This window comes from Sphingomonas sp. SphC10 (genome assembly GCF_057004845.1).
The window spans coordinates 1-56,253 of the sequence record NZ_CM168044.1; the positions used below are offsets into that span (position 1 = coordinate 1).

Here is a 56,253-nt window from a genome sequence, read left to right on the forward strand (position 1 = left end):
GTGACGAATTGGCAGGCAACGCGACCGACGACGGACCAGGCCCGTGCCTGGGCGCGCGTCCGCGCGAACCTGCGCGAATCGGCAGGAGCCCGGCTGTTCGACCAGTGGCTGAAGCCGATGGAGCTGATCGAGGGTGACGAGCCCGATACGGTCCGTCTGGCGCTCCCCTCGGCCTTTGCGACCAACTGGGTGCGCAGCCATTATGCCGACCGCCTGCACCTGGAATTCAAGGCGGTGCTGCCCGAGGTCCGCTCGGTCGTCATCGAAACCCGTGCGCCCAGCAAGGTCGCGCGGCTGACCAGTGTCGAGACCTTCGATGCCACGCCCGCTCCGCGTGCCGTGGCCGCGGCCCCGGTGCAGCCGGTCGAGGCGGACGAGCAGCCCTCGCTGTTCGGCGGGCCTGCACCGACTCCGGCCCCTGCGCCGCGTCAGACGCGCGCCAAGGCGGCGGCTCCTGCCCCGGTGGTGGCCGCTCCGGCGCCCGCACTGCGCGTTCCCGCCGACCGGCCGCCGCTCGACCCGCGCCTGACCTTCGATCGGTTCGTGGTCGATTCGTCGAACCGGGTCGCCTTCAACGCCGCGCTGTCGCTGGCCGAGCCGGGCCCGCCGCGTTTCAGCCCGTTGTTCCTCCATGGCGGCACGGGGCAGGGCAAGACCCACCTGATGCACGCCATCGCCCATGCCTTTCTCGAGTCGCATCCCGAAGCGGTCGTGCTGTGCATGTCGGCCGAGCGGTTCATGTTCGATTTCGTCGCCGCGATGCGCGCGCGCGACACGCACAGCTTCAAGTCGCGGCTGCGCTCCGCCGATCTGCTGCTGATCGACGATCTTCAGTTCATCGCGGGCAAGGATTCGACCCAGGAAGAATTCTTCCACACGGTCAACGAACTGGTCGGCGCGGGCAAGCGGCTGGTCATTTCGGCCGACCGCTCGCCCCAGTCGCTGGACGGCGTGGAACCGCGCATCATCGGTCGTCTGGGGGCTGGCCTGGTCGCCGACATCAAGGCGCCCGACCTGACGCTGCGCCGCACGATCCTGAATCGCAAGGTTGCCGATCTCCCCGAGATTCAGGTGCCGATTGATGTACTCGATCTCCTCGCGTCACGGATTCGCGGCAATATCCGCGAGCTGGAAGGCGCGCTGAATCGCGTGGTCGCCTATGCGCAGCTGACCGGCGACAAGATCGACATGGAATTTGCCGTCGCCACGCTGGGCGAGGTGCTGCGGGGCGCGCAACGTCGAATCACCATCGACGAAATCCAGAAGCTGGTCAGCCGTCATTTCGAGCTGAAGCCGCTCGACCTCGTTTCGGCCCGCCGGGCGCGCGCGATTGCCCGCCCGCGCCAGATTGCCATGTACCTCGCCAAGCGCCTGACCACCCGCTCGCTGCCAGAAATCGGCCGCAAGTTCGGCGGGCGCGATCACTCGACGGTGATCTATGCGGTGCGCAAGATCGAGGAACTGCGCGATACCGACCGCGATATCGACAATGCGGTCCGCGTGCTGATGAAGGAACTGGAGGGCTGAGGGCCTTCCTGGCGGGGGCGGGGCGTGGGCTTCGACTTCGCTCAGCCTGAACGGGGTTTTGGATAGAACCCCATTCCCTCGCGCCGTTCAGCCTGAGCGTAGTCGAAGGCCAAGGGAATCTGCCCGCCCCTAATCCGCCAGCACCCCCAATATCCCCGGCCGCATCGCCCGTTGCCAGTGCCAGCAATGAAGCAGGAATTCTCGGTCCAGCCGCTCCGGGCATCCCGGTGCACTGTCTGGGCGCTGCTGCCCATGGTAGCGGGCCACGCGCCGCAGGATGCGTGGGATCGTGATGCGGCGGGGTAGGTCGAGAAGGATGATCCGTTCGGCACGGGCGAGCCGGTCGGTGATTGCGGGGCCGTAATGCGCGCTGGAATAATTGCCGTCGATCACCCAGGCGGGCCGGGCCGCGAGGGCGGCCATGTCGGCGATGAAGTCTTCGCGCGGGCGAGCCACCCAGCCGGGGCCATGGAACAGAGCGTGGCGTGCCAGACGGGCAAATCCAACTGCTCGCCCAGCATCCGGGCCAGCGCCGACTTGCCGCTGCCCGGTGGCCCCATCACCATGATCCGGGTGGGGACCTTGGTGAGGGGGGCGGGTGGTCATCAGATCTGCAACCCCATGGTCCGCTGCACGTCGAGCAGCAGCGGCGCGGCCAGATCGCGCGCCTTTTCCGCGCCACGCTCCAGGATACGGCCGACTTCGCCGCGATCGTCCAGCAACCGGGTCAGTCGTTCGCGAATCGGACCCAGCGTGGCGACCGCCAGATCGGCCAGCTCGGGCTTGAACGCGCCGAAGCCCTGGCCCGCGAACTGCGCCAGCACGTCCGCCGGTTCGCGGTCGGCCATCGCGGCATAGATGGTGATCAGGTTGCGCGCCTCGGCGCGGCCGTCCAGCCCCTCCATCCTGTCGGGCAGGACATCGGCATCGGTCTTGGCCTTGCGGAACTTCTCGGCAATCTGGTCATCGGTGTCGATCAGCTTGACCAGCGACATTTCCGACGGGTTCGACTTGGACATCTTCGACGCACCGTCGCGAAGCGACATGATGCGCGGCGCCGCTTTGCTGATGAGCGGCTCGGGCAGGGTGAAGAGCTCGCGGCCATAGTCGTTGTTGAACTTGGTCGCGATGTCGCGGGCCAGCTCCAGATGCTGCTTCTGGTCCTCGCCCACCGGCACATGCGTGGCGTTGTAGAGCAGCACGTCGGCCGCCATCAGCACCGGATAGTCGTACAGCCCGACGCTGGCGCCCTCGCGGTTCTTGCCCGCCTTGTCCTTGAACTGGGTCATGCGGTTCAGCCAGCCGACGCGCGCGACATTGTTCAGCAGCCAGCCAAGCTCGCTATGCTGGGGAACGCGCGTCTGGTTGAACAGGATCGAGCGTTCGGGATCGATTCCGGCCGCGATCAGCGTCGCGGTCATCTCGATGGTGTTGGCCGCCATCGCCTCGGGCGCGATCCATTCGGTCAGGCCGTGCAGGTCGGCGATGAAGTACATCGTTTCGCCGCCCTGGGCCTGGATGTCGTCCTGCATCGCCACCCACTGCTTCACGGCGCCCAGATAATTGCCGAGATGTAGGTTGCCCGTGGGCTTGATGCCGGAAACGACGCGCATGATGGTCCTCAACTGTTGCGGCGAACGAGCCGCTTGATATCCCCGAGACGGAAGGCGCCCGTCGCGAAGGTGGCGACCGCATAGACCAGCATCCCCGTCGCCACCAGTATGATGAGCGCGCCCCACCGCTCCAGGTTGGTGCCGGTGACATAGGGCTGGAACCGCGCATTGAGCAGCGCCATCGCCCCGCCCATCAGGAGCGCGGCCAGCAGCATCCGCCAGCTGCGCCGCCGCAACTGCGCGTCCGCCACGAAATGCCCGCGCTTGGCCAGCGTGCGATAGAGCAGTACGACATTGACCGTGGAGGCGATGGCGGTGGCCAGCGGCGGCCCCATATGGCCCAGCCACCAGATGAAGATCAGGTTGAGCCCCAGATTGACCAGCATCGACCAGGTGGCATAGCGCACCGGCGTCCGGGTATCGGCGCGCGCATAATAGCCCGGCGTCAGCACTTTCACGAGGATATAGCTGGGCAGGCCGATCGAGAAGGCGGCGAGTGCCTGCGCGGTGTAATAGCTGTTGGTGGCGGTGAACTTGCCATGCTCGAACAGCGCGGCGACGATCGGCTGGCCACAGACGATCAGCGCGACCGTGGCGGGCAGGGTGAGGAGCAGCGCCAGCTCCATGCCCCGGTTCTGTGTCTCCATGGCCTCGACCTCCTTGCCCGCACCCAGCAGACGCGAGACGGTGGGCAAGAGGACGGTGCCGAGGCCGATGCCGATCAGCCCCAGCGGCAACTGGTTCAGCCGGTCGGCGGCATAGATATAGGACACCGACCCCTCGGGCAGGAAGCGGGCGGCCAGGGCGGTCGAGATGACGAGGTTGATCTGCACCGCGCCCGCCCCGGCAGCGGCAGGCAGGATCAGCTTCATCAGCCGCTTCACGTCGTCATTGATCACCGGCCGCTTCAGCCGGAGCCGGACGCCCGCGCGGCGGCACGCCCACCAGAGCCAGACGAACTGCAATATGCCCGCGACCGTGACCGCGATCGCCTGATTGCGGGCGGTCGCCATCGGGTCATGCGTATGGAAGAAGAGCACGGCGACGATCAGCGTCAGGTTGAGCAGGATCGGCGCGGCGGCATTCACCCAGAAGCGGTGCAGCGAATTGAGGATGCCGCCCAGCAGCGACACCAGGCTGATGAACAGCAGATAGGGAAAGGTCAGCCGGTTGAGCAGGACGATATAGTCGAACTGCGCAGGCGTGCCCTTGCCGTAACCGAAGGTCTGGACCCAGGTGACGGGCCAGGCGGCCAGCTCGACGATCGCGGTCATGACGATCAGCACCGGCAGCAGGACCGAGAGCGCATTTTCGGCAAAAGCCAGGCCGTGCGCCAGGCCCGTGCCCTCCGCCGCCTTATCTCCTTCTGCCACCTTGCGGTTGAACATCGGGATGAAGGCGGCGGAAAAGGCGCCCTCCGCAAAGAGGGCGCGGAACATGTTGGGCAGGCGAAACGCGATCTGGAACGCGTCGGAGGCGAAGTTCGCGCCTACGAAGCGGAAGAACAGCGAGTCGCGAACCAGACCAAGCACGCGGCTGGCCAGAGTCAGCCCGCCGACCGAGCCCAGCGCCTTGGTCAGGTTCATCTGTCAGTCCGGATCAGGCGTGGCCGGTTTCCGGGGTGTTCGGCTGTGCACCCGCCTGGGCATCGGCCTGCTGCAGGTAGAGCTGCGCAAAGTCGATCGGCTCGAGCATCAGGGGCGGGAAGCCGCCGTCGCGCACCGCATCGGCCAGCACGCGGCGGGCGAAGGGGAAGAGCAGGCGCGGCGCTTCACCCAGCATGAAGGGCTGGATCTGGTCGGCGGGCACGTTGCGGAAGCCGAAGAGACCGGCATAGCTGAGATCGACGATGAAGGCGGTCTTGCCCTCGGACTCGGCGCGAACCTCGATCTTCAGGGTCAGTTCGTGGACTTCCTCGCCGACTTGCGCCGCCGAGATGTTGAACTGCACGTCGATGCCGGGCGCGGTCTGCGCCTGATAGATGGCGGGCGCGTTCGGGTTCTCGAACGACAGATCCTTCACATATTGCGAGATCATACCGGCGGCGGGGCCGGCATCGTCGCCGTTCGGCGCTTCAAAGCCCTGCGGCAAACCCTGTTCGTCCATCGTCGCTACCTTCTTACGTGAGATCAAAGGGGGTAGGGTCTATACTCAATCAGGACGGGGATCGTGATCGCCCGCTGGAAGGCGCTGGCAAGGAGCGCGGCGCGGCAGGTAGCGGCGCTACCTGCAAGCAAGCGACGCCGACCAGCGCCTTCCAGCGGGCGACCGCCAAAGCGGCGGGCCGATTTTGGCACAGGGCGACGTCGCTCGTCGGTCACGATGCGATTGCATCGCTCCGCTCCTCGCTTCTTGCCCTGAACCAAAATCGGCTCCGTCACGACCCCGTCCTGATTGAGTATAGACCCTCAAGGGACCGAAACGGCATGTTCACGCGTTCGGCCATATAGCCGTTGCGCGTAGCAGCGGGTCGGCACGGTTTCAACCTTGCCCACCTCGTCGGGAGGCCGGGTTTTCATTGTCGGCTCGTACGCCTATATCGGTCACGATAGTGAAAGGCGCCTGTGTTGTTATTCTACGTCGTTCTTCTCGCGATGGTCGCGCTCTTCCTCGCACTGCGGCTGTACAGTGTTCTGGGCAAGCGCACCGGCCATGAACAGCAGCCGCTGGCGCGCAGCGCCGATGACCGGCCGCTGCCCGTCACGCTGCCCCGCGCGACCGAGGCGGCACAGGCCTCTGCGCCCGTCGCCAACCGCAACATCGATCCGCGTGCCGAACAGGGCCTGCGCGCGGTGATCGCGGGCGAGGCGGGCTTCGACGTGGCACAGTTCCTGAACGGCGCGCAGGCCGCCTATCGCATGACGCTGGAAGCCTTTTGGAAAGGTGACGAGGACGCGCTGGCCGATCTGGTCGAGCGCGACGTGCTGGCCGCTTTCGCCGAGGCGATCGAGCAGCGGCGCGAGGCGGGCCAGACCCTCGACAACCGCCTGATCCGGGTCGAGAGCGCGAAGATCGTCGATGCGCAGGTCGAGGGGCGCGAGGCGCGCATCACCGTCCGCTTCGACGCCGATATCGCGGCCGTCACGCGTGATGCCGAGGGCCATGTCATCGCCGGTTCGCTGAGCGATGCGGTCGAGACGCATGACGTCTGGACCTTCGCCCGGACGCTGAAGAGCGGCGATCCGAATTGGAAGCTCGTCGACACCGACGAAGCCTGATCCGGTCTGACGGGGGAATGATCGCATTGAGGGGGTATCGCGTCGCGACCATGGTCGCGCTTTCGGTCAGCCTGTCGGCCTGTGCCGGGCGGATCGTCCCGCCGGGCACATCGGTTCCCTATCCGTCACGTGGGGAAGCACAGCCCCAGCCCAAACCGCAACCCCGCCCCCGGCCGGGCGGCTCGTCCGCGCAGCCCAGCGGCCCCAGCGTCTCGCGCGTGGCTGATGGTCCGGTGCGGATCGTGGCCGCGACGCCACTGCCAGCTACTCCGGTCGCGGCGATCCCCGGCGCCGCCACGGCGGCACAGGCAGGCATTCTGGCCGGACCGCCCGTCGCCGCCCTGCCGATCACCGAACCGCAGGCGGAGGCGGCGCGTGCGGCCTTCCTGCTGTCCTGTCCCGGCCTGATGCGCCGCACCGACGGCAGCGGCCTGACGCAAGGCACTGACTGGCAATCCGCCTGCCAGGCGGCCGCCAGCGTGCCGCGCGGGGGTGCCCGCGATTTCTTCGCCCGCTATTTCGAGGCGGTGCAGGTCGGCGACGGCCGTTCGCTGGCGACCGGCTATTACGAGCCCGAGATTGCGGGTTCGCGCGACCGGCGCTCGGGCTATGAGGTGCCGATCTACGCCCGGCCGCGCGACCTTATCGATGTCGATCTGGGTGCCTTCACGACCGACCTGAAGGGCAAGAAGATACGCGGCAAGGTGCAGGGCACCAACCTCGTCCCCTATGACGACCGGACCGCGATCGAGCAGGGGTCGCTGGAGGGGCGTGCGCCGATCCTCGCCTGGGGCGCAGACCCGGTCGAGGTATTCTTCCTTCAGATCCAAGGCTCGGGGCGGCTGCGGTTGCCCGATGGCGGGATCATGCGGATCGGCTATGATACGCAGAATGGCCGCGACTATACCGGCATCGGCGCGCTGATGAAGTCACGCGGGTTGCTGGGGCCGGGGCAGACCTCGATGCAGGGGATCGTCGCCTGGCTGCACGATCATCCCGAGGAAGGCCGCGCGATCATGCGCGAGAATAAGAGCTTCGTCTTCTTCCGCGAGTTGAACGGCGCGCCGCAGGGGGCGATGGGCTATGCGGTGACGGGGCAGGTCAGCGTGGCGGCGGACCCGAAGTTCGTGCCGCTTGGCGCGCCCGTCTTCCTGTCGATGGACCGGCAGGATGCGACCGGCTTGTGGGTGGCGCAGGACACGGGCGGCGCGATCAAGGGCTCCAACCGCTTCGACACCTTCTGGGGTGCGGGCGATACGGCGCGGGCGGTCGCGGGCGGCATGTCGGCGCGGGGCACGGCCTTCCTGCTGCTGCCGGTCGGGACGCTGGCTCGCGCCGGGATTACGGCTCCTGTCGGGACGGTCGGTGCGATCCCTCAACCCTGACGAGGCGCATCTCTGGGCGCGGGTGATGGAAACGGTGCGTCCCTTACGCGCTGCCATCGTGCCCGCCCGGCCCGCGCCGCCCCCGCCGACCATGGAGGCGGTGTTCCAGGATACGCCCGGCGCGCCCAAGGTGCGGGTGAAGGGCCGCGTGCCGCCGTTGCGCCAGCCCGCAGCGCCTCCGCCTGCGCCGAAGAAGGGGCCGGGCGAGACGCTGGATGGCGGCTGGGACAAGCGCCTGTCGCGGGGCAGCGTCATGCCTGACAGCTCGCTCGACCTGCATGGCCATACGCTGGCGTCGGCACATGCGTTGCTGGACCAGGGGCTGGGCCGGGCGATCGCTCGAGGCGACCGGGTGCTGCTGCTGGTGACGGGCAAGCCGCCGCGTCCCGAAAGCGAGCGCCCCCATGCACGCGGCGCGATCCGCGCGGCGATCAGCGACTGGCTGGGCGCCTCGCGCCATGCCGATTCGATCGCGGCGATCCGGGGTGCCCATCCGCGCCATGGCGGGCAGGGCGCGCTCTATATCGTCTTCAGGCGCCCGCGCGAGCGATGACGCCCGCATAGATGCGGGTCAGCGCGTAAAGGTCGTCGACCGCCACCGCCTCATCGACCTTGTGCATCGTCGCGTTGAGCAGGCCGAATTCGACCGTTGGGCACAGCTTCGACAGGAAGCGCGCGTCCGAGGTGCCGCCGGTCGTCGACAACTCGGGTTCGATCCCCGTCTCGGCGCGGATGGCGTCGGCGATCATCGCGGAAAAGGCACCCGGCTGCGTCAGGAACGCCTCGCCCGAAATGCGACCCGTGACCTGGGCGGCGGGGGCGTGGGCTTGCGCGATGGCGGTGATCCGCTCGACCAGCGCCGCGCCGTTCTGTTCGTCGTTGAAGCGGATCGACAGCCGCGCCTGCGCCGCCCCCGGAATGACGTTGGTAGCAGGGTTGCCGACATGCAGGTCGGTGATCTCGATATTGGACGGCTGGAACCAGGCATTGCCGGTGTCGAGCGTCACCCCCTCGATCTCTGCCAGCATCGCGACCAGCGGGGTGATCGGATTGTCGGCCAGATGCGGATAGGCGACATGCCCCTGCCGCCCCGGCACCGTGATCCAGATATTGACCGAGCCGCGCCGCCCGATCTTCATCATGTCGCCCAGCCGTTGCGCCGAGGTCGGCTCACCAACTAGGCACAGATCGGGAGCAACCCCAAGCTCGGCCATCCGATCGATCAACGCGCGGGTGCCGTAGATAGCGGGGCCTTCCTCGTCGCCGGTGATGATCAGTGACAACGGGATGGTCCGGTCGGCCGGGATCGCGGCCACGAAGGCGGCGACCGCACCCTTCATATCGACCGCGCCGCGCCCGAAGAGCAGGCCGTCCCGCACCTCGCCGGAAAAGGGCGAACCCTGCCAGCCGTCACCGGCGGGCACGACATCGACATGCCCCGCAAAGGCCAGATGCGTGCCCGTTCCGCCGCGCGTGGCCAGCAAATTCTCGACCGGACCGTCGGGCTCCTCGCCGATGGTAAAGCGATCCACGGCGAAGCCCAGCGGCACCAGCGCGGCCTCTAGCACGTCGAACACGGAGCCACGCGCAGGCGTGACGCTGTCGGCCCGGATCAGGGCCTGGGCGAGGGAGAGGGCGTCGGTCATGCCGCGCGGCATAGGCAGCGCGGGCGCGGACGGCAATGACGCGATTGACGACGCTCACGGAGCCGATGCGCCCCGACATCGTTCCAACTCTTGCGTAACAGGAGTGATGTGATGAACGACCCCGATTCCAACGGCAACAAGGCCGGAAAGCGACTGCTGCTCTGGTTGCTGATTGCACTCGGGATTGCCGGGGTGCTGCTCTACACCTTCACGTCGCGCGTCGCCGAACCGGCGGCCGACCAGCGGGCGCCCCTGAACGACGTTCCGCCGACCGCGCGGTAAGGCTGGTGTTGCTCCATCGGATATGATGACAGTGCAGACGAGCATCGATAATGCGCCCCGTACAACGCATAAGCCTATGCGTCTTGATGCGTGTCCTTGACGCCACGGCCAGCATATTCACTGGGGCAAAAGCGGTCGAGCCGCCTAAATATTTCCGCTTGAAGTTCATGATTACTCTGGCATGTCTTCTTCGGGGCATGACATCAGGGGGCATCTATGAACTTTGGGCAAGCAATAAGCCACTGTCCGAGCAAGTATGTAGTATGGCAGGGTCGAGCATCTCGGTCAGAATTCTGGTTTTTTCAGCTATTTGCGTTCGGATGCTATCTGGCCGCGTCCGTCTTGGACACCGCTTTGGGTTTCGGCGCGGTGTTCTACTGCCTTACCCTGCTCGGCCTGTTCCTGCCTTCGCTATCTGCGGCAGTCCGCAGGCTTCATGACACGGATCGGTCCGGCTGGTGGTATTGGATTTCGTTAATTCCGATCGTCGGTGCAATACTGCTCATTGTCTGGTTCTGTCAGCGTGGTACGATCGGTGATAATCAGTTTGGCGGCGATCCTATCTCTGACTCTCCACCCCTGCGTCCGGGGCCCGTTACCAGCGGTGATGAGCTCGATCGTCTCGAGAGGCTAGCCGATCTGCGATCAAGGGGTATTATTTCGGACAGCGAGTTCGAAGCGCAGAAGGCGGCCATTCTCCGCTGATGTGAACCGAGCATTGGCCAAGCCGATGGTGCTTCGGAGATGTATCTGAATTGCCAACCGGCTTGCCAACAGCGAGTAAACCTCACCCCACCGGCTGTTCGAATCGCTCGATCACCCATTCCTCTTCCTGCGCGGCGGCGATCCAGTCCTGCATGAAGGGGTGGCGCAACACTGCGCCCATATAGGGTACCGCGAAGCGCGCGACGGGCAGTTGATAGGTGACGATCCGCGTCACCACCGGCGCGAACATGATGTCCGCCGCGCCGAACTGCCCGAACAGGAAATCGCCGTCGCCGCCGAAGCGCGCTCGCGCCTGCGCCCACAGCTCCATCATCCGCTTCAGGTCGACGATTACGTCGTCATCGAGCATCCGGGCGGGATAGACCTGGCGGATGTTCATGCTGTGCTTGCGACGCAGCGCCACGAAGCTGGAATGCATCTCCGCCGCCATCGACCGTGCCATGGCGCGCGCCGCATCGTCGGCGGGCCAGAAGCGGTCGCGCCCGACCTTGTCGGCCAGGAAGTCGATGATCGCCAGGCTGTCCCACACGACCGCCTCGCCATCCCACAGGATCGGCACCTTGCCCGAGGACGGTGCGAACTCCGCCCCCTCGCGCCGCTTGTCCCAGTCCGCGTCGTAGAGCGGCACGACCACCTCCTCGAAGGGAAGTCCCGACTGTCGACAGGCGAGCCAGCCGCGCAGGGACCAGGAGGAATAGGCCTTGTTGCCGATGATGAGCTTCATGGACCAAGGGGTAACGGCCCCGCCGGATCGCCGCAACCGAACAAAAAAAGGCCCGCCCGGGGAACCGGACGGGCCTTTCGTTTCCGACGAACGCTGGATCAGAAGCGGGCGGTGGCCGCAACGCGGAAGAAGCGACCGATCAGACCCGAGAAATAGGGCTGGGTGCCACCCGGCACCGCCGTGGCGGGGAAGGGGGCGGTCGCGTTGAAGACATTGTCGACGATGAAGCGCAGGTTGAACTGGTCGTTCACCTTCACGCCCACCGTGGTGTTGAACACCACCCAGTCGGTCAGGCCGCTGATGTTGCGGGCATTGGGGGCTTCGTCCAGGTTGAACTTCACCTTGCCGGTATACTGACCCTGGAACAGGACATTGAAGGTGTCGCCCTCATAGGTCAGGTTCGCGGTGCCCGAATGGCGCGGATAGCCGATCTCGCCCGCGTCATGGTTGATGTCGCCCACACCCACCTGGGTCTGCAGCTTGTCGCGGTAGAAATAATTGACCGACAGGCCGACCGTACCGGCATTCTCCAGTCCGACGCGGCTGAGCGGCAGGCGGTAGGCAATGGTCGATTGCAGACCGGCCATCTCATAGGATGCGGCGTTGTAATAGCCCTGGCGGATCGTGGTCAGCTGGCCATCCGCACCGCGAGTGAACAACCCGCAGAACTGGTTGGGATAGTTGCTCGAATCATAGCAGGCATTCAGGATGTCGGTGCCGTCCAGCGAGCGGATGGCGTCGTTCAGCTTGATGTTGACCCAATCGACCGCGACCGACAGGCCGGGGATGAAGCGCGGCTGTGCAATGGCGCCTACGGTCCAGCTATTGGCCTTTTCGTTGCGCAGATCGGGGTTGCCCGCGATCGTCACCGGAATGGTGAAGTTGCTGAAGTTCGAATCGAACGTCGCAGGGTTGATCCCGGCCGCGACGCAATTGGCACGACGCGTCGCGGGATTGGGGCCATTGCCGACATAGCGTGCGTCGCACGGATCGAGACCCGAATTGAACGCCCGCGACGTCGGGTTGAACACCTCGGTGATCGCGGGCGAACGGATCGAGCGGGTGAAGTTGCCGCGGAAGGTCAGCCCCTGGAAGAAGCCGACCCGGCCGCCCGCCGTCCAGGTCACGTCGCCGCCCGACAGCGAGTTGTCGACGTAACGCGCCGCGCCGTCGAATTCGAGCGTCTTGAGCCAGCTCAGCTCGTTCTTGCTCGACACGAACGGCACGACGACTTCGCCGAACACCTCGTTGGTGTGGAACTTGCCACGGATGGGATCGATCGGGATCGTACGGCCATATTGCACGCGGCTGCCATCCGCCTGCGGTTCGCCATAATAGAAGGCGCCGGGATCGAACTGCGTCTTCTCCTCGCGATGCTCGTAACCCAGCGACAGCGATACGTCGTTGCCGAACAGCTGGAAGACCGGACCGTTGATGTTGGCGTTGAACACCAGCTGCTCATTGGCCGAACGCGGCGTGGCGACCGCGAAGATGTAATCGCGGGCCGCCTGGCTGGCCTGGCCGATGCCGAAGATGTTGAGCGGAGCGCAAGCGCCGCCGCCGATCGACGGGATGGTGGCGTTCACCACGCCTGGACGGCAGGTGATGTTGCCCGAAGCGTCGCGCACCGCATCGATCGCATTGGCGAAATTCTGCTGGATCAGCTCGAAGTTGCGGCCATTGGTGATCGACTTGCCATAGACGGCCGAGGCCTCCCACTTGAAGTCGCGACCCAGCAGCGGCACCGTGCCGTCGAAGCCGCCGACGAAACGGTACGTCTCGACCGTGGCTTCGGCGCGGCCCGTGGTCAGGTCGGCCAGCGCGCGGCCGACATAGAACTGGTTCTGACCAGCGGGCAGATTGGCCGCGATGGTCGCGCGGTCGGTGGCCGAGAGATACGGATTGTCGAGGCTGAGCAGCAGGTTGCCATCGGCCGTCCCGGCATCGTCGAACAGCGCGGTGTTGTAGTTGGGCTGATCGATCAGGTTCGTGCCCTTGCTGCGGACATACCATGCCTCGCCGAAGAAGCGGATGCGGTCGCTGAACTGATAGCTGGCCTGGGCGCTGGCGATATAGCGTTCGGAGGTCGTCAGCAGGTTCGACTGGAGCGGCAGGTTGTAGCCGTTGCCGCCGCTGCTGATATAGCCCTGACGCATCGGCGTGCCGAGGTCGAGCGGCACCAGCGTGCCGTTCGCGCCGAACTGAAGCAACTGGCCCGCCGCATTGCGGATGCCCGAGCGGCTGGCGAGGAAGTCGTCCGCGCTGAACGGCACGCCGCCGATGGTGAAGGCGCTGTAGCGCTGGTTCGGATAGAGGACGCGCTGGAACTCGCCGGCGGTGGCAGGCGTGCCGAAGAAGTAACCGGCGGCGGTGATGTCGCGGTCGGCGGCGGTCAGGCCGGTGACGCGGTTATACTCGCCCGAGATGGTGATGTTGCCGCGACCATCGGCGAAGTTCTTGCCCGCCAGCAGGCTGAGGCGTTGATCGGGGGCATCGCCCTTTTGCGACACGCCCGCCTGGCCCTGGAGCTGAAGCCCATCGAAATCGCGCTTCAGGATGATGTTGACGGTGCCCGCGATCGCGTCCGAACCATAGATCGGCGCGCCGCCGATGGCGACGGTCTCGACCCGCTCGACCAGGCTGGTCGGGATGTTGTTCAGGTCGACCTGCGTACCGGCCGATACGGGGCCGAAGATGCTGGCGGTGTTCGATGACACGAAGCGGCGGCCGTTGACCAGCACCAGCGTGCGCTGCGTGCCGAGGCCGAAAAAGTCGACAAAGGTCTGGGCCGGGCCGAAGGACGACTGCGCGCCGACGCCGCTATTGCCCGGAGGACCGAAGGCCGGAATTTCGCTCAGCACCTGGCCGACATTGGTATAGCCGCGATTGGCGATCTGCGCCGCACCGACGACCTGGGTCGGTTGCAGCGTCTCGAACTCGGGGCGGGCAATGCGCGAGCCGGTGACGACGACGTCCTGGCCGCCCGCCGCGCTCTGGTCCGCTGCGGTGTCCTGCGCGGTGCTTTCCGGCGCGGTGGCGTTTTCCGGCGCGGTCGGCGGCAGGGTCTGGGCCGCGACCGGGGCCGCAAGGAGGGTGAGCAGCGCAACGGCGCTGACGTCGCGCAGCGCGCGCGAGCGGATATTCCGGGACATGATACGCTTTCCCCAATTTTATCTATTTGTATTTATGGGGCTATTCCTGAGCATGTCAGGACGTCAACAAAAGCGTCATATGTGCTGACATTTGCGCAGCGATGCGACCTTTATACAACAACATCAGTTAGTTGGCGGTAGGTCTGCTGGGTATGACAAAGGGGCGAGCGACACCTGTGTGTCTTCGCCGCAACCGCGTTTGCGAGATGCCAGAACCCGCACGGATTGCGCCGGTTCCTCAACAGTTTGTCGAAATTTGGAGACGCGTTTTTACGCGAATCGAGGAAGGCGGGGACTCGGCGCATGACGCCCGAGTCCCCGCCGCAGCGGCTTAGCCGATGGCTTCGAGCACGGCGGCGCGCAGGTCGGCAATCCCCATGCCACCCTCGCTGGATGTGGCAAGAATTTCGGGGTGCGCGGCGGCGCGCTTGCGGGCCTCGACCTCGGTGCGGGCGATGACGTCGGCAAGCTCGGTCGCCTTCACCTTGTCCGCCTTGGTCAGGACGATGCGATAGCTGACCGCCGCACGGTCGAGCATCTCCAGGATCTCGCGATCCACCTCCTTGATGCCGTGGCGCGAGTCGATCAGCACCAGCGCACGCTTCAGGGCTTGGCGTCCGCGCAGGAAGTCGTTCACCAGGAAACGCCACTGCTTGACCATGTCCTTGGGCGCCTTGGCAAAGCCATAGCCGGGCATGTCGACGAGGCGCAGCAGCGGGGGCGTGCCGACGTCGAAGAAGTTCAGCTCCTGCGTCCGCCCCGGCGTGTTCGAGGTGCGCGCCAGCCCGTTGCGATTGGTCAGTGCGTTGAGCAGCGACGACTTGCCGACGTTCGATCGCCCCGCGACCGCGACTTCCGGCACGATGGGATCGGGCAGGAATTTCAGCGCGGGTGCGGACTTCAGGAAGGTGACCGGCCCGGCGAACAGCTTGCGCGCCGACTCGACCAACTCCTCCGAGAAGCCTTCGGGCGTCTCGGAGGGGGCAGGGGTGGGAAGCTTGCTCACTTGGCGACCGGCTGCTTCAGGCCCGGATGGCGGGCGTAGAGCAGGCGCTGCTGCAGGATCGAGATGCAGTTGGTGGTGATCCAGTAGACCTGGAGGCCGACCGCGAACGGCGCCATCACGAACATCAGCACCCAGGGCAGGATCGCGAAGACCTGCTTCTGTGCATCGTCCATCGGCTGCGGGTTCATCTTGAACTGGAAGTACATCGAGATGCCCAACAGGATCGGCACGACGCCGATCGCGATGAAGTGCGGCGGCACGAAGGGCAGCAGGCCGAACAGGTTGACCGGGGTCAGCGGGTCGGGCGCGGACAGGTCCTTGATCCAGGCGACGAACGGCTGGTGCCGCATTTCGATCGTCAGCATCAGCACCTTGTACAGCGCATAGAAGATCGGAATCTGGATCAGCGTCGGCAGGCAGCCCGCCAGCGGATTGACCTTCTCCTGCTTGTAGAGGGCCATGACCTCCTGCTGCATCCGGACCTTGTCGTCCTTGAACCGCTCTTGCAGCGCCTTCATCTTGGGCTGCACCGCGCGCATCGCCGCCATCGAGGCGAACTGGCGCTGCGCGATCGGGAACATCAGCGCCCGGATGGTGACGGTCAGCAGGATGATCGCGACGCCGAAATTGCCGACCAGGCGGAACAGCCAGTCGAGATAATAGAAGATCGGCTTTTCGAGGACGCGCAGATAGCCCCAGTCCAGCGCGTAATCGAGCTTCGTCGCGCCTTCCTTGTCGGTATAGCGGTCGAGCAGCGCCACTTCCTTGGCACCCGCGAAGAAACGCGTGGTCTGGGTCAGCTGCTTGCCCGGTGCCAGCGTCTGCGGCTGAAGCGTATAGTCGGCCTGATAGGTCTGGCCCGCACCGGCGCGGAACTGGCCGTCAAACGCCTTCGCCTGATCGGGGATCAGCGTCGCCAGCCAATATTTGTCAGTGAAGCCCAGCCAGCCGCCGGTCGTGGTGAAGCGGGTCGGCGCCTTGTCCAGGTCCTTCCAGTTCGGGCCGTAATTGGCCGAGCCGTTGTTGACCGACATCGGGCCGACATGGATCGTCCAGGTATCGGGATCGGCCGAAATGCCGCGATTGACATAGCCATAGGCCGCGACCGGCACGGCCGCATTGCCGCCATTGGCCACCGTCTGCTGGACGGTGAACATGTAATCCTTGTCGACCGACAGGGTGATCTGGAAGCGCTGGCCGGTGGCGTTGGCGGCGCTCAGCGTGACCGGCTGGCCGGGGCGCAGCACCGGCGCGCTGGCGGTCCAGACGGCATCGGCGGCGGGCGGGTTCAGCCCATCGGTGCGCCAGCCGAAGCCCGCGAAATAGGCACCCTCGGCACCCGCAGGCGACAACAGGCGGATCGGCGGCGAATTCTTGTCGACCGTCTGCTTATAGTCGAGCAGGACGAGGTCATCGATCCGTGCGCCCTTCAGGTTGATTGAACCCTTCAGGCGCGGCGTGTCGATCGCCACGCGCGGGGTTTCGGCGAGCACGACCTTGCGGTCGCGAATCGCGGTCGGCGTCGTGGCGGTCGGGTTGGCCGTGCTGTTGGCCACGGGCACCTGCTTGCCGCCCTCGATCTTGGTCGCGGGCGGATTGCTCGGGAAGAACTTGCTCTGGATGAGCGGCCATCCGAACAGGATCAGCGCCGCGATCACCGCGAACACGACGAAATTCTTGCGGTCTTGGTTCACGTGGAAACCCCGTTAGTGTCAGGGGACCGGGTCGGGTCCGTGCCCGCCCCAGGGATGGCACCGCGCAATGCGCTTGAGCGCCAACCAGCCCCCTTTGACCGCGCCATAGCGGTCAATGGCCTGTATTGCATAGGCCGAACAGGAGGGTTGATAGCGACAAGTGGGCGGCAGGATCAGCGAAGGGCCGAGTTGCCAGCCCCGCGCGATCAGGATCAAGGCCCGCGCGAACAGGGTCACGCGGGCTCTTGGGTCTGCGAGGCGGGCTGGCGGTGCGCGCCGCCGCGGGGGCTGCGCCCCTTGCCACGGCCATGATGCACGCGCGGTTCGCGGGGCTTGTCATGGCCGCCGGTATCGGGCGAGGCGGCGCGGGTCAGCGCCTTGGCCAGCTCGGCGGTGAGCGCCTGATAGTCGCGCTCGATCCCGCCTTGCCGTCCGATCAGGACATGGTCGGCGCCCGCTATGCCCTTTTCCGGCAATAGATCGCGCGCGAGCGCCCGCAATCGGCGTTTCATCCGATTGCGAACGACCGCGTTTCCGATCTTCTTGGTGACGGTGAAGCCGACGCGAATCGCAGCGTCACCGTCATCCCGCGGGCGAACCTGCAGCACGAAGCCGGGCATCGCCACGCGTCGCCCGCCATTGGCCGCGAGGAAATCGCGGCGGCGGGTCAGCGTCGTGATTACGCCGACAGCTTCTTGCGGCCGCGTGCACGACGCGCGCGGATCACGGCACGGCCGCCCGGCGTGGCCATCCGCGAACGGAAGCCGTGACGGCGAGCGCGCACCAGATTGCTCGGCTGAAAGGTACGCTTCATCGTTCATTCCTTGGATACGTCTGAATAAAAACGGCCGCCACGAGGACGGCCTTGGTGGCAAGCCGCTTACGCAAAGCGGGCTTTCAAGTCAATCCGCTGTGCACGCCCGACACGCGCCTATGCCCCTTGCGGTCGGCCGGCATCCTTTGCAGGAAGCATAAGCGGGCAGGGGAGCGCCCGTACAGGGGGATTTGCATGGCGACGATCGTGTCCACGGTGGCCTATCTGGGGCTGGAGGCGCGTGCCGTCGAAGTGCAGGTGCAACTGATCGCCGGGCTGCCCGCCTTCAATCTGGTCGGGCTGGCCGACAAGGCGGTGGGGGAGAGCAGGGAACGGGTGCGCGCCGCCATCGCCGCCATGGGCCTCGCTTTGCCGCCCAAGCGGATCGCGGTGAACCTGTCGCCCGCCGACCTGCCCAAAGAGGGATCGCATTTCGACCTGCCCATCGCGCTCGCGTTGCTGGCGGCGATGGGGGTGGTCGATGCCGAATTGCTCGCCGATCATGTCGTCGTCGGCGAACTGGCGCTGGACGGCCGGATCGGCCCGTCGCCGGGCGTGCTGCTGGCGGCAATCCATGCCGCATCGATCGACAAGGGACTGATCTGTCCTGCCGCGCAAGGGGCCGAAGCGAGTTGGGCGGGCGGTGGCGCGGTGATCGCAGCGCCCGACCTGCTCTCGCTGATCAACCATCTGAAAGGTCATTCCGTCCTGCCGACCGCCGAGGGCGGACTGGTGGAGGAGGGCGTGCCCGGCCCTGACCTGTCGCAGGTGAAGGGGCAGGAAAATGCCCGCCGCGCGTTGGAGATCGCGGCGGCTGGCGGGCATAATCTGCTGATGAGCGGTCCGCCGGGGTCGGGAAAGTCGCTGATGGCCGCCTGCCTGCCGGGCATCCTGCCGCCGCTCGATGCGGCCGAAGCGCTGGAAGTCTCGATGGTCCAGTCCGTTGCCGGGACGCTGGCCGGAGGGCGTCTGACCCGCACACGGCCCTTCCGCGCGCCGCACCATTCGGCATCGATGGCCGCGCTGACCGGCGGCGGCTTGAAGGCCAGGCCGGGCGAGGTCAGTCTCGCGCATCTGGGCGTTCTCTTCCTAGACGAATTGCCCGAATTTCAGCGTGCCGTGCTCGATTCGCTGCGCCAGCCGCTGGAAACCGGCACGGTCAGCATCGCGCGCGCCAACGCGCATGTGACCTTCCCCGCGCGGGTGCAGCTGATCGCGGCGATGAACCCGTGCCGTTGCGGCCATTTGGGTGACGCCGCGCTGGCCTGCGCTCGCGCGCCGCGCTGTGCGGCGGATTACCAGGCGAAGATTTCCGGGCCGCTACTCGACCGAATCGATCTGTCCGTCGAGGTCCAGCCGGTTCGCGCCGTCGACCTGTTCGCTCCCGCCGCCGCCGAATCATCGGCGACGGTCGCCGCGCGGGTGGCGGCGGCACGCGCGCTCCAGACCGAACGTTACCGCGATGCCGCCGTGACGATCCGGACCAATGCCGAAGCGGACGGGCCATGGCTGGAACGCTTTGCGACCCCGGACGATGCAGGTCGCGCCCTGCTGGTCGAGGCGGCCGAGCCAATGCGCCTGACCGCGCGTGGCTATACCCGCGTCCTGCGCGTCGCCCGGACCATCGCCGACTTGGCGGGGGCGGAGCAGGTCGGGCGTATCCATGTCGCCGAGGCGCTGAGTTATCGCCAGCGGCCGCCGGTGAATTGATGGCGGGCAAGGCCGCGCGCGGGATCGCCGCTATATTGCTGATGGCGTTCGGGCCGCCGCTGACGTGGCTGGCTATCCTCTGGTCCGATCCCGTAGAGTCTGGGATTGGCGCCTGCGCTCCTCTATGCTCTTGCGGCGTTGGCATCCGTACCTGGGCTCATCGGCCTTTGGATGCTGCCTTGGCGCAACCGAACCAAAGTGCTGATCCTACCGCTATACCAGACCGCGATTGTCCTGGTCCTGCTATACACGCTCGTGGTCTTCGTATGCGTGGCGCTTCATGATTGCCCCTGATCCCGACAATCGGCGCTTGCACCTCGCATCACCCTCGTCTAGCAGCGCCTCTTCGCTGCCCCTGTGGCGAAATTGGTAGACGCATTCGACTCAAAATCGAACGCCGCAAGGCATGCTGGTTCGAGTCCGGCCAGGGGCACCACTAACAGTCACTTAAGCGCCTGCTTTTGCTAGGTTTTTGTGTCTGAGGATGCTTCCCGCTCCCTCTGCTGTTCCCACATTTGATTCCGACTATAGCCGATTGATGGCGAACAGTGCCGGTCAAACGACCTTGCCTGATAGTCTCTCACGCTAGGTCAAAGATCGAGGTCTATTTGTTCTGGGCGGATGTATGGCGGCGCCACGACATAGCCCTCAGCTGCCAAGCGCTGCAGCGACTCCAGGTGCACTAGCCGTCGTCGGCCGATCTTGACGGTGGTGATCTGACCGGCTGCGACAAGCTCATAGAAGCGCGTGCGCCCTATCCCGATTAACGTGAGAGCCTCCCTGACCGTAACGGTGAGAGGAAGCATCCGAGTGAGGGCCCCAATCGGCCCTAAAGTGTCCTTCATGTACCAGACTCCTAGCAGGGAGGCTGGTGGGCTCTTCGTCGGGCGTATTATCTCACTGGCGGCCGCTAGGAGCAATGGTCTCGCGAGGACCATAAGCCATCACGATATGACGCGCATAAGTGTTTGTTTATTCAGGTATTTTTGCGCGTAACACAATGTGGGACAAAGTGTAACACAATGTGACACGTACGACGAAAGAGCTAGTACGTTGATTTTGAAGGTAAATGTGAGCCGAAGGCTTGCGTTCGGTGTGTATATATCTCAAGCCAGCATACGAGCTTTGCAGCATCAACAGGCCTAGGTGATCAGCATTTGGTTCGCCTATTCGGTTGGCATTTGCCGCCGGTAAGCGGGCGAGAGCAAAACCTTAATGCCCGTCTTCCCAAACAGAGCGAAGAGCCGCGAAATGATTCCATGGGTCGGGGTGATCGATTGCCCCAACCTTACGCATCAGCACCGGGCTGGCGAAAAGACGTGTGCACCCATCTGCCGTGGCATAGGCTGATTTGCCCCCGCGTCAGTATGCACCGGCCCACCTAACCGGTCTTAACTATAGTCAATATCATAAAGTTAACTCGCGATAGGCAGTTGGCGCGCCCTGCGCTGGGGGGCGCCAATGGATCGAAGGGACTGCCTCCGTGCAAAATCTCCGCATCTCGGGAAAGCTTATCGCGTGCTTTTCCATTCTGCTGATCGCGCTCATGGGACTAGCGGCACTCGCCGTCGTTCGCTTGGGCGATATGCGCGACATTGCGGTCAATCTCGGTGGTGAGCAGCGTGCCCAATTGGAGGCGATCGCGGTCATCAATGCCAGCACGGCGACCTATCGCGCCACGATCGGCCAGCATCTGTTGTCCGTCACCCCGGAGGACCGGGCGGTTGCACAGCGGCGGATCGACGAGCTTCGCGACCAGATCGCGGAGCGGACGCGCTGGCTTCGGCCCCGGCTGGCGAATGACGAGACGCGCAATGCGCTCGATACGTTCGTGCGCGACTGGAACGAATATCGCAGCCATGCGGAGGAAACCTCGCGAGCGGCGGCGATCGGGTCGCCCCAGGCTATTGCGCTTTTCCGGGTCGCACGGCCCTATTTCGTCACGGCGAACAAGGCCGCCGACACGATGCGCGTGAAGCAGTCGCAGGCGATCGACGCGCTGGTGGCCGAGGCGAAGGACAATTATCAGACCAGTGAACGGATCGTAATCGGCACCGTGATCGGCGTCGCCCTGCTGACCATGGCTATGTTGATGCTGCTGGTTCGCCTGATCGCACGGCCGGTCGGTGCGATGAGCGGCCTGCTTGGCAAGCTGGCGGCAGGCGAGCGATCCGTCGCGATCCCCGCGAACGACGCGCGAGACGAAGTCGGCGGCATGATGCGCGCCGCCGCCACGCTGCGCGATCAGCTGGCGCAGGCCGATCGGCAAAAGGACGAGCAGGCGGCGCTCATCGTCTCGACGATCGGGGCGGGGATGCAGGCCCTAGCCGTCGGGGATCTGACCGCCCGGATCGATGTCGCACTGGATGAACCCTTTGCGTCGCTGGCCAGCGACTTCAACAACGCCATGGCTCAGGTTGAGCAGGCGATGATCGCGGTGAGTGGTGTTTCCGAAGGCCTTCGTGCGGCCTCGGGAGAGATACGTTCAGCGTCCGAGGACTTGTCCCAGCGCACTGAGCAGCAGGCCGCCAGCCTGGAGGAGACCGCCGCCTCAATGCAGCAGATCACGGACATGGTCGGGCGTTCGGCATCTGACGCAAAACGTGCGGATACGGTGGCAGCAGACGCCAGCAGCGCTGCGCAAAACGGTGGGCAGGTCGTACGCGATGCAGTCGCAGCGATGAGCGGTATCGAGCGGTCCAGCCATGAGATCTCGGAGATAATCAGCGTGATCGATGGCATCGCCTTCCAGACCAATCTGTTGGCGCTAAACGCCGGGGTCGAGGCGGCACGTGCCGGTGACGCGGGCAAGGGCTTTGCTGTCGTCGCCTCCGAAGTCCGGGCGCTGGCGCAGCGTTCGGCGGATGCGGCCAAGGACGTAAAGTCGCGAATCGTGGCCAGCAATCAGCAGATCGGGACGGGTGTTGAGCTGGTGGCGGAGACAGGGCGCTCGCTCGATCAGATCATCGGTCGAGTCCAGGAGATCACGGCACTGATCAATAGCTTGGCTAACTCGGCGGAACAGCAGGCTAGTGGCTTGGGTCAGGTCAATGTTGCGGTCGAGGAGATGGACGGCGTGACCCAGCGCAACGCCGCTATGGTTGAGGAAACGACTGCTGCGGCTCGTGAACTGACGGACAAGGCGGACGAACTGGCGGGACATGTCGCGCGCTTCCGGATTGGCGCGTCGGGGATTCGTGCGACCCAAGCTACTGGCTCACGGACTCGGCTGGCCCCGAAACCTGCAATGCGTCTGGTCTCCGGAGGCAGCGCCGCATTTTCCGAGGAATGGTCGGAATTTTGAGAAAACCCCCGGCAGCCTCCGCGCTGCCGGGCCTCGTGTGATAAGGGTTGGAGCGGCGCGGCTCAAATTCCGCTCAAATGCGTATCTAGGTGATCACGAAGGTACACAGTACACCTCTCATATACAAAGATGTTCTACCCGCTCCACCCCCTTAGATAGTCCGAACGGAAGCTTGCTGCCTGAGTAAGCCCGGCGCTATCCAAGATGGTATAGCTCCGTCCTTCGACGCCGATGAGGCCTAAGTCGCGTAATCGCCGAATAACGCGATTCACATGTACGGCGGTCAACCCAAGAGCGTCTCCTATATCTTCCTGCGTAATTGGGAGGAAGAAGCTGCCGTGTTTCGTCTGGTCGATTGCTTTCAGGCGTTCGCAAAATTCGCAAAACAGATGCGAAAGAGCATGTAGCGCGTCATCAGATGCAAGGAGCCATTTGCGTAAGATGGCTTCCTCGTTGAGCTTCGATCGCCATAGAGCATCGTTTATTATCGGATGCGCGGCGACGAGGTCGCGAACAGCATCTCGATGCATTCTGCCAATCGTGCAATCGGTGATCGCGGTGATCGAGTGGTCCATGCTGGAGTGGCACACGGCATGAATACCACAGAAGTCGCCTGGCAATAGAAAGCCGGTGATGCGGCGTGTGCCGTTTGCGCGGAGCGAATACCGTGCAGCCCATCCCGAGAGCACAACGTATAGATAGTCAGGCTTCTCGCCTGACCGAATGATGTCATGGCGGCGGCGGACGGGAAACTGCTCTATCGGAATTTCATCGAGAGCAGCTCGACACTCGTTGTCCAAATCAACCAGGCTACGAAGCCTGTTTATGAAGATCGATCCGCTCATTCGGCCTCCGAGATCAGCATTTGGCTTGGCGGCAAGAATTTATCTCAGATAAAACTGGGATTCTAGAGGGGGGCAGCTGATGCAGCCACCCATGTGGACCTCCCATTTTCGCCAAATGAATCCGTGGGCCTCACGGAAGCGTGTGAATGTGTCGATCACACATCGGTAATTAAGCAATTCCAATGAGTTCGTTAGTGGTGCAACATGCGGTTGAGTTGTAAATTGCCGGGCCCGAGCGATGGGCCATCATAATGGGGGAGGGGGAGTATGCTTCGAGGTTTAGAGCTTACAACAGCTGCAATGATGTGTGTCGCACTTTCACCGCTTCCTGCTGACGCGCGCGGAGGTGCGCTTTCGGACGTGCAGGTAAAGCAGCGCATCATCAAGGCATCGATCTCCGAATATCCGGGCAATTGCCCCTGTCCCTACAACTCTGCACGTAACGGGTCGCGCTGTGGCCGTCGAAGCGCTTGGAACCGCGCTGGGGGATATGCCCCCATGTGCTACGCCAGCGACGTCACGAAGGCTGACGTGCGTGCTTGGCGGGCAAGCCATTAAGCGTTCATCGGGCTCGCCTATGGCTTGGCCAGATCACATCCCGCTCGGAGAGCACGTTGCGAATTACAATTGGCCTAGCGATTGCCTGCCTGTCGATCGTCTTTCCTGCGGCGGGCGCCCAGGCGGAACGATGTCCGCAGCTTTTTGCAGGGGGTGATGCGCCCGTCCTGAATAAGCCAAGCCTCGCTCAAGGGACGACGCAACTCTGCAATCGGACATTCTCGGTCCTGCATTCGTCACGCACGCGGACCCCGCTTTGGTCAGCCGAGCACCTGACCCGCGCATCGGTGACGGCAGCGCGAAACTATGACCAGCGGAGCAATCGCTTCCATGCCGATCCCCGGCTCATACCATCGGATCGTGCGGAGCTGAGTGACTATGTACGTTCCGGCTTCGACCGGGGCCATATGGCGCCCTCAGGTGATATGGTCGACGCCGAGTCAGACTATGAAAGTTTCAGCCTGGCGAACATCGCGCCCCAAGCGCCGTCGCTGAACCGCAATGGGTGGGCGGATCTTGAGCAGTACGTCCGTGGCCTGACAATGACGTTAGGGGAAACCTACGTCGTAACCGGCCCGCTATATGAGGGGGCGACGATAAAGACGCTCAAGGGGCGGGTCCTTATCCCTACGTCTTATTGGAAAGCCGTGTGGTCTCGCGGCCAGGGCGCAGGCGCTTGGATAGCGACGAATGCCGCCAAGCCGGTCTGGCAAGTCGTATCGATAGCTGAGTTGACCCGCCGGACTGGCATCGACCCGTTCCCTCAGCTCGACCGCGCAACCAGAGCCAAGGTCCCGGCATTTCCTACTTTCGATCGCACCAAAAGCTCGAGGAGAAGCAGGCCATGACGATGAAGCCTTTCGCTGATGACAGCACTGTGGACAGCATCGGCGATCTGTCGGCTGAGAACGCGTCGGACGCGGTTACGCTGTCTGGTTCTGTTGAGATAACCCGGGACAAGGCTGGCTTGAAGCGCGCTCAGTCGCTGAAGGCCTTGGTCGATGCCATCTGCGGCGAACTGGAGGCGGCCGACCTGCCTGATCGCCTAGAACGTGAAGGCAAGGGTGAGACCGGCGAAGTCGCCAATCCGTTTGCTTGATCCATAGGGTGCGCGGGATCTATTTGCATCCCGCGTTGATTAGGGCCTGATGTGCAACCGAGCCCGATTCGATGGCGAACCGCAGACCATATTCCAGTCGGCTGCCAAGCTGTTTGACGAGCGGCCTCGCGATAACCGCTTCCACCCGCAGGAATTGCGTCCCAAGGCGCGGAGCTATGTGATCCGCGAACAGGATGGCGAGCGCGCCTGGGATGTCATGTCCTGGGACGTACTGGGCGGGAAAGCCCCATACCCTATGACCAACGTGCGCAACCTAGATTTGCCGCAGTGGCGTCGCCTAGCCGCTGATCCCGCGAGCCGCTGCATCGTCCCGCTCACGGAGTTCTGCGAGTTCACGCCGGACAAGCACGACCTGGGGGACGGCAAGCCACCGTTGAAAGGCGAGATGTGGTTCAGCGTCAACGATCAGCCAATTTTTGCTGTCGCGGGCTTCTGGCAGCAGACGGTCGAGGGACGGTCGTTCGCGATGGTTACCTGTGACGCCAACGAACTCGTCAGGCCTATCCATCCAAAGGCGATGATCACTGTCCTGCACCCAGAGGATGTGACGACATGGCTGCGCGCACCGGCAGAAGAAGCGGTGATGCTCCAGCGCCCGTACCGTGCGGATCGAATGAGAGTGCGTGGGCCCGTGTTTCCTACCCGCCGTGCTGCTGAACCGATAACGCCTTAGACCTGCGGTTTGGAACCTCTATAGCACGCTTGCAGAACAAAGGTGGTTAACGGCTTTCTCTCCGTACGGGTTTGTAGGGTGGGGCGCGAAATGCCGCGATTTTGGCGGGAAATGGGCCCTACAGCGCGATTTGAGTCAAGTGGTACGCCAGAGAGCCTTTTCGCCGAAAAAGCGCTTGAGAGGGGCCCTGAGTCAGATTCTGCTTGCGCTGCGTCAAGATTCAATCCAAACGCAAAAAGGCCCGAGGTGGCTAGACCCCGGGCCTCATATGCAAACCGCGACGGAACCGCGGTCGAATTTGCTGCAGCGGCGCTCTTTTGAGCGTTCGTTGGGGGGAAGTCAACCCGGTTCCGTCGCCTATCAAGGTGGCTAAAGATGGGACGTAAGTGCTCCCCGCCGGTGACGCGTGAGATGGCGGCTCACATCAAATACCTGCTGAAGCGTGGCGATCTGTTCCAGCAGCAGATTGCGGCCATGCTGACCATCAATCAGGGGCGTATCACGGACGTGAAGCAGGGCAAGCTGCACCCCGATGTTGGCCCCATGAAGGGGGCTTTCCCGGCTTAACGGTCGAGGGCGTCAGGCGAGTGATCGCTTGGCGCCCTTCGCCCTTCTTTTAAAGCTGTTCGACGTGCGGTGTCGCATCTAAGTCGCATCAGTCACTCGGTCGACTCAGCCCCTCGCATGGCAGACCGAAACTAACGGACGGCTGCCTCGGCTATCGCCACGGTCGCGGCTCTACCCCTCCGTCGTTCCATTTCCTGTGTGGGCGACGCGCCCTGTCCGAACGACGACTTGGCGGCGGTCTGCGGCTTGAACCGCTGGTCCAAGTACCCGCCCGCGATCGAGCCGCCCAGTACCGTGGCACCAATTATGCCCACACCGAGGAAACCTGTGCTGCGTCTCATGCGACCACTCCCAGATGGGTACAAGGAAATGTAGGTTAGAGACGGCTGAAACGGGCTCGTCTGGGTCAGGGTCCCCGCGACACGTTTTGTTACAGCGTTCGTGCATCACGCTCGAACCGTCGGCACCTCATCAATCCGCGTCGTCCACGCAGGTGATCGCATCTCCGATCGAAGCCGCCACTGCCGCTTGAATCCCTGTCCAGCGGTGACCGCAGTGAACGTTCCGAAGCGCCCGTTCACCTCGTCGAGCGCAGCCATGAGACGATCGCGCTTCTCCGTATCGGCCTCGAATAGCGTCCGGGGGCGATCATCGGCCGCCATCAGATCGTCGAGCAGGATTCCGGCCTTCGTATAGGCGTATCCATCCCGCCAGGCTCGTTCCGCACACCGTCGGGCGGCGGCGATCAATTCCAGGCTATCGCTCGTCATCGGGTGCAGCGTCACCGCTCGGGATCCAGCGTACTGTGGCCGGTCGGGCTTATGCTTGTTGGTGTGGAAGAATGCCGTCAGCCGCCCCGCGACGAGGCCATGGTTGCGCAGCTTTTCTCCCGCCCGCAGCGCATATTGGGATAGAGCACCCATGAGCCCGTCGAAGTCGGTCACAGGCGTCCCGAAGGACCGCGTGACAGCCATGCCCTTGCGTTGCGGCTCGACCGCCTCAACAGCGTCAGCGGGGATGCCGCGCAGCTCAGCGACCAGCCGTTCTAGGACGACCGTCCCGACGCCTCGGGCCTGCTTCATGGGCATATCTCGAAGCCCGGCGGCGGTGGTGACGCCCAGCGCTGCCAGCTTCATTGCTGTCGCCTTGCCGATGCCCCAGACGTCACCGACGGGGAAAGCCCGCATGACGTCGTGGCGGAGGCGTTCATCTCGAAGGTCGGCAACGCCACCGAAGCGGGGCTGCTTCTTCGCGGCGGCGTTCGCCAATTTGGCTAGCGTCTTGGTATCCGCAATGCCGACACAGGTCGGAATCGTCGTCCAGCGCAAAACCTGAGTGCGCAGGCGATGGGCATGGTCGACAAGGTCGCGGTCATCGAACCCGGTCAGGTCGAGGAATATTTCGTCAATTGAGTATATCTCGAAGTCCCGGACGAACGCCTGGCAGGCAGCCAGGACGCGGCGCTGCATGTCGCCATAGAGCGTGTAGTTGGATGAGCGGACCTGAACGCCATGGCGTCGGATCAGGTCACGCAGGTGATGGGCCGGATCACCCATCTTGATGCCCAACGCCTTCGCCTCGGCAGAGCGCGCGATTGCGCAGCCGTCGTTGTTCGACAGCACGATGACCGGCACGCCCACCAAGCTGGAATCGAACGCTCGCTCACAGCTGACATAGTAGTTGTTGCAGTCGATCAGGGCGATTGGCGAGGTCATACGACCTTACGCGCTACGCCCACCACGACGCCCCAGATCTCGACATATTCGTCGACGAGAATGTGTGAGAAGCCATCGGCCTCCGGGACGAGCCAATAGCGGCCGTCCATTTGCTTGAGCCGCTTCAGCGTGCGGTCGCCATGGACCAGCGCGACGACGATGGAACCGGCGCGGGCCCGCTTGGCACGGTTGACCACAATCAGGTCACCATCGGTGATCCCGGCGCCCGCCATAGATCCGCCTTCGACCCGCATGATGTAACTCGCGGCCGGGTGCTCGACGAGCCACGCCCCAAGATCGATCGGTTCTTCCATGTCGTCCTGGGCAGGCGAGGGGAAGCCCGCCGGGGTTCGGCACAGAAAGAACGGCACCTCGCGCGGGATGAGGTCGAACGGCACGTCATGCAGGCGCATCGCAGGCTGGGGTGTCACGTGACGGGAAGCGCAAGCTGCTCGCCAGCGGCAGCCAGACAGGCACGCGCTGCCAATGCGCCATCGACGGCCTGACGGTAATGCACGGTCCCGTATCGCTCCGCCTCCTCGAACGCGAACTGCGCCCATTCGTCCGAGGGATAGCAAGCCTCGTAAATAGCGCGCGCGGCTTCGCGCAGGCGGGGGTCGTGCTGCATCATGCTCATATTCCAGCGATTCGTGGCCCGGCCTAGCTGGAACAAAATACGAACATAGGTCAAGGGGTTGGATGAGGTGCTGACGTCTCGAGGGCTTGGGGAATATGATGGACTGGACGGCTGACATCTGCGCGCTACGCTCAGGCGAGGGAGAATGTCGATGCTGCAAGAAAAGGTCCGGACGTCGTGCTGGGTGGCAATCGCAGCAGGGCTGATCGCCTCACCAGCGATCGCGCAGGAGTTCACGCCGCCCGTCGGTTACAGCGCCGGACCGAATACAGCGGCGCGTCCGTGCGTAGCGCCTGTGGTAGATGCATCGGCACCGCGCTTGACCTGCATTCCAATAGCCGAGGCGGCCAAGCTGTTCAGGACGGACCCGGGTTATCCGAATGCCGACAAGCAGCACCTTCAGGTCGTCGGGGCCTATTATCTTGATTTGCCAGCGGGTGAGCGGCTGACCGAGGCAAGCGCTGGAGGGTACCTACCCGTCCATTTGAAGCTCAGCGGGGGAAGGTGTTTCAGCCTGAGTGCGGAATACTACGGCAAGCTGTCCGATGCGCGGCTGACCCCAGCCACATGTGACGGCCGGTCCTTCAAGGACGATCGGGTTGCCCCGCAGCCAGCGGGTAAGTCGCTGCGGCTGGTCGGCTCGGCTTGGAGTTATGACGCCTGGGTCGATGACAAGGCTGGCACGACGATCGTCACGGCGCCTTACTCCAAGACATTCAAGCCGCTGTTTACCGCGCACATGCCTGTCACCGCGATCATGGCAATGAATAGCCCAGACGCACCGCTGGGGAACGTGACGTTGGTTGGGCAGCTCCACGGCAAGCCGGTCGTGATCGTGCTCGAGGTGTCGTTCTAGAATCATCCGGAATGGTTTCGCGGTATTGCCCGTGGCACCCGATAACAGAGGCCAATTAGCAACATAAATTTGGCACTCAGGATTGGAGAGCGCTAGAATGGTGCAATGAAACTGCCGACTCCGCGATACGTCGTATACATCGACGAGGCGGGCGATCCTGGTGTGAAGCAAAAATCCGCCGCCGAGCTCGAGGCGGCGTCCGAGTGGTTTGTTGTATCGGCAGTAGTAATTCGGGATACGCGAGAGCAAGATGCACCAGCGTGGATCGCCGATATGAGAGAGGCTGTTCGAGCGCAGGGCCGATCGCCGATCCATTATCGCAAGCTATCTCGGCCAAATCAGGCGCGGGTGTGTCGCATGCTTGCTGGCAAGGATGTACGAATTTTTATCGTTGCCTCGCATAAGACAAACATGCGGGGTTATCAAAATAAGAGGATGGGTAGTTCGTTCGGCCGTGGTGAGTTTTATAACTGGTGCCTGCGCCTCCTGCTGGAGCGCGTGACACAGTGGTGTGCTAACCGGTCCAAGGTCGAAGAACGAGGGGTGGAACCCGCGCGCATCGTTTTTTCGGAACGCGGCGGCCACGATTATACGCACTTACGCGGGTATATCGATACTCTTTGCGCACAAGCTGAGACGGGCAGAACCTTCCTCAAAGCGAAGGAAGTCGTACCTGGAGTTCTTCATGCTGGCTTGTGTGACGTCCGGCCGCATAGTGGGCTGGCTGGGCTCCAGTTGGCTGACATCGCCGCAAGCGCGTTCTTTCAAGGATTAGACAGTAAGTCATCGGCTTATTCGACCGAGCCTGCGCTTGCCCTTCATCCTCGCGTGGCCAAAGCTCCGAAACAGCGTAGCGCAGCTGGTTTCGGCCTTTTGCGGCTGCCTTTTGGGCATCAAGGCGAGATTCCCGTCAGCGATCGCCCGCTGTTTGAGGCTTACGGATATAGTTGGGAGTAGGTGACGGGCCCCGGCCTTCCTGACACCGATCAGTCGATAGGCCACCATCCTGTGGGCAACCATCTGAACGGCTGCCGTCACGCACTGGGCGTTCAGGCAGAAGGGTGTTCCGGCGCATCCCGCCGTCATCTGTTTAGGGCCTCGCGAGTTTTGCTTCAATGGCGCCCTAGCGATGGGCGACTCGGCTGGCCGTATATATGAGTCGGCTGGACTCGCGCTGGTGTTCGCTTGGCGCGCGCATTAACCAGCAAGTGGATCAATCGGCTTGAACCGCAGCGAACGCTTTCAGGCGTGCGTCATTTCCGGTGATCCCCCACCATGCTTTTCGGAGCCGGCCTGGGGAATTTTCAGGGTGTGGGACTTTTTTCCAACGATTATAGAGCCATACATATTCGCAAAATACGGAAGGTCGCTTTTCACGGACTTCAGTTATGAAATGTTCAAGGCTATTATAATCCCGCATAAATTGATGCTGGAACCACATCTTATAAATCTTTTCGTCAAACAGTTTCCGCCTGATTCCTAGCGAAATAAGCTCATATTCGTTAATCTGTTGACGAATTATTTGCCTCTCCGGACTTGGGATCGCGTCGGGATTTGCGAATTCGAGAATATTAAGATTGTCATCTGGGTCATTGTGTCGAAGCATTACGTCTTTAAATTGAGTGTATCGCTTCTGGCCCGCATCATCCATGAAGGTTTTAAGTACCATATCGAGCGTGGCGCGTCGCCGGTTGACCTGCCGAGTGTACCGAAAAGCGAGAAAGGCTACGATCGCGGATACAAGCGTTATTGTTGCGCTAATGACCGGGGCGGCGTCTTTCCACTCCTTCAAAAACTCAAACATTCTTGCCCCCGACGAAAAAACGCCCCGGCTTATTAGGCCGAGGCGTCCGTATCAAGTGCAATGTATAGGGTGAGGCTCAGTCGCCGCCCCAGCCCTCGAAATTGGACGTCTTCTGCTTCATAGTTGGCCTCCTGCTGCCAATCCTAGCTACCTGGATCAGTCTGAACCGATGCTGTCGCTCAGCCTGATTCACTAGCGTTGTTGTCGATCTACGTTGGTTGATCGCTCTGTGTCAACGATGCCTCACAGCGTGTGTTCCAATGCGATCCACCGTCGATGACGTTATATGTAAGCCGTAAAGGGATGGTTGCAATCACGGTAAAGGTCGTTCGATGGGTGATAGAAAGTTAGTTGATCATCATCGCCTCGACAATCGCCTGCATCAGCACATGACGCGGCACCGGGACCCCGACGGACACATAGCCGGGGTTCTGTGCCGACCGCGTCCCGTACAGGTCTATCCACTTACGCCCATGCTGCCGCCATGCACGCTGGAGCGGCACGACAGGCAGTAACAGGCACATCCCGGCCGGAGCATAGGCGTACCCGATGAAGTCCGCCGCCAAGGGCTTCTGAATCCAGCCTGGCACCCGGCGTGCTTCGTCCGACCAGCGCTCCAGCAGAACATCGGGCCAGTCGTGCATCCGCACCTTCTCGTCGACCGTATAGGTCCGCCCGCAGGACAGGGTGAGAAGCCGGTCTATCCCGCCACGCTGCGCCCATCCATCTTCGCGCACCGCCACCGCTGACACCATCGTCGGGAACGCGCGCCGGTAGAGCGGCAGCCACCAATCCGCGTCCACGAAGCTCTCGGACAGCGCCAGGCTATCGCGGAAGCGATGCACACGCGGAGAGCCCGCCGCTCGACGATCGCGAGCGGCGGGCCTGTGTTCCATGCGCCGGGAGGGGACCGGCGGCGTGATCGGCTCAGGAGTGAACGTCATCCGCCTCCATGGGGTCGTCTTCCTCCAGATCTTCGGGTTCGAGGTCCGTATCGCCGTCCAGCTCGTCCATGCGGTCGATCAGCCGTTCGGTGATCCGCGCCAGTTCTGCACGGGGCAGCGAGGGGATGGTGGCCAGCACGGCATGAGGCGATGCTACCCGGTCCAACCGATGCCAGGGACGGCGGCGCGATCGGCGCCAGGGCATCGCACGGTTCGCGCTGGGCGGCGGGGTGACGGCGGCGTGTCCCATCATGCCGCCTCCCCATAGTGCCGCTGTTCGATGGTCTGGCGCACCGCTTCCGCTCGTTCAGGATGCCCGACTAGCTGCGCCATCAGCGGCGTCAGATCGTCTGAGGGGCAGTCCTGAATGACGAGCCACAGCTTGCGGTCGGACGTGAGCGCATAGCCGCCGCCGATCTGGACGAGGGCGTGGAGCCAAGCAGTGGGGTTAAACGGGGCGGGGTGGAGGAGGGTGGCCATGTCAGCGCACCCCCTGCTTGAGGCGTTCGACGTCGGCCCTGATGGCTGCCGCATATTCCTCGCTGAAGGGAATATCCTCGCAACGTTCCTGCGCCATGTCCATCTTGAACAGCAGAGCGTCGAAGTCTGGCGCCGGGGTATCGACGATCAGCGTGTCCAGCGCGTCCAAGGACGCTTCATTGGCTTCGTCTTCACCGTCCATACCGCTGGGCATGTCGTCGAATATGGCCTTCAGGCGGTGATATTCGGCCAGCGCAGCATCCCAGGCGGTGCGGTATTCCTCAGGCGCTGCCAGCAGCCGACGGGCATGGAGCATCAGGCGGTTGGCATTGTCCTCGTCGATACCGGTCTGGCCGCCGCAGGCCATGTGACCCAGCAGCCGAGCAAATTCCGGCCAGGATGTCGGCAAGGCCTTGTCTGCCCGATCCAACGCCTCGCCCATCGCCTGGCAAGCCTCCTCATATTCCGGGGTGACACGGTCGTCGTCCGGCACGGCATTAAACCGATGAACGGCGTCGTCATGCGCGTCGAGCAGTGCGCAGAAGGTTTCGCTGGTGGTCGACATGTCAGCGGCCCTCCACGCTCGAGAGGCGCGCGATGTCAGCGCGAAGCTGTTCGACGTGCTGGTCTTCCAGCATGCCATGATCTGCAAGGTGTTTGAGCTTCCAGTCGAGCGCCGCCAGATCCGGGGCACCCGTAGCGAACAGCGCCCATTCCGCTTCGCCAAGCGGCTCGATGCTATCCGACCATTCCTGTTCCAGCTCCTCGGTCAGCGTGCCATTCGCCTGCGCCTCACTGTGGCGGGCATCCAGCGCGCGGTCGCGTGTCCGCTCGGCTTGCAGTTTAGCGGCGGCTGCTTCCCAAGCGGATCGGTCGAGATGCTGGTCGGCCGCCAACACTGCGGGGCGGGTCATTACGTTCGTCATCGATCAGCCCTCCTTGTTCGCGATGCGGGCGGCATCAGGCAGCAGGACGTCGAGCACTGCAACGCCGTCATCCATCTGCCGGGCCATCATGAAAGCCAGCTTGGCATGAACGTCCGCGGCCGTTTCGCAGGGGAACAGCGCCACATCCCATTCGGTGGTCGCCATGGCGTCAGCCAGCGCGTTCGAGCGGTCATAAGCGGCCCGCAGGCCAGTCTGACGTTTCAGCCGCTGTGCCTGGCGGGTTCGGTGCAGATCGGCCGCGACGAGGCGACGCAGTTGTGCACTGTTGGGATGCCGACGGCCCGGATCGCCGTGCACGATGTCCCGAGCGAGGCTGACGGCAGCCGGTTCAGCCGTCGTCCAAAAGGGGCTGTTCTTGATGTCGACCGTCACATGCGGGACGGCTTCGACCAAAGCGTCGGTGCGCGCCTTCAGCGGGTCATAGGTGGCCGTGTCGAAGTCGTCGCATTGACGCTTGGCTTCGTCTGCGGCGGCGATCAGCTCGGCCAAGGCAGGGCTAACGCCCGAACTGGCGGCCATGGTCGATGCGACGGCCGGGACGGCGGCGGCAAGCGCGACGAGGCCAGCGCCACCGAACAGGGCGCGACGGGTGGTTTCTGTGGTCATGGTTTAGCCCTCCGCCCGCAGTGCGTCGGCCGCGATCGTGCGCAGCGCCGCCTCGTCGATCGCGCAATTTTCGAGATAATCGAGCAAGGCGTTGATCTTGATGCCGACGGCGGCGCGGTTCGGCGCAGGCGCGGCAGCGAGATGATAGACGGTCTCCCGCTCGACCCGGACGGCCGCGTCCATCACATCGCCTGGGACGCCACCCGGCGTCGCATTGTGCCGACGGACGGTTTCATGTGCCTCGGACCAAGCCGCGTGCGCGCGATGCCATTCGGCGTTCTCGGCTTCCGGTGCCTGCGATTTGTCCGGCGGAGTCATCAGCCGGTATTCCACCTCATCGAGAACCGTGCTGATCTCGACCAGCTTCTCGGAGGCGATCTGGTGCGTGCACCACGCGCTAAAGGCGGCATGATGCATGGGCGACGCCGGGTCATTCAGTCGTCCGACGACCTGCTCCATCAGTTCGCTGTTGGCGTTGTCCATCGTGACGATGACGCGCTCGATCGCGAGCGACATGTCGGCAATGGCCGTGACGGGGTCGGTGACGGTTGCCGCGATTGCATAGCTGGCCATCGTTCAGCCCTCCCGCGCCATCAGGCAGCCGTTCGACGGATGCCGGGTGAAGAGGCGCTCGCAGGCGTCGGCAGCGATCACCGCTTCGATCGCGCGCTGCTGACGGGCATTGGCGGCGCGATGCTCACCGGCCAGCGACCGGGCATACGCGCCGGGGTTGCCGGAGCGCAGATGCCGACGGGCAAGATCGACGGCGCGGCCGGTCGATTTGTTCAGTCCGTTTGAGGCACAGGTGATCTTGGCCGGACGCACGGCGTCCGGTAGGGGGGCAGTAGCCATATTCGTTCCTCCAGAACGGTTGTGGTCAGAGCCGGGTGGAGGGGCCTAATCCTCCGCTCGGCTCGTCGAGTAACGAAAACCGTTATACACGGCTCATCGTTATGGTCAAACGGAAACCGTTATCTTGCATATTTTTCGTTATTCCGGTATTCCACCAATATGTTGACCCCTGAAACGTGTCGCGCCGGAAGGGCGCTTGTCGGTATGTCTCAGGAAGAGTTAGCGGCAGCAGCGAACCTAGGACCGTCAACGGTTCGAAACTTCGAGGCGAAGCGGTCCACGCCGATCGCAAATAACTTGGCCGCTATGCAGGGCGTGCTCGAAGCTGCTGGCGTGCAGTTCCTGGCGGACGGGGATACGACATCCGGCGGCGTCGGTGTCCGCTTGGCGAAAGGCGAAAACACCTGACTCGACTGCCGACACCACGCGGGCCGGATCTCAGGCAATTTACAGCATTATCATAAAGTTGATCTGGCGAAATTGAACGCCGGGGCGCTTGAGGTATTTCGCTTCCATGCCCCGCTCCGATCAAGCCGACTCTTCGCTCCCTCGTTCGTTACGCTTTCTGTCCGGCGGCGGTGAGGCTGCTCGCCTGATCCTGGAACGGGATTGGACCGGACACCCCCTTGGTAAGCCCGAGACATGGCCTGAGGGATTGAAAGTCGCTCTGAGCCTCCTGCTCAATTCCCCGGAATCGATGATCCTCGCGTGGGGGCGGGACGACCTGACGTTCTTTTTCAACGACACCTACATCCCGCTGTTGGGGCCGCGACGCGACTGGGCAATGGGCACCCCGTTCAGAGACGTGTGGTCTGACGCTTGGGAACAGGCCAAGCCCATCATTGATGAAGCCTTCGCCGGTCAGAGCCAGCGCTTCAACGATTTGCCCTGGAAGCTCGATACGGATCGCGGCGCAGCAGATACGTGGTTTACCTTCTCCTATTCGCGTGTCCTGGACGCAGAGGGTGAGATTGCGGGCCTCTTCGTCTTCACGAACGAAACGACCGCACGCGTCCTGGCAGATGCTGCGCTGAAGGAAAGCCAGGCCAAGTTGAAGGCCGCCAACCTGATCCTCGAACAGAGGGTGGAGGAACGCACCGCAGAGCGGGACCGCGTGTGGCAGCTGACCAATGACTTGATGGCGACCGCCCGATTGGATGGGTACCTCATTCAGGTGAATCCAGCGTGGACGCGGCTGCTTGGCTGGACGGAGGAGCAACTCCTTACTCGGCCCTTCGTCGAATTCGTCGATGCTGCAGATCATGCGGAAACTGCTAGCGTCGTTGCACGGTTGGCGGCCGGAGAGATCGTCACCGGTTTTGTCGATCATGTGCTGGCGAGCGACGGCAGCGCTCGCACAATCATGTGGACGGCGGTTCCGGATGCAGGTTCGGATCTGTTTTACATCATCGGCCGCGATCTGACTGAGCAACACCGAACCGAAGAGGCGTTGCGCCAGGCGCAGAAGATGGAGGCGGTGGGTCAGCTTACGGGTGGCCTAGCCCACGACTTCAACAATCTGCTCACCGGGATGATGGGCAATCTCGAACTCCTACAGCACCGCGTTGCACGAGGGCGGTTGGAGGATCTCGATCGATTCATCCTGGCTGCGCAGGGAGCCGGGCGCCGCGCCGCCTCGCTAACCCAGCGCCTGCTGGCGTTTTCCCGCCGCCAAACCCTCGATCCGCGGCCCACTGACGTCAATCGGCTGATCAACGGTTTAGAGGACATGCTCCGCAGGACGATGGGGCCGGAAACCAGCCTTGAGGTGGTTGGCGCCGGAGGATTGTGGCCAGCTTGCATCGATGCTGGGCAACTCGAAAACGCGTTGCTCAACCTGTGCATCAATGCCCGCGACGCTATGCCGGAAGGCGGAAGGCTGACGATCGAGACAGCGAATAAATGGCTCGATGATCGGAGCGGCAGGGAACGCGACCTTCCCCCAGGCCAATACCTATCCATCTGCGTCACTGATACCGGGTCAGGCATGGATCAGCACACTATCGATCGTGCATTCGAGCCATTCTTCACGACCAAGCCCCTGGGGCATGGGACGGGCCTAGGCCTGTCGATGATCTACGGCTTCGCGAGGCAGTCGGGCGGGCAGGTCCGCATATATTCCGAGCTCGGTATGGGGACGACCGTCTGCATCTATCTGCCGCGCTATGTGGGCGACACTGAAGACGACGTGGAAGAGATGGTGGCCGCATTGCCCGATCGGGGCAGCGGCACGATCCTAATCGTCGACGATGAAGCGACCATCCGGCATCTGGTCGACGAGGTGCTGGATGAGGTGGGCTACACCGTCATCGGCGCAGCGGACGGTGCTGCGGGGCTGAAAGTGCTTCAATCCGGTGCCCGTATCGATCTGCTCATTACGGATGTTGGATTGCCAAATGGCATGAACGGCAGGCAGGTGGCTGATGCCGGGCGATCGTTACGGCCAGGCCTGAAGGTGTTGTTCATTACAGGCTATGCCGAGAACGCCGCTGTCGGAAACGGGCACCTTGAGCCAGGGATGGAACTACTGACAAAGCCGTTCACCCTCGATGCGCTGACCAGTAAGGTCAACGAGATGATGGCGACAAACGGCTGAATTTCGTTGAGGTTGATTCAGTTGGGTTAAGCGAAGTCAAATGGGAAGCGTCTAAGGGATGGAGGGGATGGTTTCCTCAGCCGCAGTTGACCGAAAAAGCGGGGCGGCGTTCGCCTCGAGTAAAGGGGACGCTGCCATTGCGGCCATCGGCTTGATGGGCGTTGCACTGAGCATCGCGATCGGCGTCGTGGCTATGGTAGGCTGGTCCTTCGACATCCCTGTCCTGACCCGATTCTTCTCTGCACGCAGTGCGATGCAGCCGATTACAGCGATGTGCGCGATCCTCGCCGGAGCAGGCATTCTGCTATCGAACGGAATACGAGCAGCCCGGTCGTCATCCATCATTCTTGCTACGTTGATCGTACTCGCGGCGGCGCAGACGCTGATCGAATACGCGCTGGGCGTCGATCTCGGCACCGATGGCTTCCTTTTTTCGACGGGCGTCGCAAACCAAGCCATCCCTTATCCATACCCGGGGCGCATGGCCTCACCGACGGCAGTGGCTTTCCTGCTCGTCGGCGTAGGGCTCCTCCTAGCGCATGTTCGGAAGCGTGGTGCCGGACTGATCTCGTCTGCATGCGCGACTGCGGTACTTATCCTAGTGATCGTTGCCCTGCTCGGCCAGTTCTACATGGTGACGCCGCTTACAGGGGTGTTTGGATTCACGCAGGTCTCCATACCCACGGCATTGGCACTGGGAGGCGCATCGCTCGGTGTTCTTTCATCACGACCCAATGACGGTTGGGTGCGGTTCCTCGTGGGAACGTCGGTAAGCGCAACGGCCGCTAGGTGGCTCCTCCCTGTCGTCGTGATCGTTCCGATCGCTGTCGCGTCATTGGCTCTGCGCGGTTCGGAGATTGGCCTGTACCCTTCCGACTTCAGGCTCGCCTTCACCACCGCCGTGACGATTGTGCTTCTCGCAGGGCTGGCACTCTGGGGCGCCTGGCAGCTCGATAGGCTCGTTGCGGTTCGCCAAGCGGCGGAAGCGTTGCAGAAAAGTGAGGCGACGCTGCGCGCCTTCTTCGAAACCGAAGGATTGTTCGCAGCGATAACGGAGCGGCAAGGGAACCACTTCCGCTATCTTCAAGCCAACCCCGCACTGGCTCAACTCTACGACCGGACTGATCTCACCGGCTTGAGCGTCGACGAGGTACAGCCGTCGGTCGATGCAAAAGCCATGATCGACCGGTTGGCGTATGTACTGTCCAGTGGGTCGCCGATGAGTTTCGAACAAGAAGTGCGTACTGAAGGCGCTGCACGCTGGTTCGCAGTCACAATCAGTCCGATTACCGGCTATTCGAATGAGACGCCGCGGTTGGCGACCACTGCCATTGAGATCACTGATCGCAAACGCGCTGAGGTACAGCAGGAGTTGCTGCGGCATGAACTTGGCCACCGTCTGAAAAACGTCCTGACGGTGGTCCAATCGGTTGCCTCGCAGACCTTGAGACAGGCAAATGATCTGCCTAGCGCCAACCGCGCGCTCGCCAGCCGCTTGGCGGCGCTTGGTGAGGCCACCGATGTGCTGACGGCACAATCGTGGGAGGCAGCGGATTTGCGGACGCTTATCGGCAAGGCCTTGGCTGCCCATGGCGGCATTGGTGAACGCCTGCGCGCCGAGGGACCTGCCATCACGCTGCACCCGCAAGTGACGCTGGCACTCGCGCTCGCATTGCATGAACTCGCGACCAACGCGGCGAAGTACGGCGCGCTGTCGACCCCATCCGGTTGCGTTGACGTGGAGTGGGGCGCAACCGAGGGAACCGATGAAGACGGCCCGCGCTTTCACCTCCGCTGGCGTGAAGCTGGCGGACCTGAGGTCCAAACGCCGTCCCGACGCGGCTTTGGGTCAACCATGATCGAGCGTTCCCTGGCCGCATACTTCAGAGGTGAGGCGTCGATCGTTTATCCGCCCGAGGGCGTGGTGTTCACCCTGAACTGCCCACTGGCGGAGGCGGGTAGCGTGAGTGAGTTGGCGTAGTGGGACAAAGTAAGCCGATCGGATCAAATACCATTCTGATCGTCGAGGACGAGGCGATCGTTCGCTTCGAACTCATCGACCTGTTTGAGGAGGAGGGCTACGAGGTCTTTGCAGCCGCTAATGCCGACGAGGCTATCGCGATCCTGGACCGGCACGGCGAGGTTCGTGTCGTGCTGACCGACATTGAAATGCCCGGAACAATGGATGGTCTGAAACTCGCGCATTATGTGCGGAAGCGCTTCCCTCCCACCCTTTTACTAGTCGCATCGGGGCACAGAAGCGTTCCGCCAGATCAGATGCCAGAGCATAGCGCCTATTTTGCGAAGCCGTTCGATCCCACCGCGATGCTTCGCAAAATCGATGAGATGACACGCTGAAAAGATCGGCGTGCCGGAGCCAAGGGATTCATCCATGTGTTGAACGCCCATGAATGGGGAACGCAAAGCCACCGCTGTCGAGCGGGCTGACCACAAAATTACCTCCAAGGTGAATGACGAGCGCGACAGCTGGCCAGTGCGATTAATCGGCGTCGCCAGCGAGGTCGGTGATCAGCCACAGATGCGGATGATCTGCGCGGCTACGGTCGCGGTCGGTATCGCCCGACGGGATCTACACCTCACCAGCACCGGTTTTAGGATGTTGGCTGCTCACACGCTTGCCACTTGGGCCAAGAGCAGGATCAAAGCCGTGATCAACCGCAGGCGCCCGAAAGACGGTGATGATCCACGGGTGCGGGAAGGTGATAGCGACCGTCACGAGGACAATTCATTCCCGTCTGGCCACAGCGCTGGTGCGGTCGCAGTCGGAGAAGCGATTGCGCGAGCATATCCAAATCATGCGGTCGCTGCTCGTGGTGCGGCATTGTCAGTGTCCGTCGTACAGGTGCCGCGCGGAACGCATTATGCTGGCGATGTCTTTGCCGGGATAGCCATTGGCCTGCTCGCTGAACGGGTCAGTGACGCGGCGATCGATTTAGCGGTGCAATGGGTTCAGCGCGAGTTTGTAGAACGGCAGCGTACTGACGCTACACCGATCGGCGTCCGCTGAACAACTGCACTAGCCCCACGATCAAGGCGATCACCAGGAGGATGTGGATGAGGCCGCCCGCGATGTGGAGCGAGAAGCCTAACAGCCACAACACCAGCAATATGACAGCGATCGTCCAGAGCATTGAATGCGTCCCTTATGTTCGCGCGGCCGTTAGGGCGGCATAAGATCGACAAAGCGCTTTTGAGTAGAAACGTTCCGTTACAATCCCGGCAAGGGCCTCGCTTCGCCCCATGATAGCCGCGGATACCGCACAAATGTCTTATGCACGCTGGGCCGCCGTCCGCCGCGCCAGAACCAGCCATGGTGGGGCGGGCAACCCCAACTCTGATAATTCGTTCGGCGGGGGTTAGGAGAAGACCGATCGCCCATGCCAGCAACGTCGTCTATTGCGACGAACCGAACAGCCCCCACGCTTTCGACATCATCCCGCTTCAGCCACGAAACGGGAACCTCGATGCGGAATGCCCCATCTGTCGGGGATATGGGCAATGGAACGCCGAGATCGATCTGGTCAGCTTCCGGTGCAAACGGGCGATCTGCGATTATTGCCACGGGGCGGGGTGGATCGAGACGGGCAACGACCCAGTCGGGCATGCCGACATTACCATGTCGCCGGAAGGCTATCCGCAATGGGTGATGGCGTATGAGCCGCGTCGAGATCGGCCTGAAGACTAAACGGTAATGATCAGGACGGGGTGCGGGCCTACTTCGTTGGTCCAGATATTTCTCGAAATGACGGCGACTCTGTGCTGTTCCAACGCTCAAGCGTTTCGCCGCATGCGCATTCGTAGCTGTCCTTATCACGCATCGGCGAGCGGAAAACAGACCGCTCGAAAACTCGTCCGCAATGATCGCATGTCACGTTGCCTGTTATAGCACTCGACCAAGTCTTTACCATTTGACCGCCCCGACCATTATTGGGAAATAACACATATGCGTCTTAGCCTTATGGCTATTTCCGGCATTAAGTTCTGTCAACGATGCAGCAGCTTGGGCTATGGTTGGCCAGAGCCGCAGAAGCCCCGGGTCTGCCGACATCATCGCGAGTAAACATGGTCAGATCGCATCAAAAAACGGAGACAAAATGCCGGACGATTACTGGAAGCAGCACGCGACCCTCTTCCGTAACGGTGGCGGAATGGCCCTCGCGCCTGATGCACCGATTTGGATGGACGCGGGCGAAGTCGCCCACGGTTCGCTGAGCGCCATGGTTGAGCAACGGGGGCAGTTGCCGCCGTCTCACCAACCTACTCATGTGATCAAGATCGCCAACGGGCAGCTTAGCGCAGAAAGCATTCGCGACCTGCTGGACCAGCCGCGATATGGGACCGAATAGCTTATGGGTATCCAGCCATACCTGGCCGCCGCCATTTGCCTCTTTACCGTCAGTCTAACTGCTTCCGTTAGAGCTGCGGAACCGGCCCAGTACCACTTGGTCATCACATACACCCCGGGCGGGGTTGTGACCGTTCCGTATCCGACCGCTGAGCGCTGCGAACGGGGTCGAAGAGCCTTAGAAATTGACTTGCAGCGGCGCATCGAACGAAGAGACAGAAACTCTCCACCTGGGGCTATAACTGTTGGGACCCCATATCACCTGCAGGGTGTGTGTATTCCGGGATGAATTCTTGCCTATCTGGCTTTTTATAACTGTGGTGTGGGCTTTGTACAGGTGGTGTCCACACCGCAGTTATCGCTTGGCGGCCTTGTTATTTTTGGCGTTGATGATCTCTATCATCGGCAGCTAGCGCTGGTTTTGCGCCCTGGATGCTTGATGATAGCAAGCGCTGAATCGGCAGCAGTTCTGCGCGTAGGGCTGGTTCACGATTGATCAATAGGCCTAATCGGTTGAGAACCGCGGCTCGTGCAACGGGGGTTCTGGCACTGGCTGCTTGCGCCAAGGTTTGAACGACGCGCCTATTACCCAGCATTCGTGCAGATAGATAACTCCCGCCAAGCATTAACGGTGCCGTTATAACTCCAGCCGCCGCTCCGGTGCCAGCGCCTGCAACGCCGCCCATCGCTGCGCCAAGGCCTGCTCCTGCACCACCGCCGCTCAAGATGCTTTGGATCGCCCTGAACCAGTTGCCGACTTGGCCCGACCGCGAGTTGTTTAACCTCGCAAGCGTCCCGGTTCGGGCCTCTGCGATCCTTGCCAAGTCTGCAAGGTCGCGGGCGCCCTGCTCACCAAATATCGCCGTCCTCGCTTCTGGCGAGTATTTTGCCACCTGGGAAAAAAACAGGTTCGGCGAGAACGCATTGTCCCCGTCCTGCCCGCGGCGCCCTAGGGTCAGGACCCATTGATGTGAGCGTCGCGATCTGATTCAGGCTCCACGAGGAGACTGGTGATGAGCGACCTTTTTTGGCTGACGGACGATCAGATGGAGCGGCTGCGGCCGTTCTTCCCCAAGAGCCACGGCAAGCCTCGGGTGGATGACCGGCGGGTGCTGAGCGGCATCGTCTTCGTCAACCGCAATGGGCTGCGCTGGCGGGATGCGCCCAGCGCCTATGGTCCTCACAAGACGCTGTACAACCGGTGGAAGCGCTGGGGCGAGCGTGGCGTGTTCACGCGCATGATGGAGGGGCTGGCTGCAGGCGATGCCGAACCGAAAACCGTCATGATCGATGCGACCTACCTGAAGGCGCACCGCACGGCATCGAGCCTGCGGGTTAAAAAGGGGATCTCGGCCGCCTGATCGGACGCACCAAGGGCGGCATGAACACCAAGCTCCATGCCGTGGCCGACGCGAACGGCCGCCCATTGAGCTTCTTCATGACCGCAGGCCAAGTCAGCGACTACACCGGCGCGGCAGCCCTGCTGGACGACCTGCCAAAAGCGCAGTGGCTGCTCGGCGACCGCGGCTACGACGCCGATTGGTTCAGGGACGCTCTCCAGGCCAAGGGCATCCAGCCATGCATCCCGGGCCGACGATCGCGCAACGAGCCGGTCAGATACGACAAGCGCCGCTATCGGCGTCGCAGCCGCATCGAGATCATGTTCGGCCGCCTCAAAGACTGGCGCCGCGTTGCCACACGCTACGATCGCTGCCCCACGGCCTTCTTTTCCGCCGTTGCTCTCGCGGCCACCGTCATCTTCTGGCTGTGATCAACGAGTCCTGACCCTAGCTACCGCGAGGAACGGATATTTCCCAACGATTTGAGTGCCCATCTGTGGCGTTTTTGGGGCACCATCTTACCGAGTGTAAGATGTCGATATTGCGATAAGCTTATCTGTTCGACTGGCAAGCGAACCATCTTTCATTCTCTCACTGACCCAGGCCGCGTCGGAAAGCGGCGAATGACGGCGATCGTCAGATCGCTAACGGCCATTCGTAATCTGCGGTCGCTTGATATTTCAGGACGGCGTTAAAGACGTATTCGGCGAGTAGACGTTGATTTACTGCCTGATCCTGTTCGAATCGACGACTTCATGGCTCGTTGCGAAGAGCTGTTGGCACATTCACGCTGCGAACGAGATGGGCGGGGCCAAGCAGGCCCGTTGCGACCTTTGGTTCGATAGCACATTTGCAGGCGAAGCAGTCTAATCCTAAGCCAGTCCAACGGAGACGGACTGCTTCGAGCCTTGGTATATTATCCTGAAGCAGCAGCGCGGCAAGTGCATAGCCGATTGAAAACGCAGCTATAATTTTAAGCTATCGGGCGAACGATGGGCAACATTGACAATTCGCCATCTGTTCTATATATGTTCCGCGAAGGGGCGGGAGCGATATGGCAGAGGCGTCTAAGAATAGGGAGGCACGTGCTTTTTCATGGTGGCTGCGAACAGGTAGGCTGCCGCAAGCGCTGGGGCCTGACGGTCTTGAGCTCAAATTCAACCCATGGCACGATCCGGCGAACGGCCGGTTTACCTCTGCGGGGGCAGGGCGCCAGGAAGCCGCAGGTGCTGGCGATGCGATTCCCAAGGCAGGTGGCCGCACCTTGGGCCGAACGGGACACGTGGCTTTGGGCCCTGGGAGAGAAAGCGGCAAGTCGCAGCGTATAGCCCTGCCGAAGGTGGGACTGTCGCGGCAAGGATCGGCGACGGGAGAAGCCAAAAAGCCCGAACGGCTTGGTTTGTCGAGTGCGAAGACGAAACCTGTCGGAAGCGCGCGATCCGCTAAGCATCCGAATCCCGTTGCCGAGTTTGTCGGTGGCGTCGGTGAAGGGCTCTATGACGTCGGGAGGGGAGCGGTCGCGGATATCCAGGGCGTACTGACGACGAACCCGGTGGTGACGGTTCGCGACGCTGCCAGCGGCATTGCGAATAGGATCGATGCTGCGATCGCTGCGGAGGATATTCCTGCTCGAATCCAGGTTTCGCGGGCGGCCGCCGCTGTCTCCCATGCCTCTGCACGGGATATTGGCCGTGCCTCAGCGACGGTTGCGGGAAATGTCGCACTTGCGGCGGCGCCTGGGGCTGGACTTTCGAAAGTTGCGGCGGTCCGCCGACTTCGCGTGATGAGGCCGCGTCCGACATTTGACCCTCCGCAGATCGGCTGGGTGAAAGAAACGATCAAATCGGACAAGCCTTGGAAATCATATAATGATTCTGCTGCTGGCGCGCGATCCGGTCATGCGCCGACATTGACGCGAACCATGCCAGACGGGTCGCGGCGGCCTGTGAAATTCGATGGCGTCCAAGGCGATTACGTGATTGATCGCAAGTGGAGCGTAAGAAACATGGCGAATGCACGCGCTCAGGTCCTGCGGCAGTCCGAGGTATTGGCGCAGAATCGTCTGATCGGGCTTTGGGAGGTTCCGACGCCGGTTCAGAAGGTCAAGGCGCTCAAATTGCTCCGAAGGATGAACGTTGGCAATATTCATGTAAAGGTCGTCAAGCCATGATCGCTCAACAAGTCGCGCATATCATAGCGGAATATGTCCTCTTCGTCGAACTCACTCCCGAAGACGATCTTGATCCTCATACCGGGGAGAAGATGATGGGAATGCTTGGATGGCAGCTCGAGAATTTGGACAAAGGCTTTCTCCGCGAGTTGGTCGATGCATTTCCTGTCATTGCAGAAGGATATGGCGAGGAAGCGCGGCAGTTGGTGCGCGACATACCTTATGGCTTCTACCTCGAAGAGGCGCTGGCGGCGGACGATCCGGTGCGGTTGGCAGAACTCGATGCCCTGCGCGAAGCGAGGGATTGAGGCACGGTATCAAGGAATGAAATACGGGCGGCGAGGCGGGCTCGCATCTCGTACAGCCTCGGGCCGTGCGAGGCCGGCGAGGGCAATCAATGAAGATGGTCCAGCACTCTGGGGCCCAAAGTCGTTTGGAGAACTCCAGCAATCTTCGGTATAACCCGAGAATAGTCTTACGCATCGTTGCGCAACTTGCGTTGATTTATGTCCGACTATAACTTGGTTATATCAGGACGCCGGGCGAACTCATGATCCGGCCGAGGAACGGGGGTTTCGTCATGCGCCAATTGGGCCGATCGCGCAGTCTGTATCTGTTGCGGGCCATGGTGCTCGTCGGCGCGGTGGCATTGGGCAGCAAGGCCCTGATCTCGGCGCCGCGCGAAACGGCTCTGTCGGGCGATATCGTGCCGGCGCATGATCCGGTACTGATCCGCGAGGGCGATCGTTATTACGTCTATTCGACGGGTCAGCGTGACCGGCGGCCGTTGGTGGCGCGGACTTCGCGCGACCTGCGGCACTGGGCTTCGTTGCCGTCGCCTTTGCCCGATCTGCCGGACTGGGCCAGGGCAGCGGTGCCCGGCGCGCGGGAGATGTGGGCTCCCGACATCGCGCGGGTTGGGGCGCGGGTCGGGGCGCGGGTCGGGGATGGGTATCGGCTATATTACTCGGTTTCGCGCTTCGGCACGCAGCATTCGGCGATCGGCCTGGCGACCGCCACGACGTTGGATCCGAACGCACCCGGCTATGGCTGGCGGGACGAGGGGCTGGTCATCGCCTCGCGGGAGGGCGATCCGTATAATGCGATCGACCCGGCATTTGTGCGTGATCGCCAGGGCGGCGAATGGCTGAGCTTTGGAAGTTTCTGGGGCGGAATCCAACTGATCCGGCTCGATCCGCGGAGCGGCAAGCCTGCCGCCGGGGCCAAGCCACGAATGATCGCCCGGCGCGATTTGGGCGACAAGACCAATGCGATCGAGGCCCCCTTCATCATCGATCATGACGGCTGGTACTGGCTGATCGTGTCGTTCGACTTTTGCTGTCGCGGGACCAGAAGCAGCTACCATCTGCGGATCGGGCGCGCGCGCTCGATTGAGGGCCCCTATCTGGACCGCTCGGGCCGGGCGATGCGTGAGGGTGGCGGAACGGTGCTTCTTCAGGCCGATGCGGCAGGGCGCGATCGCTTTCGCGGGCCGGGTCATGCCGGCGTGATGCGTGACCGCGATGGGCGCTACTATCTGGTCCACCACGCCTATGACGCGGCCGCCGGGGGTGTGGCGACGTTACGGATCGCCCGGCTTTACTGGGACGAGGCGGGATGGCCGGTCGTGGAGAAGGCGGCGTCCTGACCATGCCGTCGATTCGGCGGCGGGTGCTCCAATGCCCAATTTTGATACACCGGGTTGCGCTCGTCATCGGTGATCGAGGGTCGGCACGCGGACAAGCCTCGTGTTTCAGCCTAAAAGACGGACAAGTAAAGGCTAACGGAACGAGAGTGGGGGCTCGATCCTACTGTACTGAATTGTAACCAGAATGGCATTTTGGCAGCGCTAACATCTTCGTGCCCTTGCGCCAGGGCATGTGACCAAAAATCCACTATCTGAAGAGCGTATAAAATTTTTGTAACGTTCGGCTTGACGCGGTTGGCGTTAGTCAGACAAATCATCCCGTCACCGGCACCGAAAATTCGGGCCAACATGAGGGGAAATCTGATGAAGCGTCACGTCCTTTTGCTGTCCGTCACGCCATGGGCGTTGCTGGCGGCGCCCGCCATGGCCCAGACGTCGACCGACGCGCAGACGACCCAAGCCGCCGATCCGAACGCCCCGATCGAGACGCAGACCGCCGTCGGCATTCGTCAGGATGTCGCCGAAGTGCCGGACCGCAGCCCCGTCCAGGCCTCGACCACCGGCCTGTCCGAAACACCGGCCGATCCGCGCGACATCGTCGTCACCGGCTTCCGCGCCAGCCTGGGTTCGGCGCAGGCGATCAAGCGGAATTCCGACGCGATCCTCGACGCGATCGTTGCGCAGGACATCGGCAAGCTGCCCGACAATACGGCGGCTGAGTCGCTGGCGCGCGTGACCGGCATCCAGGTCAGCCGCTACAGCGACGAAGTGACGCAGGTGCTGGTCCGCGGTCTGCCCGACGTGGCGACGACCTTCAACGGCCGCGACATCTTCACCGCCGAAGGCCGGGGCGTCGCGCTTCAGGATTTCCCGGCGGGTGCGCTGGCGGGTCTCGAAGTCTACAAGTCGGGCACCGCCGATTTGCTGGAACCGGGTCTGGCAGGCCTCATCAACGTGCGTTCGCGTCGGCCGTTCGATTTCGAAAAGGGCTTCACGATCGCGGGCGGCGTTCGCGGCACCTATAACGACCAGTCGAAAAAGTTCGATCCGTTGGGCAACCTGCTCCTCAGCCAGCGTGCCGAAACCCCCATCGGTGAGATCGGCTGGCTGATCAACGCCGTCTATACCCAGGCGCAGTACCGCAACGCGGTCCGTTGGGGCGAGGGCAATACGAACAAGCCGACGGCCGGGACGACCATCCTTCCGAGCTCGGTCGGCCGCGACTTCCAGATTCCGACCGCAGTCGGCGTCTATAATGACAGCGGCAAGCGCTGGCGCCCGGCGATGAATGCCAGTGTCCAGTGGCGTCCGGCGCACAATCTCGAACTCTATTACGACTTCCTCTATCAGAGCTATCGCGGCGAAGTCGCGAACGACTGGTTCCGTGTTCCGCTGCTCGACAGCAATCCGACGCTGAGCGATGTCGTGCTGCGGCCCGGCGAACCGCTTCAGGTGCAGAGCCTGACCAAGACCGGTGGTTATCGTCCCGAAGCGTTCCGGAGCACGGTCAAGGCCTACACGGATACGTACCAGGCGGCGGGCGGTGCCAAATGGGATATCGGTCGTGCGCATCTGTCGACCGACCTGGCCTATACCTTCTCGCAATATGGCTCGGACGAGTGGAGCTTCGACACCGCCTTTTCCAAGGCGCCCGTCGCCAACGTCAACTTCTTCGTCAACGATGGCGTATCGTTCGACCTGCCGGGCTTCGACAACAGCAACCCGGCCAACTATATCTGGCGCGGTTACTTCGAGGCGACCTACCGCGTGCAGGGCAAGGGGTGGCAATGGCGCACCGACGTGGACCTGGAAACCGATCTGTCGCTGTTCCCCAAGCTGCAATTCGGTATCCGCTGGACCGATCGCGATGCCTCGCTGAAGCGCGGCAATCGCTATGCCTATACCGAGCCGTTGGCGATTCCGCTGGCGCAGGTGCCGGCCGGTAATCTGGGGCTGACCCAGAATGCGTTCCGCGGCAACCAGGGCTTCACCAGTTGGCTGATGCCATCGCGTGACGGCATTGCGGGCAATGCGCCGCAGCTTCGCCAATATGCCTTTGACGCGCTGCAGCGGCTGGTGGCGGGCAATCCCGCCGATCAGGGCTATCGCGACGCGCTGAACCGTTTCTCCACGACCGAGGTTCAGCTGGACCCGTTGGCCGCCTTTTATGCCACCGAACAGACCTATGCCTTTTACGGGCAGGCGAAATACGAGTTCAACATCGGCTCGATCCGGTTCGACGGTATGATCGGCACCCGCGTCGTCAACACGGTGGGCGAATATAGCGGTATCTCGACGGTGTTGTTCGACGGCGTTCGCCGCAGTGAGGTGCGCCGCACCCGCGCCAATTATGTCGATATCCTGCCCAACATCTCCCTGCGTATTCGGCCGAGCGACAAGCTGCAGATTCGCTTCGGCGTAACAAAGACGCGGACCAAACCGCAGTTCAGCCAGTTGAACCCGGCCCTGAACATCACCCAGAATACGCAACAGGTCGTTCCCGACCAGCCGCTCGACCCGCGCTTCCCGGCGGGGCTGAACACCCGGCCCAACGCCTATGGCGGCGGCGGCAATCCGGATCTGCGCCCGCTGATCTCCAACAATTATGACGCGACGGTCGAATATTATTTCTCGCCGACCGCTTCGCTGACGGCGGCCGCTTTCTACCGCGATCTCGACGGGTTCATCGGCAATTACATTAATCGCACCATCGACCCATTCTATGGCCTGATCGAAATCAGCCGTCCGGAAAATGCGGGCAAGGGTCGCATCAAGGGCATCGAAGTGGGTGGTCAGACCTTCTTCGACTTCCTGCCGGGGCTGTGGAGCGGTATCGGCGTCCAGGCGAACGTCACCTATCTGGAAGGGAAGCAGCAATACCCGGCCAATCTGTTCGCCTCGACCGGCGGCACCACCGCGCCGCCGTTCGTGCCGATCCCCGGCCTGTCGAAGTGGACCTATAATATCGCTCTGTTCTATGAGAAGGGCGATGTCTCGACCCGCCTGTCATTCAACAACCGCGATGCGTATCTGAACGGCAATTTCATCAACGGCGACGGTTTCTATAACGGTGAAGGCACGACCCGCATCCAGCGGCTCGATTTCGGTTTCAACTACAACATCACCAAGGAAATCACGGTGGCCTTCGATGTGGCCAATATTCTGGCCAAGCCGTTCAACAATTATCGCAGCTATGGCAACGGCCTGTCCTATCCGCGCGACGTGCGTGACGAGGGCCGTTATTACGGCGCGGGCCTGCGCTTCCGCTTCTGATCGGATCGGGGTGGGTTGCGGCCCACCCCGCGATTATCCCCCAACGGAGCCTTACAGGGCAGGGATGGCATCACGCCGTCTCCGCCCTTTTTTATGGGCGCCGGATGACGCGCACGGAAAACCCCGCCGGTCCTGCGACCGGCGGGGTTTCCTGTTCGTCCGGCTTCGGATCAGACCAGCGCGTTGCGCCGGATCAGTTCCTTATACCACTGCGCGCTCAGCTTGGGGGTGCGCTTCTGGGTCGCATAGTCGACATGGTGCAGGCCGAAGCGCAGGCCATAGCCATCGGCCCATTCGAAATTGTCCATCAGGCTCCACAGGAAATAACCCTTGAGCGGATAGCCTTCGGCCGCCGCACGGCGGAACTGGCCCAGATAGTTGCGCAGATACATGATCCGGTCGCCGTCATCGACCAGGCCCTTGTCGTTCAGCTTGTCGTCGGCCGAGGTGCCGTTCTCCGAGATGTAGATCGCCTTCGGGTTCCACATCTCGCTGACCGCGCGCACGCCCCAATAGGCGGCCTCGGGGCCGACATAGAGCCAGGGCGAGGCCATGCGCGGCGAGTTGGGCAGATGCGGCAACGGGGTATAGCCGCGCGCATCCTCCGGGTTCGCCTTCACGAAGGTCGGCGTGTAGATGTTCAGCGCCACGAAATCGAGCGGGCTGGCGATCGCGGCCATGTCGCCCGCCTGCACCTTGGGCGCATCGGCCCCGGCGCTCTTCAGATAGGCGTCGGTATATTTGCCCTCCATCACGGCGGTCAGGAACATCGCGTTTTCTTCGCGCATCGCCTTCTTGGTCGCCTCGATATGCTCGGGCGTCTCGATGACGGGGACGAAGATGCTGGCATTGTCGGCAATGCCGACCTCCGTGCCCGCCTTGGCATTGGCGCGGATCGCCTGGACGCCCAGGCCGTGTGCCAGACAGCCATGGTGGCGGACCTGGTTCACCTGGCCCTGGGGCAGCTTCAGGCCCGGCGCATGAATGCCCACCATGTGACCGAGATCGGTGAAGCAGCGCAGCTCGTTGACCGTCATGAAGCGGTGGACGCGATCGGACAGCTTGCCCGCCATGAAGCCCGCATAGTCGGCGAACGCCTTGGCCGTGTCGCGATTCTGCCAGCCGCCGGGCAGCGCCTGGGGCAGGTCCCAGTGGAACATGGTGACGTTGGGCTGGATACCCGCCGCCAGCAGCGCGTCGATCACGCGGTTATAATAGTCGAGGCCCTTCTGGTTGAACTTGCCGCGACCTTCGGGGAAGATGCGCGACCAGGCGATCGACATGCGATACGCCTTTACGCCCAGGTTCTTCAGGAGCGCGATGTCCTCGTTATAGCGGTGATAGCTGTCGCACGCGACATCGCCCGTATCGTTGTTCGCGACCTTGCCGGGGGTGTGCGAGAACACGTCCCAGTTGGTCAGGCCGCGCCCGTCTTCCTTGACCGCACCTTCGATCTGGTAGGAGGCGGTGGCGCAACCCCAGAGGAAATCCTTGGGAAAGCTCAGGTCGGACGCCGTGGCAGCCGCCGCGCGCGTGGCGGCCAGCGTGCCGCCGCCGGTGGCAAGAGCGGCACCGCCCATCGCCATGCCGGTCTTCATGAAATTACGACGGTCCATATTCTGTCCTCTTCTGTAGCTCTTTGTGACGATGTTCGGGTGAATGAAGCCTGTCGCCGCCGTCAGGGGCGGGCGGGCAGGGGTCGGGTCAGATCGGTCGCCAGCCAGACGAGCGGCGCGTTCCAGTTGATCGCGACCTCGTTGTGCGCATAGGCGCGGGCGTCGTCGATCCAGCATCGCTGGCCGATGCACTTGCCCTTCAGCGGTGCGGAGGCCGGTTCGGGAAAGACGGTGCTGTTCGCCCCGCCGCTCAGCACGCCCGGCGGCGGGCCGGGCAGCTTGGCGTCGAACTGATGCGCCCAGAAACGGTGATGCGGGTTCTGCATCGGCTTCCACCCGAACCCGCTGACATAGCTCTGGTCAAGCGGATTGCGTCCCAGCACATAGTCCATCGCATCGACCGCGCCGTCGCGGTAGCGCGCCTCGCCGGTGAAACGCGCCGCCAGCGCCAGGACCTGCCCGCGCCCGAGCAGCACGCTGTTCGATCCCCAGCGATAGGCGGTTGACGCATAGGGGAGGCGATAGCCCGACCGCGCTTCCTCGGCGAGGAAATAGTCGGCCAGCGCGATCAGCTTGGCCCGCGCCGCCATGCGTTCGGCGGGCTGGACGCCCGTTGCGGTCGCCAGCGTGATCGTGCCCAGCGCTGCGACGCTGCCCCAACTCGCCTCGCCGGTCAGCGGGGCGGCATGGAGCGGCATCTTGTGCAGCGATTCTGCCAGTTCGGGCATGCCGGTGGCGGCATAAAGCTCGGCGGTCGCCCAATAGAGCTCGTCGGACAACTCGCCATCGCCATAACCGCCGCTACCGTCGAACGCTTGCGCGGCATAGACGTCCGGGTTGCGCAGCGCCGCCCGGTACGCCTTGCCCCCCGCCACCAGGCAGCGCCGAGCGAAGTCGTCGTCGATCCCCCGCCAGATGCGCGAACATTGCGCGGCGGTGGCGGCGAGGTTCAACGTGGCCGCCGTGCTGGGCGGGAACAGCAGCCGTTCCTCATGATCGTCGGCGGGCGGGGTGGGAATCGTCGTCCAGTGGCGGTCGGCGATCTTGTGATGCGCCATGCCGCCCGCCTCCACCGGCGTCAGCCGCAACGGGCCGCGCCCCTGCCGCCCGAGCGGCAGCTTCATCGTCTGGCCGTCGGGCACCTGCATCGCCAACAGGAAGCGCATTTCGAAGCGCGTCTCGTCGAGCAGGTCGTTGATGCCGTTCCCCGCCTCGGGCAGTGCGGCGCTGCCATCGGGGAAGGGGGGCGCGGCGGCATCCACCTCATAGAGATTTTGCAGCATCCACAACGCGATGCCGCCATTGACGACATATTTGCCCTGATCGCCCGCATCATACCAGCCGCCGGTCACGTCCAGCGTATAGGGACAGCCCGGCCAGTCGTTGCCCGCCTGATCGAGCCCCTTGAAGCAGGTGACGACCTCTTTGGTGTGTCCTGCCGCGCGAGCCCATGCGGTGCCCCCGGCGAACCGCGCATTGATCGCCACCCCGGCACGCTGTTGGTAGAAGAAATTGAGCGAGGCGCGCGACAGCGGGCGATAGACATTGTCGGCAATCGTGAAGGCATGGCCGGTGCGGCCATCGACCTTCAGCCGATAGGTGCCGGGCGTGCGGAACGTGCCGAAGTCGATCTGCTGCACCGTATCGCCCGAGGCGGCGTCGGGGCCGAAGACCATCGCCTGCCCGCGCGCGACTGCGTGGCCCTTTTCGTCGAGCAATTCCCAGGGCAGGGCCGCGCCGTCCTTCGCGACGATAGCGCGTTTGGCGGTGTCGGGGCGGAAGCCGATCTGGTTGAGATGCGGCCCCGGCGTTTCCCCCGCGCCGGTCGCCGCCAACGCCAGCAGCGGAAGGATCACGCGCGTCACAACAGCGGGCCCTTGGCCTGGACCGTGCCGCTCGTCCGTGCGAAGTCGAACCCGTCCTGCCCGCCACGCGTCGCCGTCATGGCGGGGGCCAGCGGAGAGGGGGCGGTCATGCGCAGGAAATCGCCATGGCTGGGCATCCGTGCGGCAGTATCGGCATAACCCGCGCGCATCTGCTCCAACGCTTGGGCGACCAAATTTTCGTCGAGTGCATCGGCGGCAGGTTCCCAGCTTTGGGGCACCAACCCCTGGCCTAGGCAGACCGCAACCCAGCTGGGGTTGCTGAACAGGTCATAGCCCTCGCGGAACAGCCGCCCCTTGCCCGACCACAGCGCCATCTTGCGCGCGAGACTCTCGGGCACCTCCATGGTGCGCACCCGGTTCCAGAAGGGCGTGTCGTCGCGCCGCGTCGCCTTGTAATGCAGGATGATGAAGTCGCGCACATCCTCATACAGGTCGTGCATCTGGCGGTTGAACTCGTCGCGCTCGGCGGGGTCGAAGCGCGTGTCGGGGAACAGCGCCACCAAACGCTGGATCGCGGCCTGGACCAGGTGGATGCTGGTCGATTCCAGCGGCTCCAGGAACCCGCTCGACAGGCCCAGCGCCACGACATTGCGGTTCCAGCTCTGCCGCCGCCGCCCGGCGGTGAAGCGTAGGTGGCGGGGATCGCCCAGCAATTCACCCTCCAGGCTGCCCAGCAACTGCGCCTCGGCCGCCTCGGAATCGAGATAGTCGCTGCAATAGACCAGGCCATTGCCCATCCGGTGCTGGAGCGGAATGCGCCACTGCCACCCGGCATCGCGCGCGGTGGCGCGGGTGAAGGGATCGGGCTCGGCCGGGTTGGGCAGCGCGCAGGGCGCCGCGACCGCGCGGTCGCAGGGCAGCCACTGGGCATAGCTCTCATAGCCGGTGCCCAGCGCCTCCTCGATCAGCAGGCCGCGAAAGCCCGAACAGTCGATGAACAGGTCGCCCTCGATCCGCCGCCCATCGGCCAGCGTTACCGCCTCGACATAACCGTCCTCGGGCCGCAGGTTGACCGCGTCGATCCGCCCCTCGATCCGCGTCACTCCGCTGCGTTCGGCATAGCCGCGCAGATAGCGCGCATAGAGCGAGGCGTCGAAATGGAAGGCGTAGAACAGTTCGCGGATCGGCGAGCGGGCATCGGGCTTGGCGCGGCCGAACTTGCCCGCCTTCGCCGCGACCGCGCTCATCGACCATTCGGCAATGTCGGGCAGGGCGCGACGGCTGCGTTCGCGCAAATAGAGCTGGTGGAAATGCACGCCCTGCAAATCCTGCGCATGGCGGCCGAACGGGTGGATATAGCGTTCGCCCTTGTCGCCCCAGTCGACGAACTCAATGCCCAGCTTGAACGTGCCCGCCGTCTTGGCGAGGAAGTCGTTCTCGTCCAGCCCCAGCATCTGGTTGAAAGTGATGATCGGCGGGATCGTCGCCTCGCCGACACCGACCGTGCCGATCTCCTCGGACTCGACCAGCGTGACATGGGTATAGCCGTTGTTCAGCAGCCGGGCGAAGGCGGCGGCGGCCATCCATCCGGCGGTGCCGCCGCCGACGATGACGACCCGGCGGATCAAATGGTCGGAATGGGGAGTCATCGGGCAAGGCGCCTCATCTGGGCCGCGCGCCACTGCGCATGGGCCGGAATATGGGGAAGGGCGGCGGCGATCGCGTCGGTCATCCGCGCCATGGCGGCATTCACTTGCGGCGCAGGGACGCCGTGGACCAGCGGGTCGATGCGACGGGGAAGATATCCTTGCCCGAGCAGGATCGCGGCCCAGCTGTCGCGGGTGAAGGTCTCTTCCTCGTAAAAGGGCAGGCGGCCGCGTTCGCCGAACTGGCCGAGCGTATGCGCCAGCGACGCAGGGAGTTCGGCCTGCGCCACCGCCTGCCACATCGGCTCGGGGCGGCGGGCGGTACGGTAATGCGCGGCCAGGAAGTCGCGCACCCGCTCGGCCTCGG

At 63.1% G+C, this 56,253-nt stretch carries 57 protein-coding genes and 1 tRNA gene (1 of these 58 only partly in view); 26 read left to right on the forward strand and 32 right to left on the reverse strand.

Annotated elements, in window-relative coordinates:
• Complete coding sequence (dnaA, locus tag ACWKSV_RS00005; RefSeq protein ID WP_076715258.1) at positions 1-1,527, forward strand: chromosomal replication initiator protein DnaA; 1,527 nt, start codon at positions 1-3, stop codon at positions 1,525-1,527.
• A 129-nt stretch (positions 1,528-1,656) separates the two neighbouring features.
• Here dnaA and ACWKSV_RS00010 read toward each other — a convergent pair whose 3' ends face one another.
• From ACWKSV_RS00010 to secB, 4 genes are all read right to left on the reverse strand, one after another.
• Positions 1,657-1,983, reverse strand: a complete 327-nt coding sequence (locus ACWKSV_RS00010; RefSeq protein ID WP_076715260.1) for a P-loop NTPase family protein — start codon at positions 1,981-1,983, stop codon at positions 1,657-1,659.
• Positions 1,984-2,132: 149 nt separating this feature from the next.
• Positions 2,133-3,140 carry a tryptophan--tRNA ligase gene (gene trpS, locus ACWKSV_RS00015; protein WP_076715261.1) on the reverse strand — a complete coding sequence of 336 codons (1,008 nt, stop codon included), beginning with the start codon at positions 3,138-3,140 and terminating at the stop codon, positions 2,133-2,135.
• Between the two features lie 8 nt (positions 3,141-3,148).
• Positions 3,149-4,726, reverse strand: coding sequence for a murein biosynthesis integral membrane protein MurJ (murJ, locus tag ACWKSV_RS00020; protein ID WP_076715263.1), 1,578 nt, complete (start codon positions 4,724-4,726; stop codon positions 3,149-3,151).
• A gap of 13 nt (positions 4,727-4,739) precedes the next feature.
• Positions 4,740-5,246: a protein-export chaperone SecB gene (secB, locus tag ACWKSV_RS00025; protein ID WP_042490310.1), complete on the reverse strand. Its 507-nt coding sequence runs from the start codon at positions 5,244-5,246 to the stop codon at positions 4,740-4,742.
• Between the two features lie 488 nt (positions 5,247-5,734).
• On the opposite strand from secB, the gene ACWKSV_RS00030 reads away from it, so the two are divergent.
• The 3 genes from ACWKSV_RS00030 to ACWKSV_RS00040 are packed head-to-tail and all read left to right on the forward strand — an operon-like array spanning position 5,735 to position 8,296.
• Entirely contained in the window at positions 5,735-6,358 is a 624-nt protein-coding gene (locus ACWKSV_RS00030; protein ID WP_056429903.1) for a Tim44/TimA family putative adaptor protein, read from the forward strand.
• Positions 6,359-6,375: 17 nt separating this feature from the next.
• The gene (mltA, locus tag ACWKSV_RS00035; RefSeq protein WP_156884183.1) at positions 6,376-7,743 is read left to right on the forward strand and encodes a murein transglycosylase A; all 1,368 of its coding nucleotides are present in this window, start codon (positions 6,376-6,378) and stop codon (positions 7,741-7,743) included.
• Positions 7,744-7,768: 25 nt separating this feature from the next.
• A complete protein-coding gene (locus ACWKSV_RS00040; protein WP_191864849.1) occupies positions 7,769-8,296 on the forward strand; it encodes a Smr/MutS family protein in 528 nt (175 codons plus the stop codon).
• Here the strand turns inward: ACWKSV_RS00040 and dapE are convergent.
• Complete coding sequence (dapE, locus tag ACWKSV_RS00045) at positions 8,274-9,389, reverse strand: succinyl-diaminopimelate desuccinylase (protein ID WP_076717966.1); 1,116 nt, start codon at positions 9,387-9,389, stop codon at positions 8,274-8,276. The two genes, ACWKSV_RS00040 and dapE, sit on opposite strands and share 23 nt — an antisense overlap.
• 111 nt (positions 9,390-9,500) lie before the next feature.
• On the opposite strand from dapE, the gene ACWKSV_RS00050 reads away from it, so the two are divergent.
• Entirely contained in the window at positions 9,501-9,671 is a 171-nt protein-coding gene (locus ACWKSV_RS00050) for a hypothetical protein (protein WP_156884184.1), read from the forward strand.
• 216 nt (positions 9,672-9,887) lie between these two features.
• Positions 9,888-10,376, forward strand: coding sequence for a DUF805 domain-containing protein (locus tag ACWKSV_RS00055; protein ID WP_191864846.1), 489 nt, complete (start codon positions 9,888-9,890; stop codon positions 10,374-10,376).
• A gap of 82 nt (positions 10,377-10,458) precedes the next feature.
• Here the strand turns inward: ACWKSV_RS00055 and ACWKSV_RS00060 are convergent, their stop codons facing one another.
• The 7 genes from ACWKSV_RS00060 to rpmH form a co-directional block, all read right to left on the reverse strand.
• Positions 10,459-11,121 (reverse strand): glutathione S-transferase family protein, encoded by a 663-nt coding sequence (locus ACWKSV_RS00060; RefSeq protein ID WP_076715266.1) that lies wholly within the window; start codon positions 11,119-11,121, stop codon positions 10,459-10,461.
• Positions 11,122-11,219: 98 nt separating this feature from the next.
• Entirely contained in the window at positions 11,220-14,273 is a 3,054-nt protein-coding gene (locus ACWKSV_RS00065; protein ID WP_191864847.1) for a TonB-dependent receptor domain-containing protein, read from the reverse strand.
• Between the two features lie 331 nt (positions 14,274-14,604).
• The gene (yihA, locus tag ACWKSV_RS00070; protein WP_076715268.1) at positions 14,605-15,279 is read right to left on the reverse strand and encodes a ribosome biogenesis GTP-binding protein YihA/YsxC; all 675 of its coding nucleotides are present in this window, start codon (positions 15,277-15,279) and stop codon (positions 14,605-14,607) included.
• Positions 15,276-16,973, reverse strand: a complete 1,698-nt coding sequence (gene yidC, locus ACWKSV_RS00075) for a membrane protein insertase YidC (RefSeq protein ID WP_076715269.1) — start codon at positions 16,971-16,973, stop codon at positions 15,276-15,278. Before yidC ends, yihA begins: the two co-directional genes overlap by 4 nt.
• Before the next feature lie 18 nt (positions 16,974-16,991).
• Positions 16,992-17,204, reverse strand: coding sequence for a membrane protein insertion efficiency factor YidD (yidD, locus tag ACWKSV_RS00080; protein ID WP_058743809.1), 213 nt, complete (start codon positions 17,202-17,204; stop codon positions 16,992-16,994).
• A 2-nt stretch (positions 17,205-17,206) separates the two neighbouring features.
• Positions 17,207-17,593, reverse strand: a complete 387-nt coding sequence (gene rnpA, locus ACWKSV_RS00085; RefSeq protein ID WP_443026378.1) for a ribonuclease P protein component — start codon at positions 17,591-17,593, stop codon at positions 17,207-17,209.
• A gap of 59 nt (positions 17,594-17,652) precedes the next feature.
• The gene (gene rpmH / locus ACWKSV_RS00090; protein ID WP_042490346.1) at positions 17,653-17,787 is read right to left on the reverse strand and encodes a 50S ribosomal protein L34; all 135 of its coding nucleotides are present in this window, start codon (positions 17,785-17,787) and stop codon (positions 17,653-17,655) included.
• A gap of 195 nt (positions 17,788-17,982) precedes the next feature.
• Between rpmH and ACWKSV_RS00095 the strand changes: the two genes are divergently transcribed.
• A complete protein-coding gene (locus tag ACWKSV_RS00095; protein ID WP_191864848.1) occupies positions 17,983-19,497 on the forward strand; it encodes a YifB family Mg chelatase-like AAA ATPase in 1,515 nt (504 codons plus the stop codon).
• Positions 19,498-19,848: 351 nt separating this feature from the next.
• Positions 19,849-19,933: transfer RNA gene (locus ACWKSV_RS00100), tRNA-Leu, on the forward strand.
• 154 nt (positions 19,934-20,087) lie between these two features.
• Here the strand turns inward: ACWKSV_RS00100 and ACWKSV_RS00105 are convergent.
• The gene (locus ACWKSV_RS00105) at positions 20,088-20,342 is read right to left on the reverse strand and encodes a helix-turn-helix domain-containing protein (RefSeq protein WP_076717973.1); all 255 of its coding nucleotides are present in this window, start codon (positions 20,340-20,342) and stop codon (positions 20,088-20,090) included.
• A 701-nt stretch (positions 20,343-21,043) separates the two neighbouring features.
• On the opposite strand from ACWKSV_RS00105, the gene ACWKSV_RS00110 reads away from it, so the two are divergent.
• Positions 21,044-22,801, forward strand: coding sequence for a methyl-accepting chemotaxis protein (locus tag ACWKSV_RS00110; protein WP_237243543.1), 1,758 nt, complete (start codon positions 21,044-21,046; stop codon positions 22,799-22,801).
• A 134-nt stretch (positions 22,802-22,935) separates the two neighbouring features.
• On the opposite strand, the gene ACWKSV_RS00115 is transcribed toward ACWKSV_RS00110, so the two are convergent.
• Entirely contained in the window at positions 22,936-23,646 is a 711-nt protein-coding gene (locus tag ACWKSV_RS00115) for a Crp/Fnr family transcriptional regulator (protein WP_076715340.1), read from the reverse strand.
• A 614-nt stretch (positions 23,647-24,260) separates the two neighbouring features.
• On the opposite strand from ACWKSV_RS00115, the gene ACWKSV_RS00120 reads away from it, so the two are divergent.
• From ACWKSV_RS00120 to ACWKSV_RS00135, 4 genes are all read left to right on the forward strand, one after another.
• The gene (locus tag ACWKSV_RS00120; RefSeq protein WP_076715343.1) at positions 24,261-25,052 is read left to right on the forward strand and encodes a DNA/RNA non-specific endonuclease; all 792 of its coding nucleotides are present in this window, start codon (positions 24,261-24,263) and stop codon (positions 25,050-25,052) included.
• Positions 25,049-25,303: a hypothetical protein gene (locus ACWKSV_RS00125; protein WP_076715345.1), complete on the forward strand. Its 255-nt coding sequence runs from the start codon at positions 25,049-25,051 to the stop codon at positions 25,301-25,303. Before ACWKSV_RS00120 ends, ACWKSV_RS00125 begins: the two co-directional genes overlap by 4 nt.
• Positions 25,304-25,352: 49 nt before the next feature.
• Positions 25,353-25,997, forward strand: coding sequence for an SOS response-associated peptidase family protein (locus ACWKSV_RS00130; protein ID WP_076715347.1), 645 nt, complete (start codon positions 25,353-25,355; stop codon positions 25,995-25,997).
• A gap of 411 nt (positions 25,998-26,408) precedes the next feature.
• Positions 26,409-26,564: a helix-turn-helix domain-containing protein gene (locus ACWKSV_RS00135; protein WP_216637080.1), complete on the forward strand. Its 156-nt coding sequence runs from the start codon at positions 26,409-26,411 to the stop codon at positions 26,562-26,564.
• 131 nt (positions 26,565-26,695) lie between these two features.
• Here ACWKSV_RS00135 and ACWKSV_RS00140 read toward each other — a convergent pair whose 3' ends face one another.
• The 4 genes from ACWKSV_RS00140 to ACWKSV_RS00155 all read right to left on the reverse strand — a co-directional run bounded on the left by ACWKSV_RS00140 (position 26,696) and on the right by ACWKSV_RS00155 (position 28,910).
• A complete protein-coding gene (locus tag ACWKSV_RS00140; RefSeq protein ID WP_076715348.1) occupies positions 26,696-26,905 on the reverse strand; it encodes a hypothetical protein in 210 nt (69 codons plus the stop codon).
• 105 nt (positions 26,906-27,010) lie between these two features.
• Positions 27,011-28,279 carry a Y-family DNA polymerase gene (locus ACWKSV_RS00145; protein ID WP_076715350.1) on the reverse strand — a complete coding sequence of 423 codons (1,269 nt, stop codon included), beginning with the start codon at positions 28,277-28,279 and terminating at the stop codon, positions 27,011-27,013.
• The gene (locus tag ACWKSV_RS00150) at positions 28,276-28,692 is read right to left on the reverse strand and encodes a LexA family protein (RefSeq protein ID WP_076715351.1); all 417 of its coding nucleotides are present in this window, start codon (positions 28,690-28,692) and stop codon (positions 28,276-28,278) included. Before ACWKSV_RS00150 ends, ACWKSV_RS00145 begins: the two co-directional genes overlap by 4 nt.
• A gap of 14 nt (positions 28,693-28,706) precedes the next feature.
• On the reverse strand, positions 28,707-28,910 hold the full coding sequence (locus ACWKSV_RS00155; RefSeq protein WP_405051367.1) for a hypothetical protein: 204 nt from the start codon (positions 28,908-28,910) through the stop codon (positions 28,707-28,709).
• A 157-nt stretch (positions 28,911-29,067) separates the two neighbouring features.
• Here ACWKSV_RS00155 and ACWKSV_RS00160 point away from each other — a divergent pair, with 157 nt between their 5' ends.
• Positions 29,068-29,772 (forward strand): hypothetical protein, encoded by a 705-nt coding sequence (locus ACWKSV_RS00160; RefSeq protein WP_156884202.1) that lies wholly within the window; start codon positions 29,068-29,070, stop codon positions 29,770-29,772.
• 105 nt (positions 29,773-29,877) lie between these two features.
• The gene (locus tag ACWKSV_RS00165) at positions 29,878-30,729 is read left to right on the forward strand and encodes a DUF3800 domain-containing protein (protein ID WP_076715354.1); all 852 of its coding nucleotides are present in this window, start codon (positions 29,878-29,880) and stop codon (positions 30,727-30,729) included.
• 256 nt (positions 30,730-30,985) lie between these two features.
• On the opposite strand, the gene ACWKSV_RS00170 is transcribed toward ACWKSV_RS00165, so the two are convergent.
• From ACWKSV_RS00170 to ACWKSV_RS00210, 9 genes are all read right to left on the reverse strand, one after another.
• Positions 30,986-31,576 (reverse strand): DUF4760 domain-containing protein, encoded by a 591-nt coding sequence (locus ACWKSV_RS00170; RefSeq protein ID WP_076715356.1) that lies wholly within the window; start codon positions 31,574-31,576, stop codon positions 30,986-30,988.
• 347 nt (positions 31,577-31,923) lie between these two features.
• Complete coding sequence (locus ACWKSV_RS00175) at positions 31,924-32,472, reverse strand: hypothetical protein (protein WP_237243544.1); 549 nt, start codon at positions 32,470-32,472, stop codon at positions 31,924-31,926.
• A 31-nt stretch (positions 32,473-32,503) separates the two neighbouring features.
• The gene (locus ACWKSV_RS00180) at positions 32,504-32,773 is read right to left on the reverse strand and encodes a hypothetical protein (RefSeq protein ID WP_076715357.1); all 270 of its coding nucleotides are present in this window, start codon (positions 32,771-32,773) and stop codon (positions 32,504-32,506) included.
• The gene (locus tag ACWKSV_RS00185) at positions 32,770-33,000 is read right to left on the reverse strand and encodes a hypothetical protein (protein ID WP_076715359.1); all 231 of its coding nucleotides are present in this window, start codon (positions 32,998-33,000) and stop codon (positions 32,770-32,772) included. The genes ACWKSV_RS00180 and ACWKSV_RS00185 overlap by 4 nt, the downstream gene beginning before the upstream one ends.
• A gap of 1 nt (position 33,001) precedes the next feature.
• On the reverse strand, positions 33,002-33,565 hold the full coding sequence (locus tag ACWKSV_RS00190; RefSeq protein WP_076715360.1) for a hypothetical protein: 564 nt from the start codon (positions 33,563-33,565) through the stop codon (positions 33,002-33,004).
• 1 nt (position 33,566) lies between these two features.
• Entirely contained in the window at positions 33,567-33,926 is a 360-nt protein-coding gene (locus tag ACWKSV_RS00195; RefSeq protein WP_156884203.1) for a hypothetical protein, read from the reverse strand.
• 3 nt (positions 33,927-33,929) lie between these two features.
• The gene (locus ACWKSV_RS00200; RefSeq protein ID WP_076715363.1) at positions 33,930-34,553 is read right to left on the reverse strand and encodes a hypothetical protein; all 624 of its coding nucleotides are present in this window, start codon (positions 34,551-34,553) and stop codon (positions 33,930-33,932) included.
• A 3-nt stretch (positions 34,554-34,556) separates the two neighbouring features.
• Positions 34,557-35,126 (reverse strand): hypothetical protein, encoded by a 570-nt coding sequence (locus ACWKSV_RS00205; protein WP_076715365.1) that lies wholly within the window; start codon positions 35,124-35,126, stop codon positions 34,557-34,559.
• Between the two features lie 3 nt (positions 35,127-35,129).
• On the reverse strand, positions 35,130-35,405 hold the full coding sequence (locus ACWKSV_RS00210; RefSeq protein WP_156884204.1) for a hypothetical protein: 276 nt from the start codon (positions 35,403-35,405) through the stop codon (positions 35,130-35,132).
• A gap of 204 nt (positions 35,406-35,609) precedes the next feature.
• Here ACWKSV_RS00210 and ACWKSV_RS00215 point away from each other — a divergent pair, with 204 nt between their 5' ends.
• The 5 genes from ACWKSV_RS00215 to ACWKSV_RS00235 all read left to right on the forward strand — a co-directional run bounded on the left by ACWKSV_RS00215 (position 35,610) and on the right by ACWKSV_RS00235 (position 41,029).
• Positions 35,610-35,813, forward strand: a complete 204-nt coding sequence (locus tag ACWKSV_RS00215; RefSeq protein WP_216637081.1) for a helix-turn-helix domain-containing protein — start codon at positions 35,610-35,612, stop codon at positions 35,811-35,813.
• Between the two features lie 247 nt (positions 35,814-36,060).
• Complete coding sequence (locus ACWKSV_RS00220; RefSeq protein ID WP_338469001.1) at positions 36,061-38,001, forward strand: hybrid sensor histidine kinase/response regulator; 1,941 nt, start codon at positions 36,061-36,063, stop codon at positions 37,999-38,001.
• Positions 38,002-38,155: 154 nt separating this feature from the next.
• On the forward strand, positions 38,156-39,982 hold the full coding sequence (locus ACWKSV_RS00225; protein ID WP_172839632.1) for a sensor histidine kinase: 1,827 nt from the start codon (positions 38,156-38,158) through the stop codon (positions 39,980-39,982).
• Complete coding sequence (locus tag ACWKSV_RS00230; RefSeq protein ID WP_083706575.1) at positions 39,982-40,359, forward strand: response regulator; 378 nt, start codon at positions 39,982-39,984, stop codon at positions 40,357-40,359. The genes ACWKSV_RS00225 and ACWKSV_RS00230 overlap by 1 nt, the downstream gene beginning before the upstream one ends.
• 49 nt (positions 40,360-40,408) lie before the next feature.
• Positions 40,409-41,029, forward strand: coding sequence for a phosphatase PAP2 family protein (locus ACWKSV_RS00235; protein WP_076715372.1), 621 nt, complete (start codon positions 40,409-40,411; stop codon positions 41,027-41,029).
• Here the strand turns inward: ACWKSV_RS00235 and ACWKSV_RS00240 are convergent.
• Positions 41,007-41,153 (reverse strand): lmo0937 family membrane protein, encoded by a 147-nt coding sequence (locus tag ACWKSV_RS00240; protein ID WP_156884205.1) that lies wholly within the window; start codon positions 41,151-41,153, stop codon positions 41,007-41,009. The two genes, ACWKSV_RS00235 and ACWKSV_RS00240, sit on opposite strands and share 23 nt — an antisense overlap.
• 963 nt (positions 41,154-42,116) lie before the next feature.
• Here ACWKSV_RS00240 and ACWKSV_RS00245 point away from each other — a divergent pair.
• The 6 genes from ACWKSV_RS00245 (at position 42,117) to ACWKSV_RS00270 (ending at position 50,798) form a co-directional block, all read left to right on the forward strand.
• The gene (locus ACWKSV_RS00245) at positions 42,117-42,368 is read left to right on the forward strand and encodes a hypothetical protein (protein WP_156884206.1); all 252 of its coding nucleotides are present in this window, start codon (positions 42,117-42,119) and stop codon (positions 42,366-42,368) included.
• 1,012 nt (positions 42,369-43,380) lie between these two features.
• Positions 43,381-44,138 (forward strand): IS5 family transposase gene (locus tag ACWKSV_RS00250; RefSeq protein WP_156884132.1). Its coding sequence is split into 2 segments (ribosomal slippage): positions 43,381-43,714 and positions 43,714-44,138, totalling 759 coding nucleotides; the frame shifts between segments, so codons are not numbered across the junction.
• Between the two features lie 851 nt (positions 44,139-44,989).
• On the forward strand, positions 44,990-45,877 hold the full coding sequence (locus ACWKSV_RS00255; RefSeq protein WP_172839633.1) for a hypothetical protein: 888 nt from the start codon (positions 44,990-44,992) through the stop codon (positions 45,875-45,877).
• Complete coding sequence (locus tag ACWKSV_RS00260) at positions 45,874-46,185, forward strand: hypothetical protein (protein WP_076715379.1); 312 nt, start codon at positions 45,874-45,876, stop codon at positions 46,183-46,185. The genes ACWKSV_RS00255 and ACWKSV_RS00260 overlap by 4 nt, the downstream gene beginning before the upstream one ends.
• Positions 46,186-46,457: 272 nt before the next feature.
• Entirely contained in the window at positions 46,458-47,525 is a 1,068-nt protein-coding gene (locus ACWKSV_RS00265) for an arabinan endo-1,5-alpha-L-arabinosidase (RefSeq protein ID WP_237243545.1), read from the forward strand.
• A gap of 363 nt (positions 47,526-47,888) precedes the next feature.
• A complete protein-coding gene (locus ACWKSV_RS00270) occupies positions 47,889-50,798 on the forward strand; it encodes a TonB-dependent receptor (RefSeq protein WP_191864754.1) in 2,910 nt (969 codons plus the stop codon).
• A 170-nt stretch (positions 50,799-50,968) separates the two neighbouring features.
• Here the strand turns inward: ACWKSV_RS00270 and ACWKSV_RS00275 are convergent, their stop codons facing one another.
• The 4 genes from ACWKSV_RS00275 to ACWKSV_RS00290 all read right to left on the reverse strand — a co-directional run.
• Positions 50,969-52,414 carry a GH1 family beta-glucosidase gene (locus tag ACWKSV_RS00275; RefSeq protein WP_191864755.1) on the reverse strand — a complete coding sequence of 482 codons (1,446 nt, stop codon included), beginning with the start codon at positions 52,412-52,414 and terminating at the stop codon, positions 50,969-50,971.
• Positions 52,415-52,476: 62 nt separating this feature from the next.
• Entirely contained in the window at positions 52,477-54,279 is a 1,803-nt protein-coding gene (locus ACWKSV_RS00280) for a glycoside hydrolase family 9 protein (protein ID WP_076715383.1), read from the reverse strand.
• Entirely contained in the window at positions 54,276-55,889 is a 1,614-nt protein-coding gene (locus tag ACWKSV_RS00285; protein WP_076715385.1) for a tryptophan halogenase family protein, read from the reverse strand. The genes ACWKSV_RS00280 and ACWKSV_RS00285 overlap by 4 nt, the downstream gene beginning before the upstream one ends.
• Positions 55,886-56,253, reverse strand: the final stretch of a protein-coding gene (locus tag ACWKSV_RS00290) for a tryptophan halogenase family protein (protein WP_076715386.1). The gene runs 1,102 nt beyond the window's last position; the window shows 368 of its 1,470 coding nt (coding positions 1,103-1,470); its start codon lies off the right edge, out of view; the stop codon is at positions 55,886-55,888. Before ACWKSV_RS00290 ends, ACWKSV_RS00285 begins: the two co-directional genes overlap by 4 nt.

Bases quoted from the DNA above. Each gene is read 5' to 3' on its own strand.
- ACWKSV_RS00260 (WP_076715379.1), top strand. From the start codon at position 45,874: ATGATCGCTCAACAAGTCGCGCATATCATAGCGGAATATGTCCTCTTC.
- ACWKSV_RS00275 (WP_191864755.1), bottom strand. From the start codon at position 52,414: ATGGACCGTCGTAATTTCATGAAGACCGGCATGGCGATGGGCGGTGCC.
- ACWKSV_RS00265 (WP_237243545.1), top strand. From the start codon at position 46,458: ATGCGCCAATTGGGCCGATCGCGCAGTCTGTATCTGTTGCGGGCCATG.
- ACWKSV_RS00270 (WP_191864754.1), top strand. From the start codon at position 47,889: ATGAAGCGTCACGTCCTTTTGCTGTCCGTCACGCCATGGGCGTTGCTG.
- rnpA (WP_443026378.1), bottom strand. From the start codon at position 17,593: ATGCCCGGCTTCGTGCTGCAGGTTCGCCCGCGGGATGACGGTGACGCT.
- ACWKSV_RS00105 (WP_076717973.1), bottom strand. From the start codon at position 20,342: ATGAAGGACACTTTAGGGCCGATTGGGGCCCTCACTCGGATGCTTCCT.
- ACWKSV_RS00050 (WP_156884184.1), top strand. From the start codon at position 9,501: ATGAACGACCCCGATTCCAACGGCAACAAGGCCGGAAAGCGACTGCTG.
- rpmH (WP_042490346.1), bottom strand. From the start codon at position 17,787: ATGAAGCGTACCTTTCAGCCGAGCAATCTGGTGCGCGCTCGCCGTCAC.
- ACWKSV_RS00060 (WP_076715266.1), bottom strand. From the start codon at position 11,121: ATGAAGCTCATCATCGGCAACAAGGCCTATTCCTCCTGGTCCCTGCGC.
- mltA (WP_156884183.1), top strand. From the start codon at position 6,376: ATGATCGCATTGAGGGGGTATCGCGTCGCGACCATGGTCGCGCTTTCG.
- ACWKSV_RS00065 (WP_191864847.1), bottom strand. From the start codon at position 14,273: ATGTCCCGGAATATCCGCTCGCGCGCGCTGCGCGACGTCAGCGCCGTT.
- ACWKSV_RS00160 (WP_156884202.1), top strand. From the start codon at position 29,068: ATGCTGCAAGAAAAGGTCCGGACGTCGTGCTGGGTGGCAATCGCAGCA.
- ACWKSV_RS00115 (WP_076715340.1), bottom strand. From the start codon at position 23,646: ATGAGCGGATCGATCTTCATAAACAGGCTTCGTAGCCTGGTTGATTTG.
- ACWKSV_RS00095 (WP_191864848.1), top strand. From the start codon at position 17,983: ATGGCGACGATCGTGTCCACGGTGGCCTATCTGGGGCTGGAGGCGCGT.
- ACWKSV_RS00190 (WP_076715360.1), bottom strand. From the start codon at position 33,565: ATGTCGACCACCAGCGAAACCTTCTGCGCACTGCTCGACGCGCATGAC.
- ACWKSV_RS00125 (WP_076715345.1), top strand. From the start codon at position 25,049: ATGACGATGAAGCCTTTCGCTGATGACAGCACTGTGGACAGCATCGGC.
- ACWKSV_RS00235 (WP_076715372.1), top strand. From the start codon at position 40,409: ATGAATGGGGAACGCAAAGCCACCGCTGTCGAGCGGGCTGACCACAAA.
- ACWKSV_RS00055 (WP_191864846.1), top strand. From the start codon at position 9,888: ATGAACTTTGGGCAAGCAATAAGCCACTGTCCGAGCAAGTATGTAGTA.
- dapE (WP_076717966.1), bottom strand. From the start codon at position 9,389: ATGACCGACGCCCTCTCCCTCGCCCAGGCCCTGATCCGGGCCGACAGC.
- ACWKSV_RS00245 (WP_156884206.1), top strand. From the start codon at position 42,117: ATGCCGGACGATTACTGGAAGCAGCACGCGACCCTCTTCCGTAACGGT.
- ACWKSV_RS00130 (WP_076715347.1), top strand. From the start codon at position 25,353: ATGTGCAACCGAGCCCGATTCGATGGCGAACCGCAGACCATATTCCAG.
- ACWKSV_RS00135 (WP_216637080.1), top strand. From the start codon at position 26,409: ATGGCGGCTCACATCAAATACCTGCTGAAGCGTGGCGATCTGTTCCAG.
- ACWKSV_RS00040 (WP_191864849.1), top strand. From the start codon at position 7,769: ATGGAAACGGTGCGTCCCTTACGCGCTGCCATCGTGCCCGCCCGGCCC.
- ACWKSV_RS00180 (WP_076715357.1), bottom strand. From the start codon at position 32,773: ATGATGGGACACGCCGCCGTCACCCCGCCGCCCAGCGCGAACCGTGCG.
- ACWKSV_RS00145 (WP_076715350.1), bottom strand. From the start codon at position 28,279: ATGACCTCGCCAATCGCCCTGATCGACTGCAACAACTACTATGTCAGC.
- ACWKSV_RS00030 (WP_056429903.1), top strand. From the start codon at position 5,735: ATGGTCGCGCTCTTCCTCGCACTGCGGCTGTACAGTGTTCTGGGCAAG.
- ACWKSV_RS00205 (WP_076715365.1), bottom strand. From the start codon at position 35,126: ATGGCCAGCTATGCAATCGCGGCAACCGTCACCGACCCCGTCACGGCC.
- ACWKSV_RS00170 (WP_076715356.1), bottom strand. From the start codon at position 31,576: ATGTTTGAGTTTTTGAAGGAGTGGAAAGACGCCGCCCCGGTCATTAGC.
- ACWKSV_RS00215 (WP_216637081.1), top strand. From the start codon at position 35,610: ATGTCTCAGGAAGAGTTAGCGGCAGCAGCGAACCTAGGACCGTCAACG.
- ACWKSV_RS00185 (WP_076715359.1), bottom strand. From the start codon at position 33,000: ATGGCCACCCTCCTCCACCCCGCCCCGTTTAACCCCACTGCTTGGCTC.
- ACWKSV_RS00110 (WP_237243543.1), top strand. From the start codon at position 21,044: ATGGGACTAGCGGCACTCGCCGTCGTTCGCTTGGGCGATATGCGCGAC.
- ACWKSV_RS00175 (WP_237243544.1), bottom strand. From the start codon at position 32,472: ATGGAACACAGGCCCGCCGCTCGCGATCGTCGAGCGGCGGGCTCTCCG.
- ACWKSV_RS00195 (WP_156884203.1), bottom strand. From the start codon at position 33,926: ATGACGAACGTAATGACCCGCCCCGCAGTGTTGGCGGCCGACCAGCAT.
- secB (WP_042490310.1), bottom strand. From the start codon at position 5,246: ATGGACGAACAGGGTTTGCCGCAGGGCTTTGAAGCGCCGAACGGCGAC.
- ACWKSV_RS00225 (WP_172839632.1), top strand. From the start codon at position 38,156: ATGGGCGTTGCACTGAGCATCGCGATCGGCGTCGTGGCTATGGTAGGC.
- trpS (WP_076715261.1), bottom strand. From the start codon at position 3,140: ATGCGCGTCGTTTCCGGCATCAAGCCCACGGGCAACCTACATCTCGGC.
- ACWKSV_RS00140 (WP_076715348.1), bottom strand. From the start codon at position 26,905: ATGAGACGCAGCACAGGTTTCCTCGGTGTGGGCATAATTGGTGCCACG.
- ACWKSV_RS00155 (WP_405051367.1), bottom strand. From the start codon at position 28,910: ATGATGCAGCACGACCCCCGCCTGCGCGAAGCCGCGCGCGCTATTTAC.
- ACWKSV_RS00285 (WP_076715385.1), bottom strand. From the start codon at position 55,889: ATGACTCCCCATTCCGACCATTTGATCCGCCGGGTCGTCATCGTCGGC.
- ACWKSV_RS00240 (WP_156884205.1), bottom strand. From the start codon at position 41,153: ATGCTCTGGACGATCGCTGTCATATTGCTGGTGTTGTGGCTGTTAGGC.
- ACWKSV_RS00210 (WP_156884204.1), bottom strand. From the start codon at position 35,405: ATGGCTACTGCCCCCCTACCGGACGCCGTGCGTCCGGCCAAGATCACC.
- ACWKSV_RS00150 (WP_076715351.1), bottom strand. From the start codon at position 28,692: ATGCGCCTGCATGACGTGCCGTTCGACCTCATCCCGCGCGAGGTGCCG.
- ACWKSV_RS00165 (WP_076715354.1), top strand. From the start codon at position 29,878: ATGAAACTGCCGACTCCGCGATACGTCGTATACATCGACGAGGCGGGC.
- murJ (WP_076715263.1), bottom strand. From the start codon at position 4,726: ATGAACCTGACCAAGGCGCTGGGCTCGGTCGGCGGGCTGACTCTGGCC.
- ACWKSV_RS00200 (WP_076715363.1), bottom strand. From the start codon at position 34,553: ATGACCACAGAAACCACCCGTCGCGCCCTGTTCGGTGGCGCTGGCCTC.